The organism is Methanoculleus sp. DTU007 (assembly GCF_001512385.1).
In the GTDB taxonomy this organism is placed as follows: Archaea; Halobacteriota; Methanomicrobia; order Methanomicrobiales; family Methanoculleaceae; genus Methanoculleus; species Methanoculleus thermophilus.
This window is the reverse complement of the sequence record NZ_LFRO01000009.1, coordinates 1-56,762: the sequence shown is the minus strand read 5'-3', so window position 1 is coordinate 56,762 and position 56,762 is coordinate 1. Positions and strand designations below refer to the sequence as shown.

The 56,762-nt window shown below is 59.5% G+C and carries 55 protein-coding genes and 3 tRNA genes; 28 read left to right on the top strand and 30 right to left on the bottom strand.

All coding sequences use genetic code 11. From position 1 onward, the window contains the following. Positions 1–347: 347 nt before the first annotated feature. On the bottom strand, positions 348–815 hold the full coding sequence (locus ACI94_RS01235; protein ID WP_161937558.1) for an MnhB domain-containing protein: 468 nt from the start codon (positions 813–815) through the stop codon (positions 348–350). 475 nt (positions 816–1,290) lie between these two features. Here ACI94_RS01235 and ACI94_RS01230 point away from each other — a divergent pair, with 475 nt between their 5' ends. After that, positions 1,291–2,700, top strand: a complete 1,410-nt coding sequence (locus ACI94_RS01230; protein ID WP_066954108.1) for a phosphoadenosine phosphosulfate reductase family protein — start codon at positions 1,291–1,293, stop codon at positions 2,698–2,700. Beyond that, a complete protein-coding gene (gene hisH / locus ACI94_RS01225; protein WP_066954676.1) occupies positions 2,675–3,283 on the top strand; it encodes an imidazole glycerol phosphate synthase subunit HisH in 609 nt (202 codons plus the stop codon). The genes ACI94_RS01230 and hisH overlap by 26 nt, the downstream gene beginning before the upstream one ends. Before the next feature lie 156 nt (positions 3,284–3,439). Here the strand turns inward: hisH and ACI94_RS01220 are convergent, their stop codons facing one another. Beyond that, positions 3,440–5,278 (bottom strand): AMP-binding protein, encoded by a 1,839-nt coding sequence (locus tag ACI94_RS01220; protein WP_286680999.1) that lies wholly within the window; start codon positions 5,276–5,278, stop codon positions 3,440–3,442. A gap of 183 nt (positions 5,279–5,461) precedes the next feature. Here ACI94_RS01220 and ACI94_RS01215 point away from each other — a divergent pair, with 183 nt between their 5' ends. The 3 genes from ACI94_RS01215 to ACI94_RS01205 all read left to right on the top strand — a co-directional run bounded on the left by ACI94_RS01215 (position 5,462) and on the right by ACI94_RS01205 (position 8,764). After that, on the top strand, positions 5,462–6,286 hold the full coding sequence (locus tag ACI94_RS01215) for an SDR family NAD(P)-dependent oxidoreductase (protein ID WP_066954110.1): 825 nt from the start codon (positions 5,462–5,464) through the stop codon (positions 6,284–6,286). Between the two features lie 79 nt (positions 6,287–6,365). Continuing rightward, positions 6,366–6,539, top strand: a complete 174-nt coding sequence (locus tag ACI94_RS01210; RefSeq protein ID WP_191092822.1) for a hypothetical protein — start codon at positions 6,366–6,368, stop codon at positions 6,537–6,539. A 137-nt stretch (positions 6,540–6,676) separates the two neighbouring features. Further along, entirely contained in the window at positions 6,677–8,764 is a 2,088-nt protein-coding gene (locus ACI94_RS01205) for a PAS domain S-box protein (RefSeq protein WP_066954116.1), read from the top strand. A 445-nt stretch (positions 8,765–9,209) separates the two neighbouring features. On the opposite strand, the gene ACI94_RS01200 is transcribed toward ACI94_RS01205, so the two are convergent. The 4 genes from ACI94_RS01200 to ACI94_RS01185 form a co-directional block, all read right to left on the bottom strand. After that, positions 9,210–9,905, bottom strand: coding sequence for a C39 family peptidase (locus ACI94_RS01200; RefSeq protein WP_066954119.1), 696 nt, complete (start codon positions 9,903–9,905; stop codon positions 9,210–9,212). A 36-nt stretch (positions 9,906–9,941) separates the two neighbouring features. Beyond that, complete coding sequence (locus tag ACI94_RS01195) at positions 9,942–10,526, bottom strand: HD domain-containing protein (RefSeq protein ID WP_286680998.1); 585 nt, start codon at positions 10,524–10,526, stop codon at positions 9,942–9,944. Positions 10,527–10,794: 268 nt separating this feature from the next. Next, entirely contained in the window at positions 10,795–11,904 is a 1,110-nt protein-coding gene (locus tag ACI94_RS01190; RefSeq protein WP_286680997.1) for a Fic family protein, read from the bottom strand. Between the two features lie 653 nt (positions 11,905–12,557). Then, positions 12,558–13,247, bottom strand: coding sequence for a trans-aconitate 2-methyltransferase (locus ACI94_RS01185; protein ID WP_209727284.1), 690 nt, complete (start codon positions 13,245–13,247; stop codon positions 12,558–12,560). A 138-nt stretch (positions 13,248–13,385) separates the two neighbouring features. Here ACI94_RS01185 and ACI94_RS01180 point away from each other — a divergent pair, with 138 nt between their 5' ends. The 5 genes from ACI94_RS01180 to tsaA all read left to right on the top strand — a co-directional run bounded on the left by ACI94_RS01180 (position 13,386) and on the right by tsaA (position 16,961). Next, positions 13,386–13,829 (top strand): formylmethanofuran dehydrogenase subunit E family protein, encoded by a 444-nt coding sequence (locus tag ACI94_RS01180; RefSeq protein WP_209727283.1) that lies wholly within the window; start codon positions 13,386–13,388, stop codon positions 13,827–13,829. A 6-nt stretch (positions 13,830–13,835) separates the two neighbouring features. Continuing rightward, positions 13,836–14,585 (top strand): metal ABC transporter ATP-binding protein, encoded by a 750-nt coding sequence (locus ACI94_RS01175; protein ID WP_209727282.1) that lies wholly within the window; start codon positions 13,836–13,838, stop codon positions 14,583–14,585. Then, positions 14,578–15,408 carry a metal ABC transporter permease gene (locus ACI94_RS01170; RefSeq protein WP_273258524.1) on the top strand — a complete coding sequence of 277 codons (831 nt, stop codon included), beginning with the start codon at positions 14,578–14,580 and terminating at the stop codon, positions 15,406–15,408. The genes ACI94_RS01175 and ACI94_RS01170 overlap by 8 nt, the downstream gene beginning before the upstream one ends. 97 nt (positions 15,409–15,505) lie before the next feature. Beyond that, a complete protein-coding gene (locus ACI94_RS01165) occupies positions 15,506–16,414 on the top strand; it encodes a metal ABC transporter substrate-binding protein (protein WP_273258522.1) in 909 nt (302 codons plus the stop codon). A 142-nt stretch (positions 16,415–16,556) separates the two neighbouring features. Beyond that, complete coding sequence (tsaA, locus tag ACI94_RS01160; protein ID WP_286680996.1) at positions 16,557–16,961, top strand: tRNA (N6-threonylcarbamoyladenosine(37)-N6)-methyltransferase TrmO; 405 nt, start codon at positions 16,557–16,559, stop codon at positions 16,959–16,961. Between the two features lie 81 nt (positions 16,962–17,042). Here the strand turns inward: tsaA and ACI94_RS01155 are convergent, their stop codons facing one another. The 7 genes from ACI94_RS01155 to ACI94_RS01125 form a co-directional block, all read right to left on the bottom strand. Next, a complete protein-coding gene (locus ACI94_RS01155; protein WP_286680995.1) occupies positions 17,043–17,177 on the bottom strand; it encodes a hypothetical protein in 135 nt (44 codons plus the stop codon). Between the two features lie 53 nt (positions 17,178–17,230). Then, positions 17,231–17,812, bottom strand: coding sequence for a flavin reductase family protein (locus ACI94_RS01150; protein ID WP_286680994.1), 582 nt, complete (start codon positions 17,810–17,812; stop codon positions 17,231–17,233). 42 nt (positions 17,813–17,854) lie between these two features. After that, positions 17,855–18,613, bottom strand: a complete 759-nt coding sequence (locus ACI94_RS01145) for a helicase HerA domain-containing protein (RefSeq protein WP_286680993.1) — start codon at positions 18,611–18,613, stop codon at positions 17,855–17,857. Positions 18,614–18,853: 240 nt separating this feature from the next. Continuing rightward, positions 18,854–20,104 carry an ABC transporter substrate-binding protein gene (locus tag ACI94_RS01140; RefSeq protein WP_286680992.1) on the bottom strand — a complete coding sequence of 417 codons (1,251 nt, stop codon included), beginning with the start codon at positions 20,102–20,104 and terminating at the stop codon, positions 18,854–18,856. Beyond that, positions 20,091–20,939: a bifunctional 2-polyprenyl-6-hydroxyphenol methylase/3-demethylubiquinol 3-O-methyltransferase UbiG gene (locus ACI94_RS01135; RefSeq protein ID WP_286680991.1), complete on the bottom strand. Its 849-nt coding sequence runs from the start codon at positions 20,937–20,939 to the stop codon at positions 20,091–20,093. Before ACI94_RS01135 ends, ACI94_RS01140 begins: the two co-directional genes overlap by 14 nt. Positions 20,940–20,965: 26 nt before the next feature. Beyond that, positions 20,966–21,817 carry an ABC transporter ATP-binding protein gene (locus ACI94_RS01130; RefSeq protein WP_286680990.1) on the bottom strand — a complete coding sequence of 284 codons (852 nt, stop codon included), beginning with the start codon at positions 21,815–21,817 and terminating at the stop codon, positions 20,966–20,968. Positions 21,818–21,822: 5 nt separating this feature from the next. Beyond that, entirely contained in the window at positions 21,823–22,902 is a 1,080-nt protein-coding gene (locus ACI94_RS01125) for an iron ABC transporter permease (RefSeq protein ID WP_286680989.1), read from the bottom strand. A 148-nt stretch (positions 22,903–23,050) separates the two neighbouring features. On the opposite strand from ACI94_RS01125, the gene ACI94_RS01120 reads away from it, so the two are divergent. Together ACI94_RS01120 and ACI94_RS01115 are read left to right on the top strand one after the other, a co-directional pair. Next, positions 23,051–24,280: an ABC transporter substrate-binding protein gene (locus tag ACI94_RS01120; RefSeq protein WP_286680988.1), complete on the top strand. Its 1,230-nt coding sequence runs from the start codon at positions 23,051–23,053 to the stop codon at positions 24,278–24,280. A 223-nt stretch (positions 24,281–24,503) separates the two neighbouring features. Next, positions 24,504–25,460 carry a nucleoside recognition protein gene (locus ACI94_RS01115; protein WP_273258517.1) on the top strand — a complete coding sequence of 319 codons (957 nt, stop codon included), beginning with the start codon at positions 24,504–24,506 and terminating at the stop codon, positions 25,458–25,460. Between the two features lie 128 nt (positions 25,461–25,588). Here ACI94_RS01115 and ACI94_RS01110 read toward each other — a convergent pair whose 3' ends face one another. The 5 genes from ACI94_RS01110 to ACI94_RS01090 all read right to left on the bottom strand — a co-directional run bounded on the left by ACI94_RS01110 (position 25,589) and on the right by ACI94_RS01090 (position 28,560). Beyond that, the gene (locus ACI94_RS01110) at positions 25,589–26,005 is read right to left on the bottom strand and encodes a hypothetical protein (RefSeq protein ID WP_273258516.1); all 417 of its coding nucleotides are present in this window, start codon (positions 26,003–26,005) and stop codon (positions 25,589–25,591) included. A gap of 8 nt (positions 26,006–26,013) precedes the next feature. Then, the gene (locus tag ACI94_RS01105) at positions 26,014–26,508 is read right to left on the bottom strand and encodes a winged helix-turn-helix domain-containing protein (protein WP_273258514.1); all 495 of its coding nucleotides are present in this window, start codon (positions 26,506–26,508) and stop codon (positions 26,014–26,016) included. Positions 26,509–26,600: 92 nt separating this feature from the next. After that, positions 26,601–26,762: a hypothetical protein gene (locus ACI94_RS01100; protein WP_273258513.1), complete on the bottom strand. Its 162-nt coding sequence runs from the start codon at positions 26,760–26,762 to the stop codon at positions 26,601–26,603. Positions 26,763–27,135: 373 nt separating this feature from the next. Continuing rightward, complete coding sequence (locus ACI94_RS01095) at positions 27,136–27,555, bottom strand: hypothetical protein (RefSeq protein WP_286680987.1); 420 nt, start codon at positions 27,553–27,555, stop codon at positions 27,136–27,138. Between the two features lie 6 nt (positions 27,556–27,561). Beyond that, positions 27,562–28,560, bottom strand: coding sequence for an ADP-ribosylglycohydrolase family protein (locus ACI94_RS01090; protein ID WP_286680986.1), 999 nt, complete (start codon positions 28,558–28,560; stop codon positions 27,562–27,564). An 80-nt stretch (positions 28,561–28,640) separates the two neighbouring features. Between ACI94_RS01090 and ACI94_RS01085 the strand changes: the two genes are divergently transcribed. Together ACI94_RS01085 and ACI94_RS01080 are read left to right on the top strand one after the other, a co-directional pair. After that, positions 28,641–31,721, top strand: a complete 3,081-nt coding sequence (locus tag ACI94_RS01085) for a PD-(D/E)XK nuclease family protein (RefSeq protein WP_273258698.1) — start codon at positions 28,641–28,643, stop codon at positions 31,719–31,721. Then, the gene (locus ACI94_RS01080; protein ID WP_066954132.1) at positions 31,708–35,007 is read left to right on the top strand and encodes an exodeoxyribonuclease V subunit beta; all 3,300 of its coding nucleotides are present in this window, start codon (positions 31,708–31,710) and stop codon (positions 35,005–35,007) included. The genes ACI94_RS01085 and ACI94_RS01080 overlap by 14 nt, the downstream gene beginning before the upstream one ends. Positions 35,008–35,039: 32 nt before the next feature. On the opposite strand, the gene ACI94_RS01075 is transcribed toward ACI94_RS01080, so the two are convergent. The 6 genes from ACI94_RS01075 to ACI94_RS01050 all read right to left on the bottom strand — a co-directional run bounded on the left by ACI94_RS01075 (position 35,040) and on the right by ACI94_RS01050 (position 38,703). Continuing rightward, positions 35,040–35,201 (bottom strand): hypothetical protein, encoded by a 162-nt coding sequence (locus ACI94_RS01075; protein ID WP_169795886.1) that lies wholly within the window; start codon positions 35,199–35,201, stop codon positions 35,040–35,042. 19 nt (positions 35,202–35,220) lie between these two features. Further along, positions 35,221–35,880: a hypothetical protein gene (locus tag ACI94_RS01070; RefSeq protein ID WP_066954134.1), complete on the bottom strand. Its 660-nt coding sequence runs from the start codon at positions 35,878–35,880 to the stop codon at positions 35,221–35,223. 162 nt (positions 35,881–36,042) lie between these two features. After that, positions 36,043–36,516, bottom strand: a complete 474-nt coding sequence (locus ACI94_RS01065; RefSeq protein WP_066954137.1) for a nuclear transport factor 2 family protein — start codon at positions 36,514–36,516, stop codon at positions 36,043–36,045. Between the two features lie 152 nt (positions 36,517–36,668). Next, a tRNA-Arg gene (locus tag ACI94_RS01060) sits at positions 36,669–36,740 on the bottom strand. Positions 36,741–36,792: 52 nt separating this feature from the next. Further along, entirely contained in the window at positions 36,793–37,824 is a 1,032-nt protein-coding gene (gene hypD, locus ACI94_RS01055) for a hydrogenase formation protein HypD (protein WP_066954140.1), read from the bottom strand. Positions 37,825–37,887: 63 nt separating this feature from the next. After that, positions 37,888–38,703, bottom strand: coding sequence for a radical SAM protein (locus ACI94_RS01050; RefSeq protein ID WP_273258701.1), 816 nt, complete (start codon positions 38,701–38,703; stop codon positions 37,888–37,890). Positions 38,704–39,114: 411 nt separating this feature from the next. Here ACI94_RS01050 and ACI94_RS01045 point away from each other — a divergent pair, with 411 nt between their 5' ends. The 6 genes from ACI94_RS01045 to ACI94_RS01020 all read left to right on the top strand — a co-directional run bounded on the left by ACI94_RS01045 (position 39,115) and on the right by ACI94_RS01020 (position 44,196). After that, a complete protein-coding gene (locus tag ACI94_RS01045) occupies positions 39,115–39,846 on the top strand; it encodes a sugar phosphate isomerase/epimerase family protein (protein ID WP_273258703.1) in 732 nt (243 codons plus the stop codon). Positions 39,847–39,934: 88 nt separating this feature from the next. Further along, a tRNA-Thr gene (locus ACI94_RS01040) sits at positions 39,935–40,007 on the top strand. A 300-nt stretch (positions 40,008–40,307) separates the two neighbouring features. Next, the gene (locus ACI94_RS01035; protein WP_066954146.1) at positions 40,308–40,745 is read left to right on the top strand and encodes a peptidylprolyl isomerase; all 438 of its coding nucleotides are present in this window, start codon (positions 40,308–40,310) and stop codon (positions 40,743–40,745) included. Positions 40,746–40,902: 157 nt separating this feature from the next. Further along, entirely contained in the window at positions 40,903–42,585 is a 1,683-nt protein-coding gene (locus ACI94_RS01030) for a bifunctional UDP-sugar hydrolase/5'-nucleotidase (protein ID WP_286680985.1), read from the top strand. 136 nt (positions 42,586–42,721) lie between these two features. Next, positions 42,722–43,390 carry a flavodoxin family protein gene (locus tag ACI94_RS01025; RefSeq protein ID WP_066954152.1) on the top strand — a complete coding sequence of 223 codons (669 nt, stop codon included), beginning with the start codon at positions 42,722–42,724 and terminating at the stop codon, positions 43,388–43,390. A gap of 491 nt (positions 43,391–43,881) precedes the next feature. Next, a complete protein-coding gene (locus ACI94_RS01020; protein WP_066954155.1) occupies positions 43,882–44,196 on the top strand; it encodes a ferritin family protein in 315 nt (104 codons plus the stop codon). A gap of 54 nt (positions 44,197–44,250) precedes the next feature. Here the strand turns inward: ACI94_RS01020 and ACI94_RS01015 are convergent, their stop codons facing one another. Further along, positions 44,251–44,955, bottom strand: coding sequence for a hypothetical protein (locus tag ACI94_RS01015; protein WP_066954158.1), 705 nt, complete (start codon positions 44,953–44,955; stop codon positions 44,251–44,253). A 15-nt stretch (positions 44,956–44,970) separates the two neighbouring features. After that, the gene (locus ACI94_RS01010; RefSeq protein ID WP_066954680.1) at positions 44,971–46,482 is read right to left on the bottom strand and encodes a DUF1538 domain-containing protein; all 1,512 of its coding nucleotides are present in this window, start codon (positions 46,480–46,482) and stop codon (positions 44,971–44,973) included. 451 nt (positions 46,483–46,933) lie between these two features. Between ACI94_RS01010 and ACI94_RS01005 the strand changes: the two genes are divergently transcribed. Further along, positions 46,934–47,539, top strand: coding sequence for a DUF2179 domain-containing protein (locus ACI94_RS01005; protein ID WP_273258711.1), 606 nt, complete (start codon positions 46,934–46,936; stop codon positions 47,537–47,539). Here ACI94_RS01005 and ACI94_RS01000 read toward each other — a convergent pair. Continuing rightward, on the bottom strand, positions 47,520–48,674 hold the full coding sequence (locus ACI94_RS01000; protein ID WP_066954164.1) for a sorbosone dehydrogenase family protein: 1,155 nt from the start codon (positions 48,672–48,674) through the stop codon (positions 47,520–47,522). The two genes, ACI94_RS01005 and ACI94_RS01000, sit on opposite strands and share 20 nt — an antisense overlap. Before the next feature lie 157 nt (positions 48,675–48,831). Here ACI94_RS01000 and hxlB point away from each other — a divergent pair, with 157 nt between their 5' ends. From hxlB to ACI94_RS00985, 3 genes are read left to right on the top strand one after another with little or no spacing between them, the layout of a single operon-like run. Further along, positions 48,832–49,431, top strand: coding sequence for a 6-phospho-3-hexuloisomerase (gene hxlB, locus ACI94_RS00995; protein ID WP_066954683.1), 600 nt, complete (start codon positions 48,832–48,834; stop codon positions 49,429–49,431). 9 nt (positions 49,432–49,440) lie between these two features. Beyond that, a complete protein-coding gene (locus tag ACI94_RS00990; RefSeq protein WP_273258714.1) occupies positions 49,441–50,547 on the top strand; it encodes a pyridoxal phosphate-dependent aminotransferase in 1,107 nt (368 codons plus the stop codon). A 6-nt stretch (positions 50,548–50,553) separates the two neighbouring features. Further along, positions 50,554–51,591 (top strand): M42 family metallopeptidase, encoded by a 1,038-nt coding sequence (locus ACI94_RS00985; protein WP_066954167.1) that lies wholly within the window; start codon positions 50,554–50,556, stop codon positions 51,589–51,591. 267 nt (positions 51,592–51,858) lie between these two features. Here the strand turns inward: ACI94_RS00985 and ACI94_RS00980 are convergent, their stop codons facing one another. Continuing rightward, positions 51,859–52,086 (bottom strand): ferredoxin, encoded by a 228-nt coding sequence (locus tag ACI94_RS00980; RefSeq protein ID WP_066954172.1) that lies wholly within the window; start codon positions 52,084–52,086, stop codon positions 51,859–51,861. A 126-nt stretch (positions 52,087–52,212) separates the two neighbouring features. On the opposite strand from ACI94_RS00980, the gene ACI94_RS00975 reads away from it, so the two are divergent. Then, positions 52,213–52,542: a multidrug efflux SMR transporter gene (locus ACI94_RS00975; protein WP_066954175.1), complete on the top strand. Its 330-nt coding sequence runs from the start codon at positions 52,213–52,215 to the stop codon at positions 52,540–52,542. 298 nt (positions 52,543–52,840) lie between these two features. On the opposite strand, the gene ACI94_RS00970 is transcribed toward ACI94_RS00975, so the two are convergent. Together ACI94_RS00970 and ACI94_RS00965 are read right to left on the bottom strand one after the other, a co-directional pair. Continuing rightward, a tRNA-Arg gene (locus tag ACI94_RS00970) sits at positions 52,841–52,912 on the bottom strand. Between the two features lie 156 nt (positions 52,913–53,068). Beyond that, positions 53,069–53,740 (bottom strand): hypothetical protein, encoded by a 672-nt coding sequence (locus tag ACI94_RS00965; RefSeq protein WP_224732754.1) that lies wholly within the window; start codon positions 53,738–53,740, stop codon positions 53,069–53,071. A 583-nt stretch (positions 53,741–54,323) separates the two neighbouring features. On the opposite strand from ACI94_RS00965, the gene ACI94_RS00960 reads away from it, so the two are divergent. From ACI94_RS00960 to ACI94_RS00950, 3 genes are read left to right on the top strand one after another with little or no spacing between them, the layout of a single operon-like run. Continuing rightward, positions 54,324–55,016 carry a glycosyltransferase family 39 protein gene (locus tag ACI94_RS00960; protein WP_286680984.1) on the top strand — a complete coding sequence of 231 codons (693 nt, stop codon included), beginning with the start codon at positions 54,324–54,326 and terminating at the stop codon, positions 55,014–55,016. Further along, a complete protein-coding gene (locus ACI94_RS00955; RefSeq protein WP_286680983.1) occupies positions 55,013–55,504 on the top strand; it encodes a hypothetical protein in 492 nt (163 codons plus the stop codon). Before ACI94_RS00960 ends, ACI94_RS00955 begins: the two co-directional genes overlap by 4 nt. Positions 55,505–55,543: 39 nt before the next feature. Next, on the top strand, positions 55,544–56,635 hold the full coding sequence (locus ACI94_RS00950; RefSeq protein WP_066954181.1) for a glycosyltransferase family 2 protein: 1,092 nt from the start codon (positions 55,544–55,546) through the stop codon (positions 56,633–56,635). Positions 56,636–56,762 lie beyond the last annotated feature (127 nt).

Below are 56,762 nucleotides of genomic sequence, written 5' to 3'. Positions count from 1 at the left end.
TAAAAACTCTTCTCTTCCGCATCCTTCGGGATTACCGCAGGCAGCAAAGCGGCTCTCTGTCATCGTCATGTGGGCAGGGAGGCTGGAGATCGTGCCCGTCATCGCCCTGGTGGCCCGGGCGTCTCAATGGCTGTCCTGGGTCACTAACGCCGCTCTCCGGGATGGCGCTGAAAGAATCTCGAAAGAGCGATTGGCGGCATTTACGGGGATGACGATGCGAACTCAAGAATATTGAGAGAAAATAATTCTCTTTGTCCTTCTGCGGCTGCAGGAAGCAGAGGGAGGCGCACAAAAAGGCACTATTATGGGCGATCGAGGAGATCGCCGGGGCGGGGCAGAGATGAGCCTTATGTCCGGTGCCCGAGTCTGGAGGCCACATAGAGCGCAATCAGAGAGATTGCCCCGATCACCTCAACACCTATCACGAACGCCATGAGCGGGACCTCGCCGGCTATCCGGAGAACTCCCGCTATCGGTCCGAGCTCGATAGGGGCCTCCCCGGAAGCCGGGGTCGGTTCGGCGAGCCAGTCGTAGAAGAGCGCCATCCCGACTACGAGCATGATGGTTGCCATGAAGATGAAGATGAGCAGCCCCAGGATCTCGGTCTTCCGCAACGTCTTCCCCGCAACTCGCACCGAGGGTACCGCAGTACCTGAAGCGAAGGTCAGCAGGGCAATCCCTACGACGATGGCTGTACATCCGAGGAATGCCCCGGCAGGTGTCGGATTGCCGTACATTGCATAAGATCCAAGAACTAGAGCAACGATGATTCCAATGGCTGCAAAAGCAAGCCTGTTCTCATGCACATCTCTCACTCCATCTCTCCTATCCGGGATTCGCGACCAAGAAGCCGCACTCGACCACCCCATACTTCGGTGCTGAAGGCCCAGCAGACGCTGGATCTGGAGCCCTATCGATGGTTATCCCGACAGGGCAGCCTGGTAGTGCACCTCGAACGTTTGTAGCCAGCTGGCGGGGGGTCACGGAATCACCCGGTACATGCGCTCATCTCTTTTTGCCGATGTAGAATCGCTGGCATACCTATGCCGGATCATATTCTACATGATTGAACATGATAGTACTATACAGCAAGGATATATTTAAGCGTATGCACCCGCCGTCCGCTGCACCCGGCATACCGGGTTTCGAGCAAGCGGGATACGATCCGGGGTTTCCCGGTGCACAAAGAACGGTCCCTCTCAGATAGGATCCCTGCCATTAGAGGGACTTTGCAGAACGGACCATATACGCACCAAGATATTTATTCATTTCTCTCCAACGAATATGCAAATGCCACGCCTTTATCTTGGAAAGATCCTGCTTCGATGGTGTGATTCCTGCCACGCTCCGGTGCTCTCCGGGACCTGCGCCTGCGGCGCCTCGACCCGCCCGGTCGCCGTCACACCGCCAGGAGACGCCCGGCCTGCGTTTCCCGACGATATCGAGCGGATCAACCGCATATTCTCCGACCATTTCGGAGCGCCACTGATACCGGATGGTCATATCGCACTCTTAAACAAAGTCCCTTCTGAAGATCGTATGGATGAGATCGTCCTCGGCGGCGCGGTCGTGGGGGCGATTCGCTATCTCCCCGAGGCCCGGCGCTGGGAACCTCTTCCGCGTCCTGCTGCCGCGGCGTACCTGAGGCCGACGAAGCGCTTCGTCGTCGTCGACGATGGTGCAGTCCCCTCCATCCGGGACAGCGGTGCGAGCCTCCTTGCGCCGGGCCTCGTCTCGATCGATCCTTCTGTCAGCGAGGGCGACGAAGTCTTCATCCTGACGCGGGCCGGAGAGTGTATCGGCGTGGGCAGGGCGAGAGTCGACGCCGCCACCGCCGCGACGATGGAGCGTGGGACTGTTGTCCGGACCCGCAAAAATGTCCCATCGGTCTGCGTTCCGGGAAAAGCGACATGGGAGGATGCTGTTCGGGCAAACGAACAGGTCCTTGCGGAGCACGAAGCCGCGAGCGTCAAGTTCATACGGGATGTTGCAGAACAGAACCCCAGGCAGCCCACAATCTCTTACTCCGGCGGAAAAGATAGCCTCGCAACGCTGCTCCTCGTACAGAAAGCCCTCGGTCCGGTCCCGCTTCTCTTTGCCGATACGGGGCTTGAGTTCCCCGAGACCTATGAGAATGTGGAGGCCGTAGCGGAACGCTATGGACTTACTGTTCTCCGGATCTCCGATGTGGAGACGTTCTGGAGCGAGTTTGAGAGGAACGGCCCGCCGGCCGTCGACTACCGCTGGTGCTGCAAGGTCTGCAAGCTTCACCCTGTCGGGCGCCTGATCGACGAGAACTGGGGTGAGTGCCTCACGTTCATCGGGCAGCGAAAGTATGAGTCGGTGAAGCGGATGCAGAGCAAGCGGGTCTGGCAGAACGTTCATGTCCCGCAACAACTCTCGGCGGCCCCAATCCAGCATTGGACGGCGATGCACGTCTGGCTCTACATCTTCCGGGAGAAGGCGCCCTACAACCGCCTCTACGAGCGGGGGCTCGACCGTATCGGGTGTTTCATGTGCCCCTCAAGCGACCTTGCAACATTTGAGATCATCGAAGAGGCGCACCCAGAACTCCTGGCGATGTGGCGCGAGAAACTCGCCGGATGGCAGGAGAAGCAAGGCCTCCCCGATGACTGGATCGAGAAGGGGCTGTGGCGGAAGCGGGGAGATGCGGATGAAGAAGCAGATAGTTATAATTGATTACGGGCTCGGCAATCTCCGAAGCGTCTTTCGGGGCCTAGAGAGGGCAGGAGCGGCGGCGGTGATCTCGGCGGACCCGGAGGTGATTGCGGCAGCCGATGGCATCGTTCTCCCGGGCGTCGGGGCGTTCCGCGAGGGGATGGAGATGCTTGGCGATCTCAAAGAGACCGTCCTTTCTGCCGCAAAGGATACGCCGCTTCTTGGGATTTGCCTGGGGATGCAGATGCTCATGGACAGAAGCGAGGAGCACGGCATCCACAGAGGGCTTGGGCTCGTGCCGGGAGACGTCAAGCGCTTCCCCCCCTCCGCCGGGGAGAAGGTACCTCACATGGGCTGGAACACCATCGAGATCCGGCAGGATACAGCACTCTTTGATGGGCTCCGCAGGGAGGAGTACGTCTATTTCGTCCACTCCTACTACGCAGCGGCTGCACCGGAGCATACCCTTGCAAGCACCGACTACATCCACTCCTTCGCGTCCGCCGTCAATAGCGGGCTTGCCTACGGTGTCCAGTTCCACCCGGAGAAGAGCGGCGCAGTCGGCCTTCGGATCCTCGAGAACTTCATCGAGAAGATCTGCTAAATACGAGAACCGCGGGCAGATTGGCGGCCGACCCTTTTTACCCTCATTTCCTCCGGGGTCGGCGGCGTAGCGGCAGGGTGACGGTATGAACCGGCATCTTTCCTGCCCTAGATTTTCATGAATACCCCTTTCTGAGTAAAAATAAATGGGAACTCCTCAGTTCCCGTTCGCGTGCTTGCGCATTTCCTGGTCACGCAGGATGTTGCGCTGGATCTTTCCTGAGATGGTCTTTGGAAGACTCTCGACAAACTCGATTGCTCGAGGATACTTGTACGGAGCGGTGGTGTTCCGGACATGAGCCTGAATATCTCTGACCAGCGATTCAGATGGCTGGTAGCCCGGTTTTAGGATGATGAAGGCCTTGACGATCATCCCCCGGATGAGGTCCGGCGACCCGACAACCGCTGCCTCCTGGACGGCCGGGTGCTCCATGAGCGCGCTCTCGACCTCGAACGGCCCGATCCGGTAGCCGGAAGACTTGATGACGTCGTCGCTGCGCCCAACGAACCAGAAGTAGCCATCCTCGTCCATGTAGGCTTTATCGCCGGTGTAGTAGAACCCATTCTGGAACGCTTCCTTATTTGCCTCGGGGTTGTCCAGGTACTCCACGAAGAGTCCGACCGGCCGGGGATCGAGTTTGATCGCGATGCGCCCTTCTTCGCCGACGCCAACCGGTTTTCCCTCGTCGTCGTGAAGTTCGATATGCCAGCCGGGGACCGGTTTGCCCATGGATCCGGCCTTATGCTTCATGCAGGGGAACGTGGCAATGCAGCAGACGGTCTCCGTCTGGCCGTAGCCCTCATAGATCGGCAGCCCGGTGCCTTCTTTCCAGACGCGGATCACCTCGGGGTTGAGCGGCTCCCCGGCACTACAGCAGTGCCGCAGGTACCGGAAGTCGAACTTATCGAGATCCGCGAGGATCAGCATCCGGTAGACCGTCGGCGGCGCACAGAACGTTGTAATCTCATACTTCTCGATCAGCGGCAAAAGTTCGGTCGCGCTGAACTTCCCCCGAATATCATAGACAAAGATGCAGGCACCGACGATCCACTGGCCGAAGATCTTGCCCCAGGCGCACTTCGCCCACCCGGTATCCGAGAACGTCAGGTGATGGTCGTTCGGATGCAGGTCGTGCCATAGTTGCGCGGTAATAATGTGCCCGAGCGGGTAGCTGTGGTCGTGCAGCACCATCTTGGCCTGGCCGGTGGTGCCCGACGTAAAGTAGATCAGCATGGGATCGGTCGATTTCGTCTTCTTCGAGATCGGCATGCTGACGGTGTGGTGCGATACTGGTGCTGGGTACTCGAGTTCGTGCGGGTAGCTTACCCAGCCCTCCCGCTCTCCGTCCACGAGGAAGAGGGTCTCAAGCAACGGGCAAGCGTCTGCGACCTCATCGACCTTTTCAGCATTCTCGCAGTTCGTGATGATCATCCGGAATTTACCGGCTTGCACTCGGTATTTGAGGTCTTTTGGCGTCAGCATCGTTGGGCAGGGGCAGAAGACCGCGCCGAGTTTAATGAGCGCAATGACGAAGATCCACCACTCAGGTACCCGGGGCAGCATCAGCATGACCCGGTCGCCCTTCTTGATGCCGTACTTGATGAGGATGTTTGCAGCCCCGTTGGAGAGGTACCGAAGGTCACGGAACGTGTACTTCTTCTCATTCCCCTCCTGGTCGACCCAGATCATCGCCAGTTTGTTCCGATCTATCTCGGCCCACCGATCGATGACGTCGTAGCCGAAGTTGAAATATTCCGGAACATCGATCTTAAAATTGGCGCAGGCAGCATCGTAATCTGTCATGTTTGGCCCCGAGGCGCTTGCAAGCGGCGCTCCCACAGGGACAGCGGCCTTGACCCCGCTTCCGGATGCACCATTGAAGTACGTCTTGCAGAGTTCGTTGAGCCATTCGGACCGGGACATACCCCGGGGTTCGCGTATCCTATCGATCTGCGTGACGAGATCGTCATCCATCGTGACCGAATATCGCACCATATGTACACGTATGTGGTGCAGAATATCACCTTTTTGATTTGACACGCACCACATTCAGAAAAATCACGATCTTTTTGGTGCATTCCACCTGGTGCATACCTGATCATCTGCCATCCGTTTCAGGGGCGCACCACTCTGCCGCACCACTACTTTCAAGTAGGGATCGGGCATGAAAACGGCCACATGGCTGGACAGACTATACTGGTTACGGGTTCGACGGACGGCATCGGGAAGGCAACCGCACGCGCACTGGCTTCATTGGATCATTATGTACTGCTGCACGGCAGAAACCATGAGAAGGGCGAACGAGTCCTTGCAGAACTGAAGGAGGCCACGGGATCCGACCGATTGAGCCTCTATATCGCCGATCTCTCGGTACAGGATCGGATCCGAAGACTTGCGGAGGATATCGCGAAGAAGCATGATCGGCTTGACGTCCTTATTAACAACGCCGGAGTCTTCATGCCGAAACGGGAGGTTTCGCCGGATGGGATCGAGATGACGTTCGCCGTGAATTACCTTGCGCAGGTCCTGCTCACCCATGAACTCCTTCCCCTCCTTCGGAGGAGTGCCCCGGCAAGGATTGTAAACGTTGCATCGATTGCACACCGTGGCGTGGGGTCCGTCGACTGGGGGAACCTCCCGGGCTTTTCGAATTACGACCCCTATGATGCCTACGCCGTATCGAAGGTGGGCATCATCGCCTTCACCATCCAGGCTGCCCGCGTCCTCGAGGGGACGGGAGTGACTGCAAACTGCCTCCATCCCGGGGTGATCGACACAAAACTCCTTCGGGCCTATATTCGCGAACAGAATAACGGTTCCCCGCCGGAGAGAGGAGCCGAGGTGGAGACATACCTTGCTCTCTCGCCGGATGCAGGGAAGGTGAGCGGCAGGTACTTCGAGGAGAACCGGTGGACCCAGCCATCTTCCCTTGCCCTCGATCCCAAAACCCAGGATCGGTTCTGGAAGATGGCGCTTGATCTTACTGGAATTGGTGAGTGGTGAGACGAAAGCATGATGACGGATTAGAGTGAGCGACACTCACCCGGGTATCCGGGCAACCCAGAACCTGGAGGATGAGTGCATGAAGCGTAAACTGAAAGGCGATGAGAAGGCGGAGACGAAAGAGTACTGGTGCGAGATCTGCGGAGCGGCCTGTGACGAGATTACCGAGGAGAACTATCCCGACCTTGAGAAGGCCCGGGTGCTCTGTCCGGACTGCAAGAGATCCTACGAGGAGTCCTGCAGGCTGCGGTGAACGGGAACGGCAGGCTGTGCTCATGCCCGAAAGTTGGGATGGTGGTGGGGTGTCAGCCAGATTTATGAGTCGTGGGAGTAACTATATTGATACCTCGGCGGGGACTACCTCCTGTCAAGTCGCACAACCAGACTCCCATGATACCAACGAAACCTGCACGTGAGGATAAGGCCTCGCCCTCAAGCCTGGTAGAGGGCGATGGTATCCTCATCGTTGACGCCACCCTAACGATCGTGCAGGCTAATCTCCCGATACAGAGCCTTTTTCATGCGACCGAGGAAGATCTTCTCGGAGCAGATGCTTCTTGGGTCATCCAGCAGTATCTTGGACCACTGTTGACGGAGGAAGGAGCACTCAGAGAGGTCATTGCCCTCCTCCACAATGAGATGTGCCCCCCGTCGCTCCTCCTCAATATCCTGATCCCGGGGACGGGTGTCCGGCGGATATCCATCACCACGAGTACTATCAAGACCACTACTCCCGCACTCCGGCTCCTTGTCTTTCATGACACCGGTAAGGGTGATGCCGACCTCGCCTTGAGCGCCCATGAAGAATCCCCCATGGTCATCTTCACCCAGGACTGTGAACTCCGCTATCTCCGCGTCAGCAGTCCTGAAGGCCCCGTCCTCCTCCCGGATTTCGCCCCCGGGAAGACAGATGCCGACCTCTTCTGCCCCGAGGATGCCTCACGGCTGACCAGGCTCAAATCTCGCGTTCTGGAGACCGGGGAGGCAGCGAGGAGTAAACTGCTCCTCACCATCAACGGAGCCGTTCGCACCTTTGATCTGGCGGTTATGCCGATGAAATATGACAACGGACAGGTATACGGCATCTGTGGGACTTTGCTCGACGTTACCGAATGGAGCCGGGTTATCGAGGCGCTCACAACGAGCGAACGGCAGCTTTCCACGCTGTTGAGCAATCTTCGGGGGATGGCCTACCGATGCAGGATAGAACGCAGCTGGACGATGGAGTTCGTCAGCGAAGGAGCGGAGAGGGTCACCGGTTATCTTCCGGAGGACCTGATTGGCAACCGCAAGGTCGCTTATGGTGACCTCATCCACCCCGATGACCGTGAGCGGGTCTGGAGGGAGGTCACATCCGGGCTTGCGGAGGGGAGGCCGTTTCAGATGACGTACCGCCTGATCACAGCAACAGGCGAGGTGAGGTGGGTCTGGGAGCAGGGACGGGGAGTTTCCGGTTCCCGGGGCGGGGTCGATATGATCGAGGGTTACATCACCGATATCACCGACCGCGTCAGAGCCGAGGCTGCCCTCGCAGAGAGCGAAGAACGTTTCCGGAGCATCTTCACCACAAGCCACGCGGTCATGATGATCGTAGATCCCGGGACCGGTGCCATCGTTGACGCAAATCCTGCGGCGAGCGCCTACTACGGCTACCCGCTCGAGACCCTCACCTCGATGCGGATCACCGATCTCAACACCCTCGAACCGGAAGCGGTGCTGGACGAGCTTCAGAAGGCCGCGGTCAGCGAAGGACAGCATTATTCATCCCGTCATCGCTTGGCAGACGGTCAGATCCGCGATGTAGATCTTTACAGTGGTCGGGTTGTCATCCATGGCCGGGTGCTCCTGCATTCCATCGTCCACGACGTCACCGAGCGTCGGAAGGCTGAGGAGCAGTTCCGGGCGCTCCTGGACGCCACGCCCGACGCAGCCATGCTTATCGATCATCGTGGGACCATCCTTGCCTTAAACGAGGTAATGGCGGCACGATTTAACAAAAACGTAGATGAACTCGTCGGGACGTGCTTGTACAACCTCTTCCCGCCGGAACTGGCGGCGGCACGGCGGGATGCGATCGAGCATGCCCTCACTGCGGGTAAACCCTACCGGTACATCGATAAGCGTCCTGGAACGATCCTTGAGATTATCCTCTTCCCGATCCCGGGTGAGCGGGAGGATACCCGCAGGGTGGCGATCGTTTTGCGCGACATCACCCTGCAGCAAGAACTCGAGCAGGCTCGGAAGGAGGCATTCGATCGGATCGAGCAGAACATCGAGCAGTTCGCGATCCTCGGTGACCACATCCGTCAGCCGCTCCAGGTGATTCTTGGAATGTCATACCTGCTCGAGGATGAACAGGCGACCAGAGTGATCCAGGATGAGGTCAGGCGGATCAACGAGTACATCCGGCAGCTCGACCAGGGCTGGATCGAGTCGAGAAAGATCCGGGAATTTCTCAGGCGGCATGAACTGGTGTAACTCTAACGGCCGCGAGTATGCGTTTCACCGCTCAGGGTCGTAACGAATGCGGCAAGGAAGGCGTGCCTCTCTTCGGCGATGCTCCTCACTCTCGCACCGCTGATTCTCCTGCTCGGTCTCTCTGCCCTATTGATAGGTTCGATCCTATTCATCATCGAGGATTCCCCGGAAGGAGAAAATTGTCCAGATACGCCTTCTGCTTCGCCGGTCCGTAGAAGAAGTATCCGAGGACCCGGAAAGATTGCAAGTTGAAGCTCCCTGAGGACTCTCCCGTCGGACGGCACCCTTGCATTGGATCTGAGCATGACGAACCTCCCTTGCAACAGGGTCCGATGCCGGCGGGAGGCCTGCCGCTCGTACCGGGGGAGAGGGTGTCCTCTGCCCCCATTTTCCGATGAGGATGATAGCCGAACCCTGGAGGCCAGGGTGGTGATCATACTTCCGCTCAGGGCAGCGGCGCCTCCGGCACCCAGGCCGGAGGCACGTCCCAGGTGACGAACGCCGGCCGCTCCGCAGGCGCTTCGCCCCGGATGAAGACCCCGATGCCGTGGTACTTAGGCGACTCCGGTCCGTAGGGGAGCTCGGCCAGGTAGTCGTGCCAGGACTGCACGAACTCGTCGCGGTCCATGACGAGCCTCGTCCCGAGGATGGCGGGGTCTTCGATGTAGACGGAGCGGTCGTCCACCCCGATCACGACCATGTAGTGGCCCACCGCCCAGGACTCCTCCCAGGTCTTGTTCGCCTCCCTGAAGCGCTGGCCGTCGATGATGACCGGGACGCCATCGCGGATCGAGGCCTCGAGGTCGGCGATGGTGAGGTTGTCTTTCCACTCCGCCTCAAGGCCGAGGTCTCTTGCCACCCGGACCATATCCCAGGGGTAGGTCCCGTGGACGGGGGTGGTGTTGAGGTAGATGCGGAGGTCGGTCTCGAAGGCGTCGAGGCCCCAGTAGGAGAGCACCGCCTGCATCGATGATGCACCACAGGAGTAATACTCCGCCTGCCGGACGTCGGGGACCCCGGCGAGGATGGTCGGCTCCTCCGGGGCGGCGGGGCCCGGAACCGGGATGCCGGTCGCGAGGAGGATGGCAGCGGCGGCGAGTACGGCGCTGATGAAGAATGAGAGGATTATGCGGGTATCCATGAGAGGGACCTTCCCGGAGAATTGTTAATTATTTCTTTATTGTGCGGGAACGCACTCCTCCTCCAGGGCCGCGAGGAACGCGACGAGGAGCGCATGTCTTTTGGCGGCGATCTCCCGGGCGGTCTTCGTGTACATGAGGTCCTTTAAGTTGAGCAGTTTTGCCCGGATGTGATCGACCGCGTCCGGGATCCCTCCGCCCCGCTCTCCGGCTTGCATGAATGTCCTTGCGATCCCGACCGCGCCCATCGCGTCGAGTTTGTCCGCGTCGGAGAGCACCCGGGCCTCGAGGGTAGCGGGGTCGATCCCGGTGCTGTAGCGGTGCGCCCGGACGGCGTGGGCGATGGCGGCGATGCGGTCTTCTGGGTAGCCGATGGAGCGCAGATACGCCTCTGCCATCCTCGCCCCCTCCTCTTCGTGGAGAGCGCCCGTTCTCTCCTCGAGCGGCCGGGCGATGTCGTGGAATAACGCGGCCGGGATGAGGATATCCATATCGGCGCCTTCGCGTGCACCGATCTCTTCCGAGAGGCGCACGACCCTCCCGGTATGGTCGAACCCGTGCGCCCCTGATTCGCGGAGCGCCGTCCTGACATAGTCGAGCATCGCGGCAGTCTCTTCATCCATGGTAGATCTCTATCTTCCGGGATCGAAAAGATTCGCTTTCGGTCGTCCCGTTCCCGCGCTCATGCCGCCATCCCTGCCGCCGGCCGGGTTCGATCGTTGTCCGTCACCAGTGTCCCACAAATATTTTTTTGGGTCATATTATGCACTTTGTGGCCCACAAATGTCGTTGCGGATCGTGGATGACCCGCAAACGCTCCCGGGAATACGGTTTACGTATACCTGATCGGGGTTTTGATATGCGCAACCGGGTTTGCAGATACCTGAATACTCACAACCGGTCTCCCTCGGTGATGGCGATCAGGCGCGAAAAAGCGTAGGTCGTGGCACGCCGTCCCCCGCCCTCGGCGATGACGGCGATGATCTCCTGTTCCCGGAGTTGCTGGAGGAGCCGGTTTGCCGTCTTCTTCGGTATCCCTGTCTGCTCGTAAAACTCGGATGGGATGAAGATCGGCGTCGCGAAGAGTGCGTCGATCGCGGCGACGGCGTACTGCGACCGGGTCACCTCCGGCACCGTTCGTTTCATCTCGTCGTAGAGATCGAGGATTGCCTTTGCTTTCCGGCCGTTTGTCCCCGCCTGCTCTTCGATGGCGTGGAGGAAGAACCCGATCCAGCCGTTCCAGTCCCTGTCCCGGGAGACTGCGAGCAGACGCTCGTAGTAGACCGGCCGGTGCCGCTCGAGGTAGGCGCTTATGTAGAACATGGGGCTTGCAATCAGTCCCTTCTCGTACATGATCAGCGGGACGAGCATTCTCCCGATACGGCCGTTGCCGTCGCAGAACGGGTGGATGAGTTCGAACTGTGCTTTCAGGACGGAGAGCTGGACGAGGACGTCTTTCTCCTCACTGTGCAGGTAGGCCTCCCAGTCCTCGAGCGCCCCGGGAACGCTTTCCGGTGCCGGCGGGACGAAGATCGCGTGCTCGATATGCGCGTCCCGGCCGATGAAGTTCTGGACCGTGCGGATGCATCCCGGCTCCCGGTCCATGCCCCGGCTGCCGGCGAGCAGGATGCGGTGCAGGTCGCAGGCGAGGGCTGCATCCAGCCGCCGGGTCTTGAGGGCCTCGACCGCAACGTTCAGCGCCTCCCGGTAGTTGATGACCTCCTGGATGTCGGCAAGGGCCTTATCGTTGATCCGTTCCCCCGGGTTCGCCTCGAACCGCAGGACGTCCTCAAGCGACGCCTGTATTCCCTCGATCCTTGAGGAGAGCACCGCCTCCTGCGTCAGGAGCGGGGAGAGCAGGAGGCGAGGCTTCGGGATCGCCTGGAGGATGCCGTCGTACCGGGCGAGGGCACGGTTCGCCGACGCTATCTGCGGGATATGGGCCTCCCAGTCGATGCCGTCCGGGGGCAGCGGCTCCGGGGTGTAGGGTGTGATTGTCATGCCGCCTCCTCACGGATCGCCGTGAATCCCCCGAGAACAGGAGAGCTGGCGATGTGCTGGAGATCCTTCATATAGTTATCCGGTGGTGCGAGGGCGTATTAAGATTGATTGTTTGCGATTGCGGCGGCCGGGCTGCACGAGGGATGCAAAGAGCTCGATGCGGACCCGCTCCCCGAGCACTGTCAGGAGAAGTGCGGTCATTTCTGCAACGATGCTACAGTAAATCAAATTCTGTGTAATTAGTAATATATTTATCTCATTAAGTGTTACTTATGCTGAGGGCTGACATACCCTCAGAATACTTCGAACCATATTCACCTGTCGCCTCAACCCATGTCCAATCCCGGCGTTCTGCTGCACGTCCTATCCAAATCTTTTTTTTCGGAGGCAGTCGCGGGACGGCGCCCTACCGTTTGAGATGCGGTGCACGACCGCTTCTGGTTGCGCAGCCGAAAAGATGGAAGTCATACCGGGGCAAATTCCTGAACGATCGGGCAGCGCCGGTTCCATGCCCTTCTTTCGTATCACTGAGCGGTCGGGCTCACGGCAGAGCCTTGCACCCCGGGCCGGGAGCGTACGGCAGTCTCCGCCTGTGACATGTAAGTGTCCGCGGATGGGCGATACAATCCCTATGGGCAGTGCCCCCTCTTTTGTCAAACCCTCTCAGGATCTCCTGCAAACCCCACCACCAGGCCCACGAAGCCCGAGGTGAACGGCACAGCCGCACGACCGAATCCCGACTCCACCAGTATCTCCCGGAACTCCGATACCGTGGTGAACGTAGATATGTGCTTCTCCCGCTGTGCCACCATTCCCCGGATGACGTCGTCGGAAGCTCCTCCCCGCTTCATGCCCCGGCACCAGATCTCCCTCTGCATCTGCTCTTCCCGGTCGTCTCCGGCCCGGAAGATGTCCCCGCAGATAAACCGGCCACCGGGCGAAAGCGCCTGCAAAGCCCGACGGGCGACCATAACCCGGTCCTCCTTTGAGACGTGGTGGAGGCAAAGGGAGGTGACGATTGCATCGTAGCGATCAGTCGGCCACGCATCCCGCAGGTCCTGTGCAAGAAATTCGACCCCGGCAAGATCGGGTTTTGCCGTTGCAGCCGTCAGCATCTCCGGTGAGAGGTCGATCCCGGTTATCTTCGCGTCGGGATACTCCTCCCGGATCATCGCGGTGAGGATCCCGGTTCCGCAGCCAAGTTCAAGAATCCGCCGTGGGTGAGGAGGCAGGTAATCGATGATGGTGGCAAGGAGGAGAGGCTGACCGGGCACGATGGCCCTGATGAGATGGTCGTATTCCTCTGCATCCATGACGCCGTGGACCTCGTGCGTTTCGGTCATCCTTCACCAGCCGTCCTGTATGATCGCTCCAGGTTGTACATTGGAAAAACACCTGACCTTGGTGAGAAATAGCGACGCTTATTTCATACGTAGTCTGAATAAACAATTATTAAATATTATCCCTACGGATGATACTCTATGGATGCAGAGACCCACCGCCACTGCAAATACTATAATATCGAAAATGACTTCTCCGTAGCCGACCTTGCCGCTTTCCACGGTCATCTGGGGCCCTATATCGTCCTCGGGTACCGGATCGGGAAGTATATACGGGGTAACTTCTGCGACGACCCGTTCCGGATGAAGGCCGAGGTCCGCTGTGCCGGGGTGCCCCCGCAGTCCTGCCTGGCAGACGGGGTCCAGCTCGGGAGCGGGTGCACGCTTGGGAAGCGAAACATCGAGATCATCTCCTCGGAGACCGTCAGCTGCACCTTTGAAGCCGACGGGAGACGGATCACCGTCACTCCGCGCCCGTTCCCCCTCCCGGAGCGGGATATGGACTACGAGGCCGCGATCGAGGCCGTGGCCGAGGAGATGTACTACAGGCGCGACGATGAACTCTTCGACCTCTCCTCGTCCTGAAGGGCCATGACTCCGCCGGACCCTGTCATCAGGCTTGAAAACGTGTATACCGCCTACGAGGGTGCGGACCGCCCCACCCTGACAGGTATTTCCCTCTCGATAGGGAGGGGGGAGTTCGTGGTGATAGGCGGCCCGAACGGGGCCGGGAAGACGACGCTGCTCGAAACCATCAACGGGATGCTCCCCATCACCCACGGAAAGGCTACCGTATGCGGGCAGGACGTGCGGGGGGACGGGGTGCAGGTGCGGTGCCGGGTCGGCTACCTCCTCCAGAACTTTGCCTTCGACCCGCTTACGCCGTTCACGGTCGAGGAGGTCGTCCTGATGGGGCGCTACGGCACGATCGGCCTCTTCCGGAAGCCCCGGACGGAGGATTACGAGGAGGCGAAAAAGGCCCTGCACCTACTCGGCATCGAGGACCTCGCCACCCGCCCCATCGGGCAGCTCTCCGGCGGGCAGCAGCAGAAGGTGCTCATGGCCCAGAACCTGGCCCGCAACCCTGAAGTTCTCCTCCTGGACGAGCCCTTCTCCAACCTGGACATGTTTGCCCGCGAGGAGATCAACCGCCTTCTCGCCCGCCTGGTCGGGAACGGGATAACGGTGCTGATCGTATCGCATGCCTTCGACGACCTGCCTGACAGGCCGGTGCGGGTTGTGGTGATGCAGGAGGGGAAGATCGTGGTCAGCCGGGAGTGCCCCCCAAAAGAGGTGGAGCAGGTCGTCCGGAGTGCCGGAAAAGGAGCCTCGCATGCTTGAGTTCATCATTCCAAACAACATCGTCTGCCACGCCGTGGAGGCCATGCTCTTCGCCTCCGTCGCCTGCGCCGTCCTCAGCGTGATCGTCACCCAGGTGCAGATCTCCTCCATCGGGTTCACCATGGCCCATGCCGCCTTTGCCGGTGCGGCGGTGGGAATGTTTCTCTCCCTCAATCCAACCGTCTGCTCCATCGTGGCCGGCGTCGCCGTCGCCTTCCTCATCGGCCCTCTCTCGGATAGGGCCCGGCTCTCTCCCGATACGTCGCTCGGGCTGCTGTTCGGGATCTGCATGGCCGTGGCCATCTTCTTCATCGCCTACATGCAGACCCTCGGGCAGGGGTTCTCCGCCATGGGCCTCCTCTTCGGGGACGTCATCTCCCTCTACCGCGAAGAGATATATCTCCTCGCGGTCATCTGCATCGTTGCGATCGCCTTTATTGTCGTCCTCTACAAGGAGATCACCGCGATCATCTTCGACAAAAGGATCGCGGAGTCGGTCGGAATCCGGGTAAAGCCGGTCTACTACGCGATGCTCTTTGTCATTGCGCTCACCGTCGCCCTCTGCCTCCCCATCATCGGGGGGCTCCTGCTCTACGTCTGGCTGGTCACCCCGGCGGCAATCGCCCTTCAGTTCTGCAACCGGTTGTCCGCGATGTTCGTGGTCGCTCCGACCGTAGCCGCCGTGATCAGCATATCCGGCGCCCTTGTCGGCCTGGAATACTCCCTCCCGGTCGCTCCCCTGACCGCCGCTCTCTTCTCCGTCGTCTTCATCGCCGCGGTGCTCCTCTCACCCCGGCGGCGCGTCACGTTTCGCAAAGTTTAATACTTTAGTCACAACTATTCTCAACATGAATCGAATTCGTACCCTATCTTTCCTACTTGCCTTACTTTTCGTAGCACCCGGGGTAAATGCCCTTACGGTGGTCTCCACGACCACCGTTCTCTGGGATCCCATCCAGTACATCGGCGGGGAGAAGGTCGAGGCCATCTACATCGCCGACCCGACCATCTGCCCCCACATGCAGGCGGACATCATCCCGAACCGCATCCAGTTGCAGAAGGAGTTCATTCGCGATGCCGACCTCTTCGTTGCCCACAACGGGTCGGTCGATCAGTCCTACGTGATGCCGTATGTCGACGACTTCATGGCTGCCAACGACTACGACACAGTGGAGTGGGTGACCCTGGAGAATCCCTCGATGATCTGGAACACCCCGTCGGGGGCGAGAAACCTCTCCCGCGAGGTGGCGGGATGGCTGATTGCTGCAGACCCGGCAAACCGGACGTACTATGAAGCGCGGCTGGATGATTACCTTGCAGAGATCGATGCCGCGGATCTCACCCCTGAAGAACGGGAGACGATTCCCGGTCAGGATGCCGTGGTGATGGTCTGGCAGGAGGACGCAGCGGTCGGCTGGCTCGGGCTGAACCTGGTGTCCATCTATGCGCCGGAGTTCTATCAGGGTGGAAAATTCACCCCGCGGGTCGTCGTTGACGATATCCGCAATCATCCCGAAAAGTATCGGAACGTGAAGTACGTCATCGAGAACATGCAGTCGGGGGAGTTGGCAAAGGGCCTCGAGGAGGCGCTTCACGACAACGGGGTGCCTGCAGAGCGGATCATCTTCACCAACTTCCCCAAGTCGCTCCCGGGCGTCGACTCGCTCCCCGACGTCATCCGCTACAACAAGGGCCTGGTCACTCCGGTGCAGGCTGCGTCGGGAGAAGCGGCCGCCCCGGCCGAGACCGCTGCTCCGCTTCCCGGAATCCTGGCCGTTGCGGCTATCCTTGGAGGCGGCTCCCTCCTGCTGCTCACCCGCAGGCGGTAAGAATCACTTTAACCACCACTTTTTGATCCTGGAGGAAAGACATGGAACAACTGAATGAGGCCATGAAAACCGATGTACTGCCGTTGGGTTTTCAGGGCCGCGGGCGCACCCGCCCGGGCATCGCTGCCGGAAGGAGGGAACCATGAACGTCGACCTGAATCCCATTGGGTACGTCTCTTCGCCGTATAAAGAGAAAGGGGACGCCCCACGGCAGGGCAGGCTGACCGACACCGAAGCGGAGATTGTCATCGACGAACGATACCTCCCCGGCCTTTTCAGGGTTGAGGAGAAGAAACACCTCTTCGTGCTCTGCTGGTTTGACCGGTCCGACCGGACGGTGCTCCGTGTGACACCCCCGCACAAACCGGTGGAGCATGGTGTGTTTGCAACCCGTTCCCCCAACCGGCCGAATCCGATCAGCCTGTCGCTCGTCGATGTCATCAACATAACGGGCGGGACGATCCGGGTCAGGGGGCTGGAGGCTCTCGACGGGACGCCGGTTCTCGATATCAAACCCTACTCGGAAGAGATCGACTGTCCGAAGTGATCGGGTTTCATTCCAACCCGATCAGCCGTGCCGGGTTGACGGTCATCGGGATTGGCGTGGTGCCCCTCAAACGTCACGACGTCATCCACGTGGCCGGAACGTCCGGAAAGGGCACCGCCCGGCGTCCCGGTCGGCGGGAACGGGGCCGTTGATGCTGCACTCCCCCTCGGTCTCGGTCTTCTTCGTATAGAGGGCGCAGTCGCTGCAGGTCGGCATAAAGGTCTCTTTTTCCGCCCGGGGAATATAGGTTTTGCCGGCCGGCGGGACGGTCAGGATCTCCGGACGAACATCTCGGAGTAGGGTGCAAACCGTCCTGCATCGACGGGGTAGGCGAACCGGATCCCGTCGTTGCCGCAGACCATGCAGAGCGGCCGGGCGGCGCCGAAGTCAATATCGCCCCCGTCAGTGGTATACCGGTCGTTCACCTCGAGATGGACGACCCTGCCGATGACGAGCGCATACTTCTCCCTCGTGATCTCCTCGACAAGCCGGCACTCCATCCACGCAACCGACCCCTCGATGCCGGGCGGCGCGACGACGGTTGAAGGCCGGGGAGCGAGTCGTGCCTCTTCGAACTCGTCGACCTCGGGCGGGAAGTTCCGGGAGCAGACCATCACTTCCTCGACCATCGTTGCCGGCGGCACGTTGACGACGAACTCGCCGGTCTCCCTGATGTTGTCGAGGGTGTCGCGCCGCAGCCAGGAGGCGAGGACGATATCGTCGAACGGCCGGAGGATCGGGGTGATGTTCCCCCATGGTGCGGCATTCTGGATCCCGGCCTTCGAGATCGTCGAGATGAGCACCACGGGGAGAGGCAGAACGTTTTCTCGGTTGTGCGGTGGTAGTTGCATGGTTTTTACGTCCTTTACGTCGGTATTATCCTGTATGGGTGTCTACCGCCCTTCCAGCGCCTCGACCAGTAAGCCGATAGCCGGATGCCCATCCGTCAACGCCTGTCCTTCGAGACCCGCTTCAAGGATGTCCGGGTCCTGCGGGATTTCGCAGATGATCCGGGACGGATCCGCAATCCCTTCACGCATCCGTGCAGCCATGGTCGGCTCCGTCTTGTTCAGCACATAGTAGAGCGGGACGCCGATCCCCTCCGTCATTCCCGTGATCTTCTCCGCAAGCCGCAGCGACTCGAACGAGGGGTCGAGCACCATGAGGATCACGTCGGCCTCCTGATCGATTCCGCGGCCGAAGTGCTCGATCCCCGCCTCGGTGTCTGCGATAACAACATCGCTGTCACCGAGGCGAAGACTTCTAAGAAACTGCTTGGCAAGCATTCCCATCGGGCATGCACATCCCTCTCCCGCATCGTGGATCTTGCCGATGGCGACGAGCTGAACACCATGGTCTTCGGCGACATAGTCCTTTGGAAGGTCGTCGAACGTCCAGGCCTCCTCGATCAGGTTGACGGACGCCAGGTCGGGCATCGCTGCCATGATCTTCTCCCCCATGGCCTTCTTGCCCCCGAAGTAGTCCATCAGGTCGGGCGGTGCGTCCGTCCCGAGCAGACGGTGCAGCCCGAGGTTCGACTCGTCGGTATCGACGACCAGCACAGGGCGGTTCCGCCGTGCGTACTCACGTGCGAGCAGGGCAGCGAGCGTGCTCTTCCCGCTGCCTCCTTTTCCACAAATAGCGATCTTCATTTTCTTTACTTCCGTTTCGTTGTCTGAATTTCGATTTTTGCTGCGTTTTTGAGTTTGTAGGTCGACATCTGTAAATCGGTTGGTATAGACCGTCTTGGTCATGATCATCTGGTTGATCGGGAACTCAAACCGTTCTGATTTACGGAGGTGACCGCCGTGAAGAGGACGGCCGCCAGCAAGTGTGATACGGATGACGCCGCAACACCGATGATCAAGGCAGAATGCGTTGTCATATCTCACTCACCCGCATGATGGACACGTTTCCACGCACCAGTCCATCCACTGCGCCGATCTGAGGGCTTGTGCAGTGTCGTCGTCCACGCCGTAGACGTTCTTGTAGAAGTCCAGCAGCCACTCTGACAGTTCGATGTCCGCGAACCGCTCCGGATACGCCGCTTTTGCAATCACCATCACGTCGATCGGGTATTCAAGGCGCTTGGCACAGTTGCAGGGCGTCCATGGCCAGGCAACGACCTGCCTGTTCTTCACCGCCTTGAGCTCCTGCAGATTCCGGTAGTAGGGTGCCGAGTAGAGTTCCTCCGGCGGATGGTACCCGTTTGCCGTACAGAGGACGATAACATCCGGATCGATGCTCAGGATCTGTTCAGCCGAGACCGTCTTGAAGTATCCGGGTTCTGCAAAGGCGTTCTGTGCATGGGCTATCTCTTCGATGAAGTACGACTCGATGGTGTCAAGGCCAAAGACCTGCCCGGCGCCTCCTGCATTCCTTGCGGTGGGTGAAAGCCCTAAGATGAGTACGCGCGGCCGCTCATCCAGCGGGATGTCTCTCGTCCGCTCATCGATGAAACGTACCTGCTCCTCGAGATAACCTGCGAGTTTTGACGCATTCGCCTCCTTTCCAAAGACCTGCCCGATAATCATGATCTCATCGGATATCTTCGTGAGATCAGGATCTTTGAATGCAGGGGGGCCATAGACGACGACGAGAGGAATGCCTAGCGACTCAATTGTCGAAATTGTTTTTGTGACGGATTCGTCGTCGACGTGCCGGGCGGTGCATGAACCGACTCGCAGGATTACTACATCCGGATCGAGCGATACAAGGGATTCGTAGTTGATTGCTGCTCCGGATTCGGCAATACGCGGGAGTTCCATGATCCGGCGGTTCAGGTACGTTACCGGATTCATTCCGTCACGATACCAGTATGACTCTCCATGGATCGTTGGGAATTCATAATTGAAGTTCCTCTGAAGACAGGATGAACCCACTCCAACGATAGTGTCCTGCGTCCCGAGATACGTCATCGTCCCCTCTATCATGCCGTCGGAGATGGTGACGACCCGCTCGATCTTCTCCGGCACCTGCACCGCGACCCCGCGGGAGTCAACGACCGTCCGGTATCCGGGTTCAGCAGTTTTGCCTGGTGCCTCTGCGGGCTGTTCCGTCCCGATGCATCCAGCACAGAGGGCGACCAGAAACACTAGAAGCACGGCGACGGCTGCCCTGCCATGGACCTCACTCGCCCGCACCCGTCACCTCCCACCAGAGTTTCACCCTTGTGGTCATGCCGGAGAGCAGGAGGTCGCCGCCGTTCTCCGAGAGTGCCCCGGCGAGGTAGTCCCTGAGCACCGTCTCCTGCCGGGGAGTAACCACGCCGTACTGCTCCCTGAATTCAGCAACTGCCCCTTCGAGGTCAGGGAACCTGCGGACGTGCTCCATCTGTGAGGTCTCGACGTTCGGGCAGATCCCCATTGAGTAGAGGACGTTGAAGAGGACGTCGACCTTCGGCCCCAGCCGGTATTCCTTCCCGTGTAGTTTCGGCCAGAGGTCGATCATCGCCTGCTCCCAGCTCGTCGTTCCGGCAAACCAGAATAGATACACCCATCGCGAGGACGCTTCGCACATCTTCTCGATCGCCGCCCTGATCTCCGGCATCCCGAGCGAGTACGAGGCGACGACGACGTCATAGCGCCCTTCGAGATCGACGGCGGGATCGACATCCTCCCAGCGTTTCTGCACGATCGTGAGATTCGATACGCCCGATTCTGCAGCATACTCGGCCATCACCCCGGCCATTCCCGTTGCCGGTTCGACGGCGGTGACGTGTGCGGCGACGCCTGCGAGCGGCACCGCCAGGGTTCCCGGCCCCGCCCCGATGTCGAGCACCCGCGATCCGCGCTCGATCGGCAGAGCCTCAATTACGTGGCGGATTCGATGGGGGTTCTCCCTGGACTGCTTCAGAAATGAGCGCGCTTTCCCCTGCGATTCCCAGATTGAGGCACATTCGCCGCTGCCGCGGCAGCACATATTCTCGTCGTACAGTTCCTTCCAGACAGCGTTCCAGTCAATTTCGTTATATGCCATTGGTGTTCTCCGTAATCGCGACAATGTTATGATTCTGCATCCGCACTGACTCTCATCACTGCGGTAGGATTCTCGTATTGCGGCACGGCCGACCTCCCGGTAGCACATCGCTCCGCAACGCAGCGGGGCATCACCATCCGCATGCCCTCGAACGACCGGACGGCGCATGCGTCCCGGTAGATCTTCTCGAGAACGCTCTCGGAGATCACGTCCGCCGGTTCCCCCTCGGCCACGACGGCCCCCTCTCCAACCACCACGACCCGGTCGCAGAACCAGGCAACATGGTTCGGATCGTGACTGCAGGCGAGAATCGTCTTGCCATCCTCGGCGACATCGCGCATGATCTTCCAGATCCTCATCTGGTTCTGAAAATCGAGGGCGCTCGTCGGCTCATCCAGGAAGAGTATCGGCGTGTCCTGTGCGATGGCGCGGGCCATCAGGACCATCTGCCGCTGGCCGCCCGAGAGCTGGTTGTACGGCCGGTCGGCGAATTCGGTGATGTCGAGCGCGGCGAGCGCGTTCATTGCGATCTCCTTGTCGCGCCTCTTCACCCCGAAGAACCCCCCGAGGTGCGGCGTCCTGCCCATGAGGACGACCTCCCGTACAAGGTAGGGGAAGGGCGGTTTGTGCTCCTGCGGCACGTAGGCGATGACCTTTGCGAGCTGTTCGACCGAGTGTGCCGAAGTATCCTCGCCGCATATCCGCACAGTGCCTTTTTCGGCGCGCAAAAAGCGCAGGCAACACTTGAAAAGCGTTGTTTTTCCCGACCCGTTCGGGCCGAAAAGACCGCAGAGTTCACCCTCTCCGACGGAGAAAGAGACTCCCGAAAGGACGGGGAAATCCCCGTATTTGAAATGGATATCCTGAACCTGCAGCATGGTAATCACCCGAAGACAGCCCTGCCCTTATTGCGGAGCAGGTAGCAGAGGTAGGGGGCTCCAAGAATGGAAGTCAGAATCCCGACCGGGATCTCGGCCGTCGTCAGCGTCCGGGCGAGCGTGTCGCAGAGGATCAGGTAGCACCCGCCCATCATCAGCGATGCCGGGATGACGAACCGGTTATCGGGCCCGAGGATCATCCTGGAGGCGTGGGGCATCATGAGCCCGACCCACGCGATGATCCCGACGAGTGAAACAGCGAATGCGGTGATGGCAGTGGCGAACGCGATGACCACGAATTTGTACCTCTCGGGGTTTACCCCGAGCGTTCGCGCCTCATCGTCGCCCATTGAGAGGATGTTGAGTTTCCACCCGAGCGCCCAGAGGACGACGAAGCTCACGATGACCGCGGGGGTGAGGAGGAGGATGTCGTTCCAGGTCGCGTAGTAGAACCCTCCCATCAGCCAGAAGACGATCTCCCTGAGTGCCGTGTCGTTTGCGGTGTACTTGAGGAGCGAAACGAGGGCGGCAAATATCGACCCGATGATCACGCCGGCGAGGATGAGGGTGATGATGGGAGTCTCACCGCGGACGCGAGCGAGGATGTAGGCAAGGGTGACTGCGAGAGCGCCGAAAACGAACGCGGAGAGCTGGATCGAGAAGAAGATAGCCGGAAAGACGATCCCGAGAGCCGCACCGAAGGCTGCTCCCGACGAGACACCGAGGATGTAGGGTTCGACAAGTGGATTTCTGAAGACGCCCTGAAAGACGGCGCCTGCGATGGCAAGCGCACCACCGACCGAGATGGCAAGGATGATTCGCGGTACGCGGATATCCCAGATGATCGTATTGTGGAGTTTCGGCAGAGCGGTTATGTCGCCGAACGTGAGATGGACGAGGATTGTCCGGTAGACATCGGTGATCGTGATGTTGTACGCTCCCATGACGACGGCGATGCAGGCCGTTATAAAAAGGAGAAGGGCAAGAGCTGCGAGAATGGCGATCTTTCTCCCTTCTCCGAAGCCTTCGACGGGATCGTAACCCAGGTTGATGAGGAGTTGTTTGAAGCCTGTGGACTCTGTCATGCGGTATCCTCCCGCCCGGCCGGCGTGGACACCATCATATTAGTAGCAATAATATATAAAATAGTAATATTTGATGCTATTGTATCTCACCATAATCTTCCTTGGTGCAAAGAATTCAATTTATATATTACTTATTCAATTCCTAGTTATGAAACGTAGTTGTTGTGGCGGAGGGGCCGCCCTGCTTTTTGTCTGCCTGCTCTGTGCGGTCTTCATCTGCGGATGCACGGGAACGACCGCCGGCGAACCGGCCGGTGACGAGTCCGGGATAAGGACGATCACCGATATGCGCGGGCGGACGGTGGAGATCCCGGCGACGATCGATCGGGTCGTCTGCATCGATGACGGGTTCGTCGAAGGCATCATGTACCGGTTCGGAATGCAGGACCGGGTTGTCGGGCTCGGCGGCGAATGGATTAAGGACTACAATTACACCTTCGAGACGACGGAAGGCGGGACGTACGAGTACAAAAACGGCATGAACCCGGTCAGGTATCTCGCACCTGATCTTGCCGACCTCCCGGTGCTGGTTACGTCCGGGACGGCGATCAACTACGAGACGCTCGCCTCCCTCGACCCGGACGTCGTCTTCCTCCGTGCCGGGGCATGGGCATTCAGCGCGGGATCCGACGAGAACCTTGAGAAGACGATCCAGACGATCGATTCGCTCGGCATCCCGCTTGTCATCCTTGTCGGCCCGCCGTATCAGGAACGCCCGACCGTGGACAATGTCGGCGAAGAGATCCGGCTCGTCGGCGAGGTCTTTGCACGGCAGGAGGATGCTGATGCGCTTGCGTCCTATCTCGAGGGGGAGATCGCCGTGATTCGGGAGCGCACGAAAGACATTCCTGATAGTGAAAAACCGCGGATGATGCAGTTCGGTCTTTCGCCGCGGGCCCGGCAGGGCGGCGGTGCCGGAATGGCCTGGGGCGGCGATACAATCGAGTCTTATTTCATCGAGGAGATAGCAAACGCGAAGAACGCGTATGAGGGCACCGGGGCGTTCGTTGTCATCTCGACCGAGCAGGTGCTGGCGCTCGATCCTGATGTGATAGTTCTCCCGACCGCACAGGGCTACCACCCGGCAAGCGAACTCTACACTGCCCCGTATTACCAGAACCTGCAGGAACTCACGGCGGTCAAGAATCACCGGGTTTACGCTCTGCCGTACACGCCCTATAACTGGGCGAAGCGTCTCGAGTATCCGATCGAGGCGATGGTGATCGCCAAGGCTGCATACCCCGAGAGGTTCGCGGACATCAACGTCGGCGAGTGGACGCTTGATTTCTACCAGCAGGTTTACGGGGTCGATGAAGCGACGGCGAAGGAACTCCGGTCGGTCCAGTGGATGGACTGGATGGTTGAGGAGAACTTCTGAGCGCCGGAGATCGACGGCCGTGCGTGGAGCTCATCTCCACGCAACCGCGGTCGCGAGTCCCGGCCGGGGGCATGGTGTCCCTGGCGGCATCCCCGTGCGCGAGTGCTACCCATATTGTTATAAATCATATTTAGTGGAATTTCCAGGCAAGAATCCAATTATTTATTAGATTCCAGGCTGAGGTTCTTCACATCACAGGGGCGCTGCCGCCTCCGGGGGAACCATGTACGACGGTATCATTCAGACGGCGACGCTCGCGGCCGGACTGCTCGGCGAGGTCGTCCCGATGATGGTCGTCGGGGTCTTCCTCGCCGAGGTGCTCGTCGCCCTGAAGATTGCCGGCAGGATTGCGGCCTTCTCCCGCCCCCTCACCTCGTTCGCCCGCCTGCGGGAGGAATGCGGCACGAGTTTTCTCATGGCCTTCGTCTCTCCTCCGGCCGCGAACGCCATGCTCGTGGATTACCATGCAAAGGAGATCATCAGCCGCAGGGAGATGATCATCGCGGCAACCATGAACTCGTTTCCGACGGTGGTCATGCACTGGCGCTATCTCCTCCCCGTCTACGTCCCGCTCCTCGGCATCCCCGGCCTCGTCTACTTCGGCCTGCTGATGCTCGTCGGCCTCGCAAAGACCGTGATCGTCATGCTTTTCGGCCGTGCCGTCCTCACCCCCTCGCCATGCGCACCGTTCGTTCCGGCAGAGGAGCCGGCCATCACGCTCCGGGAGGCGCTACGGACGGCGTGCACCTCCTCGAAGAAGACCCTCACGCGCCTGCTCTCGATCACCGTCCCCACCGTCGTCGTCGTCGCATTCCTCATCAACGCCGGCGTCTTCGACCGGCTTGCCGTGATGATGCAGGGCGCGGGAGCGGTCTTCCCCGTGCCGCCGGAGGGGTTCGCCATCATCGCGGCACAGTTCGGCAGTTTCGTCGCGGGTGCGAGCGTCGCCTCCGCCCTGCTCGCCGCCGGGGATATGACCTGGCAGCAGATCGTCCTCACCCTGCTCGTCGGCAACGTCCTCACCAGCGTGACGCGGAGCATCCGGTGGCTCGGGTCTTCTTACGTCGCGATCTTCGGGATGCGGACGGGAACGGAGATCATGCTCGTCTCGACGGCGCTCCGGAACGGGATCATGGTGTTGCTGGTCGCCGTGCTGGCGTACGGATTCGGGTGGGGGTGAGAGTGCGGCGTTGCGGGTGACGTTCTTGAGTCGAGCGTCAGGATGTATTAGCAGGCTGCTTCGCTCTTTTGGTGCTGTAAAAAAGATCTTCGATGGCGTGGAAATTCTTTGAAAACGGGATTATTGGATTAGATCTGTAGGTCTCCTTTCTCCCGCAGGTAATTCCCGGGGCCTGATGTTGCGAAGGTAGCAGTCAGTATGGTTTCGAGAGGTTTGAGGATCGATGTACCTTCGTCGAAAGCATCGGCAAGCAACCTCATCCCTTCTTGAATTTTTTCAAAATGCTTCATTTCAAGCGGAACTGTGCTATCGCCGGAACGGATGCGTTTGAACCGATCCATCAACCCCGTATAACAGGTATTGAGGACGAAATCAGCCATAAGGTAGTCATCAGTGAATGCATAGCGGAGCGTGCGGTTAGTTATGCCATATGCTGCAGAGAAATAGTAAATTTTCTTCTCAATGTTCTCTTCCTTTCGCATCATCGCTTCTACCCGCCGCAACTCGGTGACGAGTTCCTTTCTGAAGAAATCTTGCCTTGACATAATTTCCCTCACTGGAAATATCTCGGATGCTCATTGCCATAGATGCTATCTGCAGTCACGCACGGTGAGACGAACACGGATGTCGCTCCAATGACACTGCCTCCCCAGGATTCACCCTCAAAAGGGGCATACCTGGAAATCCAACCCTCCTCTGCGGAGATGTTCAGTGGTGCGCTGACATCCCTGTCCTGGATATACTCGTGGATTTCTTTAAGCCGTTCTTCACCGAGCATTTTCTCGATGAGGGCATTGTTCAGGTCATCAATGCGCCGCACAATCGAAGAATCCGTATTAATCGAGTAGAGAGGGATCTTTCCAGCACCCACGTTCAGGAGGCCCCATGCAACAAATTTTTTCACGACCCTGCCTGCGGTGACACGCGAAACGCCTGCCTCTTCTGCGAGTTCGGTAACGTTAAATTCCATGTCGGACAGCGGCAGGAGGAACTCGAGAATTCTCAACTCGCAGGTGTTTCCAAATAATCCTTCAAACGGACGTGCCATAGATCTCACATAATTTCATGCGGTGATCAAGAATACTCTACGCTTACTGATAACTGATATTGTCGCAAGTGATAAAAATATTTTGCATCACGTTAGAGCTTACGATATCGCCCATCAACGACGTTATGTCCATGACTTTTCAGGGCAAAGATGGCGCCTTTCATGTCGGCTACGTAGTATTTCACCTTCTTTTTCTTGATCTGTGCCACATATCCGTCGTTCATCAGGATCTGAAGTGCGTCTTCAATGGACAAACAAGATCGTCCTGTGAATTTCTTTATATAAATCTTGTACAGTTTTTCGGAATGGTAGCCTGCATCTGTCCGAAAGTGCCTCCCCTTGTACAAAACATTGAGAATAAAGAGCGCTTCATCGGGGAGATCGCATGACATAAGACACTGATTTACAGTTCTTTTCGTTGCTATATATAATGTGGTTGTTTAAGTTTCGTTGCTTTTGAGGGGCCGATATCGGCTTTCCTCCTTCAGCAGGGTCTTAAATCCGTTTTAGCGACGGCTTTTTTTGGGCTGCACGGAAAGCCTGTGTTGTCTCACCCTATCTGGCTTCATTGCATACAGGGGGCTCTACAGATTGCACCGTTCACGAACGCGGCTGCTTCTCAATGAATCACCCACCCTGCACCTCCCGCACCGCCCGTATCTCCGGTATATCCATCCCGCCGAGCAGTTGGACGATCGCCTGCACGTAGGGCTCCTGCCGGGTGCAGCTCGGGGATGCACGGGGGTCGCTCCGCTGCCCCTGCCGGCCCATCTTTGCGTGGCCGGTGGCGATGTAGTGCAGAAAGTCCTCTTTCGGGAGACCCCACCGGCAGTTGACCTGCAGCCGGACGAAATCCGGGTTCTTCGGATTCGGGAAGAGGACTGCCCGCGTCCCGGGGAGCTGGACCGTGTCTCCGCCGTTTGACTCTGAAAGATCGAGGACCCGCCGCCAGAGCCGGCCGCAGGCTACCTCCGGGCAGACCCGGCAGTAGCGGTTCGACGGCGGCGTGCCGTCGCCGGAGTAGTGGCGGCAGAAGTTCGTGTCCATGGGCGTTCAGTGGTTCCGTTGTGGGTCACCTGTGCCGCACAACTGCTCGACGCAGGCGTCACTGCACCGCATCAGCCGCTCGGCATACGCCTCGATGAGGTCGCGCTTTGCAAGGCACTCGAGCCACCCCCGCGGGATCGCGGACGCCCCGGAGTACGCCCCGGCGAGCTGCCCGTAGACCGCCGCGGTGGTATCGGCATCCTCTCCGAGGTTCACCGCGAGGAGGCAGCCCTCTTCAAACGTGCTGCTCCGGCCAAACGCCCAGAGCGCCGCCTCGACCGAGGCCGCGACATACCCGCGCCCCCGGATCTCGGGCGGCTCTTTGCGGAGGTAGGACCCCGCCGCGACCGCATCGATCTCGCCGGTGAGCGGGTGCTCTTCCCAGTAGCCCGGAACCGGCGAGTAGCGTTCCGAAAGCAGCGCCTCTTTCGGCGCACCGGCAAGTGCTCCGAAGATCAGCCCCCCGAAGTACCTGCAGGCGTCGACGGCCACCGGCAGTGCGTGCGTGGTCCGCGAGCTCTCGCCGGAGAGTAGTTCGATCGCCCGGGCAGGATCTTTAGCGTAGAAGATCGGCACCGGGGCTAGACGCATCAACGATCCGTTGCCTGCCGACCACTCGTCGGTCAGACCAGGGAAGGGCTCGCGGGTGCGCATGAAGCGCTCGAGGGCCCTTCGGGTCGTCGTCCCGATATCAAAGCACCTCTCTGTGCTCGAGAGGTGCCCCTCCCGGTACCAGCGCACGTAACGATCCAGCTGGTCGATGGGGTCGAACCCCTGCCTCTCGTTCAGGCTCTCGGCAAGACAGAGGGCGAGCGAGGTATCGTCGGTCCATTCCCCGGGCTTGAGGTTGTGGCGTCCGCCGCCGACCATGCCGGTGACAGGCTCAAACGTTCCCGGCGGCCGGAACTCGACGGCTACCCCGAGGGCGTCGCCGACGGCGAGCCCGAGCAGGCAGCCGCGGTAACGGTCGATCCTCTCCATGATCAACTCTGGCGTCACTTTCACCAAAGAGCGTTCTGTTTCGGCTCAAATAGCAACTTTCATCCCTTCCTCACTCCCTATCTCTCATCAAGAGAGATTGCCGAATGTCCCGCGCCGTTCTGTACCGCCAATTGCCCGGAGAGGGTCTAGAGAGATTCATTGCGGAGTTCCGGAGATCTGCCGCCCGCGACCCGTTCGCCACCATCCTCATCGTCCCGACCTCCCACCTTGCCCGGAGGATCGTCCACCGCCTCGGCAAGGAGGGTATCCCCGTCATCGCCGATACCGTCACCACCCTCCCCGGGTTTGCAAGGAAGGTGGTCCTGGCCCATGCAACATCGGAGACGCTGATCTCCGCTACCGAGTCACGGCTCATTCTCGCCCGGCTGCTTGCCGCCGGCAGGTGCCCGCTCCTTTCCGGGTCCGGGGCCGTCGAGGAACTCGCGACCCTCTTTGAAGTCCTCATCATGCGGAAGGTCGAGTATCCGGCCGCCCTCGGCGACCTTGCAAGTCAGAAGAGCGCCGAGATTGCCCGCCTCCTCGACGCCTACCTCCAGTTCCTCGACGAGCACCGCCTCGTCGACGAAAGCACGCTCTATTCCCGCGCAATGAGGGTGATCGCCGGTGAAGGCGTCGGGTTCCGGACCGTCTACGTCTATGGGCTCTTCGAGCCGATGCCGCTCGAGCGGGACCTGCTTCTTGCCCTGCGCCAGAGTGCAGATGAGTTCTACTACATGCTGCCCTACGCCCCAAACCCGGCGGTCTTCTCGGACGACGGCGGGTGGCTTGGCCCGGATGCGGTCGTCTCCGGGGATGAAAAAAACGAGCGCTCTTTGCGCATTGCCCGGCTCTTCTCCCGGTGCGAGCCAGCGGACTACAGCGAGTCCATTATGGTCGCAGAACGGCGGGACAGACTCGATGAGGTCCGGGCGATCGCCCAGGAGATCCGCTCCCTGATCGCGGGAGGGGTCCGGCCCGATGAGATCGCGGTCGCGTTTCCCGATCTCGCGTCAATGGTGCCCTATGTGGAAGAGGTATTCCCCGACTTCGCGATCCCGTACACCGCGTCCGGCGGTCGGCCGCTCTCTGCATCACCGCTTGTCTGGGCGCTTCTTTCGGTCCTCGCCGTCCCGATCCGCGGCTACCGACGGGAGGACGTCGTCGCCCTCACGGCCTCTCCTTACCTGCCGAACGCCGGCGGTTGCGAGATCGACTTCCTCTCCCGGGAGGCCCGGATCACCGCCGGAGCCGCCTCCTGGGAGGAGCGGTTTGCCGCGCTCATCCGCACCCTTGAGAATGAGCGGGCTAGACCGGATGCGCCCAAGCACCGGCTCACGGCAAAGATTGCTGCCGTCACGGCAGCACAGGAGAAGATCAGGTCGCTCTTTGCCGACCTTGCGGCTCTTGAGGGTGAAAAGACAATCCGGGAGCACCTTGCTGCCTACCGCTCGCTCCTCGAGCGGTGGCAGGCCCCGGTGATGCCGGCAGACGGCGACCCCGATCTCCTCGATCGTGAGGCCCGGGATCTTAGGGGATTTACGGAGGCGCTCGCGGCGCTCGACCGCTTTGCCTTGCTGCTCCCGGGGGAGAAGATACCGCTTGCGGAGTTCTTCTCCATGCTTGAACTCCTTCTCTCCGGGACCCGGACCGGCAGAGAGCGGCACGGCAACGCCGTCCAGGTGGTCGGCGTCCGGGAGGTTGCACACCTTTCCGTCCCCTACCTCTTCATCGGCGACCTCGTGGAGGGCGCGATGCCCCGGCTCACCACCCGGCTTCCGTTCACCACCGATGCCGAGACTCGGCGCCTTGGGACACGAACAGGAGAGGATATCCTCCGGGAAGAGCGCTACCACTTCATCGCGGCTCTCCTTTCCGGGCGGACCCGTGTCTACTTGAGTTACCCCGCATCCGACGGCGCAACGCCGCTGGTGCGATCAGGATTCATCGACGCCGCCAAAGAGGCGTTCTCCCCTGCACCGTGGGGGAGCGGTGACTTCCCGGACTCCCGGCTCGCAGCAGCCAGGCGAGCCGGCGCCCACCTCGCCCGGGGGGAGATGCCGGAGAGGATGCCGCCGGGCCTCACGGTTCCCGAGGCGGTCTCCCGGCTCAACATCGAGAACTACCACAGGAAGGGCGCCTACGACTCCCCCTACGATGGCCTCCTCGAGGGTGACCCGGCAATCCTCGCGGCGCTTGCCGAACGGTTCGGCGACGGGGCGATCTTTTCTCCGACCGCGCTTGAGACCTACGCGGACTGTCCGTTCCGGTTCTACCTGGAGCAGGTCCTCGGACTTGCACCCTTTCCCGATGCCGATCCCGACCTGACGGCACAGGAGCGGGGGAGCCTCATCCACCGGATAACCTATCGGTTCTACTCCGGCTGGAAGGGTGACGGCAACGGGGCGCTCACCGAGGCGTGCTACCCGGATGCCGTCCGGCGGATCCTCGATACCGGCCGGGAGGAGACAGAACGGCTTGCCCTCGATAGCCCCCTCTGGGTTGCGGATAAGGAGGTCCTCCTTGGGTCGCCCGCGGTGGGAAGGGGCCTCCTTGAACGGTTTCTCGAGCACGAGATGGCGGTCGCGGGCTCCCATTTCGTCCCGCAGGCCTTCGAGGTCTCGTTCGGCCTCCCGCTGGTGCCGGGAGAGGTCGACGCTGCCTCGATTGAGGATGCAATCGCCATCCCGCTTGGCAACGAGACGATTCGCCTGCGGGGCAGGGTCGACCGCGTCGACGTCATGCCCGACGGCCGGTTCATGATCACCGACTACAAGACGGGGACCTCACACCACGGACTCAAGGATATCCAGGCTGGAAAAGCGCTCCAGCTCCCTCTATACCTTCGGGCAGTCGAGATCCTGACAGGGATGGAAGGAGTCGCAGGCACCTACTACACCCTCAAGCGCGGGGAGGTCCGGAATCGGCCGGTCTTCTGGGACGCGAGTCTTGCGGAGTGCTTCTCCTGCTACACGGGTTCACAGAGAAACGGCGTCGGGGATGTCCGGGAACTGGTCGAGACCACGCTCTCGTGGGTGCAGAAGTATCTTGCTGGGATTCGGAGGGGCTTCTTCCCGCCCCGGTTGGATTCCGGTCCATGCCCGACCTACTGCGGCTTTAAGACTATCTGCCGGTTCGATCCCCTGCGGATACTCGAAGCGGAGGCGATCCCCGATGGCACTGACTGAACGCCAGGCGAGGGCCGCGCTCGACCATTCAATGAGCCGGTGCGTCACCGCCGGGGCGGGGACGGGAAAGACGCACGTCCTGGTCCAGAAGTACCTAAGCCTCCTTGAAGCCGGTGCCTGTGTCGGGGAGATCCTCGCCCTGACCTTCACCGAGAAGGCGGCGAACGAGATGAGAGTCCGGGTCCGCCAGGCGATTGCAGCAAAAGAGGGAGAGCGGTGGGACGCCACCCGGAATGAGTTCTTGTGGGCGAAGATATCGACTTTCCACTCCTTCTGCGCCTCAGTCCTTCGCGAATTCTCCATCGAGGCCGGGGTGGGGCCGGCCTTTGCCGTCCTTGATGAGTGGGAGGCGTTCCGGCTCCGGGAGAAGGTGGCGGAGGACCTCATCCATGGCTGTCCTCCAGAAACGTGCCGCGCCGCAGTGATTGCTGTCCTGCGGGCGATAGGGCCGTACGAGTTGAAGAGATACCTGGAGACCCTGTACTCCCGCCGCGGGGCTACCGAGGCGTTCTTTGCCGCGCTCGCAGAGGGCGAGGAGAAAGTGCTCGATGCCTGGCAGGAGGCCGTGGAGCGGCATCGGGCGGAGACCCTCGCAACCTTCCTCGAACGTGCCGCCCCATCGATCGAGACGCTCCGGGATCTCGCCGCCCGCTATTCGGGTGAGCGGGACCCGGGGGAGGTCTACCTTCGAGCCATCGGACCCTGCCTCTCCGGTGAGATCAGGGTCGCGGAGATGCTCGAAGTCCACAAAGACCGGCGTTTCTCTGCGAGAATGGGGCAAAAGAAGAATTGGAGCGGTGACGACCTCGATGCCCTCCAGGCGGCCTACAAGAACCTGGATAGGTGCCTCAAGGACCACGCCGGGATCCTCTCGCTTGCGTTCGACCCTGCCGACCCGTTCACCCGGGCGACGCTCGACTTCCTCCGCGACCTCGGGGTGACCTTCTTGACTTTCCTCGAAGCGGTTGAAGCGGAAAAGAGGCGGCAAAACGCCCTCGACTACGATGACCTGGTGAACCGCACCCACCGGCTCTTCTCCGATCGCGAGGATATCCTTAGCGCGCACTTCCGGAATCGGTTCCGGTACATTCTGATCGATGAGTTCCAGGATACCGATCCCGTCCAGATCGCAATCATCAGGGCTATTCTCGGCGACCCGGACGAGAACCCCGCGAATCTCTTCATCGTCGGCGACCCGAAGCAGTCCATCTACCTCTTCCGGGAGGCGGACGTGACGCAGTTCAGGAACGCCCGCGACCTGATCGAGCACGCCCTCGGCGGGGAGACGATAGCGCTCGACGTCAATTTCCGGAGCACCCCGGAGGTTCTCGGGTTTACCAACGCAATCTTCGGCTCTCTGATGGCGGAGTGCGAACGCCCCTGGGAGTTCCTCTACGAGCCCCTGCACGCATCCCGAAAGAGCGAGACCGGTTCGGTCGAACTCCTCCTCTGTCCAAAGATCAAGGACCGGGCGGAAGGCCGCCGGGCCGAAGCGGAGATGGTGGCAAGAAAGATCCGCGCCATCGTCGAGCAGGGAGAGAAGCGGGTCTATCTGGACGGGGGATCAAGGCCGGCCGGGTATGGGGACGTCGCCATCCTCCTTGAGCGGCGGACGAACCTTTCCTACTACGAGTGGGCGCTCGCCCGGTACGGCGTTCCCTACCACGTCCACGCGGGCCTCGGGTTCTACGAGCGCCAGGAGGTCTACGACCTCTATAATATCCTTCGGTTCCTTGTAAACCACCTGGACGATGCGGCGCTCTACGGCGTGCTGCGGTCACCATACTTCGGGTTCTCCGATGCCCGGCTCTATCATCTCGCCGCATCACCGGGGGCATACCTCTGGGAGCGATTGTTGGCGGACGGGGGCGCGGATGCAGTCAGGGCTGCGGCGACCCTCCGGGACTGGATCTCGCTCTCCCGCAGGCTCCCGCCAGCCCTTCTCCTCCGCCGGATCGTCGAATCCTCAGGCATCTTTGTCGTCTTCGGCGGGATGATCGGGGGTGAGCAGGCCGCAGCGAACGTCGAGAAACTGATCGCCATCGCGAGGGAGGCCGGTTCCTCCACGCTCGATGATCTCGTGGCAGAACTCGGGCGATGCATCGATGACGAGCAGCGGGAGGGGGATGCTCTCCTGGATCTTGCGTCCTCCGATGCGGTCCTGATCATGACCGTCCATGCTGCAAAGGGGCTGGAGTTTCCGGTTGTCGTCGTCCCGGACCTTTCGGAGACCCCGCGGCCCGACGGCGCGACCATCATGGTGGAGGAAGGGCTGATGCTCGGGGTCTCGATCCCGAACCCGGCAAACGACCACGAGCGTGAGGAGACGCCCATCCTCCGGATACTCAAGGACGAGCACCGGCAGAAAGAGGAGGCGGAGCGCAAACGGCTCTTCTATGTCGCTGTGACCCGGGCACGAGATCACCTCATCCTCTGCGGAGAGGCGTTGGATGAAGTCCCAAAGAGCCTTGAGGACGGGAAAACCCGGATGGCCTGGCTCGCGCACTGTCTCGGTCTCACGCCAGAGGTCCGCGCCCGGGGCGAGGCCGTGCTCGCCCTCCCAAACGACGAGGAACTCCATATCCCGCTCACCACCGATCCCTCTGCGATCCCGGTCGAGGTGCAGGAGACCGCCAGGGTCTGCCTGTCACTGCCGGACGATCTTCCCGCGGCGGCCGCCCCGGTGGGCATTCTCCCGGACGGGGCGGAGGAGCGCGTATACTCGGCAAGCGAGATTGAGGCGTACCTCCGCGGCTCGTTGGAATCACGGTCACCGGGGTTTGCCACCGGGGGAGACGGCCTGACCCGCGGCCTCGTCGTCCACGAGGTCTTCCAAGGCCGGGACCCCGCTACGGTGCTGCGGCGCTACGGCATGGATTCCGGCAAGGCAGACGAGTACCGGGAGCTCTACGAGCGGTTCCTCGCCTCGCCCCTGATGCAGGACGCTCTCCAGGACCACCGTGAGGTGCCGTTCCTCGTGCGGGTGAACGGGTTTGCGTTCCAGGGGACCATCGACCGACTGGTACAACGACCGGGCGGCGCCTGGCTGCTCATCGACTACAAGACAGGAAAGCCGGGGGATCTTGAGGATTACGCAATCCAGATGACGATCTACCGCCGTGCGGCGAGGCAGATTCTCGGGGCGCCGGTGACACCCTACCTCTACTTCGTCGATCTCGATCGCTGGGTTGAGGTTACGGTGGACGAGGATCGGGTCTTTGCCGAGATCGCCCGTGCGGTCAGGGAGATCGAGGGAGGAAAAGAAGACGAGCAGGGGGTAAGGTAAAGAGAGGTTTTCGCACCGGCCTCCCCGCGGCTTCAGTCATAGAGCCCGATCGCGAGGAGATCGTCGTCCGAGAGTTCGTCCCAGAGTTCAAGGACGATCGAGCCGTCGGCGAGAACGTCTCCGGGGATGACCCATTCGGAGTCGACCTCTCTGACCTCTTCAGCGCCCTCGGGGGTTCTCACGAGCACTTTCATAATACTATCACCATGCCCTCTACTCCCCCCTGGCAGGGCAGGCAAGTTCGCAGGCGCGGCAGTGATCGATGCGTTCTCTCCCGGAGGCTTTGTCGGCGTTCATCCGCTCAAGGCACCGCTCCCGGCTGAACCTGCCGGTGGATAAGGCGTCCATCGGGCAGGCGCGGATGCAGTAGCCCTCGCAGCCGGCACAGAGATCGCCTTTTGGAAGGTCACGATCTGGGCATTCCAGCTCCACCCAGACCGCCCGGAACCGGACCCTCGGCCCGTATCCTGGGACCAGGACGAGGTTGTTTCTCCCCATGCGCCCGATGCCCGCCATACATGCCGCGTCTTTGAGGTAGATCCCGCCGGCCTCCGGCTGGTAGGGGATGACCCGGCTTTCGACCCCATAGTGCTCCTGCAGCCAGCGGCCGAGATCTCTCCCGATACCAGTAAGGATCCGGTCTCCGGGCGTCCCACGGTCTGGTTCCCAGAGGTCGAGTTCGGGGTGCTCTGGATCGTGGTAAAGCCCGAGGACGATGTAGGTCCCCCGGTCTCTCTGCGATCCCCGGTATCCATCCGCAACCGCTGAAGGACAGTCGATAAGCCGCTTTGCCGGGACTGCTCCCGCCACGTCGGCCCCGAGTTCACGCGCTCTCCGGAGGGCCGCTCTGATAATCTCTTGGTCGTCGGGCATTGGAGAGGGTATGGAGCCGGGGGGTGAAGAAGAAACCGGTCGTCCACCGTCTTCGGGCATGGCATACCGAGTCCTGCGTCGCTCATGGTCACGGTACCGTAACACCGGGGATGGACAGCGTCGTGCTGCCGGGTAACGACCCCAAGGACCGGCGGCACAGGATTACAGCCCCAGGTCGGAGAGCCCAGGATGATCATCAGGGCGCCGCCCCAGCGGCCAGTGAAACTTTCGCTCCCCCTCTGTGATCGGCAGGTCGTTGATGCTGGCGTAGCGGCGGCGCATCAGCCCATGCTCATCAAACTCCCAGTTCTCATTCCCATAGGAGCGGAACCAATTCCCCGAGTCGTCGTGCCACTCGTATGCGAATCGTACGGCTATTCGCGCTTCATGGAACGCCCAGACCTCCTTGATCAGGCGGTAATCGAGTTCTTTCGCCCACTTCCGCTGCAGGAATTTGACAATCTCCTCGCGGCCGTTCACGAACTCCGCTCTGTTGCGCCAGACGCTGTCGGGGCTGTACGCAAGCGAGACCCTCACCGGGTCACGGGAGTTCCATGCGTCCTCAGCCATACGGACTTTCTGCACCGCCGTTTCATACGTGAACGGCGGCAACGGGGGTCGACTCTGCTCGGTCATACGTGCATGACATCACTGCGGTGTTGATAAGAGTATGCCCGGATGGCATCGGCGCACCCTCGTGCGGACGGCAGAACGAGGTAGTTAGATAGTAGAATTGCATTGCTAAATCGTAAATGTGCTTTGTGGTGGAACTGAGTTGAGAAATAGGACGCCCCGGCTGGGATTTGAACCCAGGTCGAAAGCTCCGGAGGCTTTCAGGATATCCACTACCCTACCGGGGCCGTCATAACATGTTGTTGCCTATTATATAAAAGGCCAGCGATAAGGAGCCCCTCATCTCCTCCTTGACTCGTAGAGATGCCAGATCTTACAGGCTCCTTCGTGGCTGACCATGCAGGGACCGACCGGAGTGCGCGGAGTGCAGACCTTCGCAAAGAGCCGGCAATCGGACGGCCGGGCGACGCCGCGCAGCACTTTATCGCAGATGCAGGCCGAATGCTTATCCACGTGCCGGATCGTGATATCGAACTTCTTCTGCGCGTCGTAGGCCTCGAACTCCGGCTTTAAGCGGAGGCCCGATGCCGGGATCACCGGGAACCCGCGCCATTCAACATCGAACGGATCAAAAACCTCATACATGAGGCGTTTCGCCTTGACGTTCCCCTCCCGGGTGACCGCGCGCGGGTATGCGTTCTCCACCTTATGCACGCCATCGCGGACCTGCTGCACCGCCATCAGAAGGCCAAGGAGAATGTCCTCCGGTTCGAACCCCGCGACGACCTGCGGGACGGGGAACCGCTCATACTCTTCATAGCCCATCACCGTGCAGACGTGCCCGGGGAGGATGAACCCATCAAGCGTCGCCTCCCCCTGAGAGAGGAGCCACTCCATTGCCGGGGGGACGAGCCGGTGGCACGAGAGGATCGAGAAGTTTTCTGGCGGGCGGGTGAGGATCGTGGCGGCGACCGTCGGCGCGGTGGTCTCGAATCCGACCGATATAAAGACGACCTCCCGGTCAGGCTCCCGTCTTGCGATCTCCACCGCCTTGTGGACGCCCTGCACCACCCGGACGTCTCCACCGCTCGACTCGAGCGAGCCCTTCGTCCCCGGGACGCGTAAAAGATCGCCGTAGGTCGTAATGGTGCAGCCGCGCTCAACCAGGTCGAGCGCGGCATCAATCTCCCCCTGCGGCGTGATGCAGACCGGACAGCCCGGTCCCATCACGATCTTGAGCCTTTCGGGAAGGATGCTCCGGAGTCCGGCGCGCGCGATCGCCGCCTCGTGGGTACCACAGATATGCATGAGCGTGATATCCCGATCGACGAGATCGTGAAGTGTCTTGAGGATCTCCTTACCTACCGCCATGGATTCTCATACTGATCTCTCGCCGATAGAGCATATTGGTGCCGGTGGTGACACCGGGAGGATTCACGCAGCCCGATAGAAGGTCCCTTTCCCTTCCCGCACGGGCTCGACCAAACCTTCCCCGGTATCTATGGCATCTCTCGACGACGCCCGGCCGGGAGACGCCGCATCGATCACCTCTCCGCCAAGCATCGACGCGATCTGCTCAAGTTTTCCAGGGTTTGCCGGCCTGACCCAGATCTCGGTGCCCGGCCTATCAAGGGTGTTGATCTGGACGCGGTCGGGGTTGATCGCCGCGACGGCGTCCTTGAGAAGCCGGAGTTCCTCTGGGGTGTCGTTGAGGCCCGGGACAATGAAGACCTCAAGCCAGATCTGACCGGTGAACTCCCGGGCAAATGCCGTAATCCCTGCAAGCACCCGTTCTGCGGTGATGCCCGGGCATGGCCGGTTGATCTCTTCAAAGACCTCTTTTGAGACCGCATCAAGCGACGGTACCACGAGGTCTGCCCGCATGAGGGCAGCCCGGACCTCCGGATCAGGAAGGAGCATGCTCCCCGTCAGCACCGCGACCTGGTAATGGGGGTAGTTGTCTTTGATGAAGGCAATAATCCTCTCGATGCCGGTATGGAGCGTCAGCTCCCCCGAGCCGGCAAACGTGACATAGTCAAGATCCGGTGCCGTCGCGAGAAAATCATCGAGTTCCGCAATGACCTGGTCGGCTGGGACGTATTCGCGCCGCTCGCAGGTGAGGTTGAGCGTCCGCCCGCACTCACAGTAGATGCAGTCGTAGGCGCAAGTCTTCTGCGGCATCAGGTCGACCCCGAGCGAGGTACCCAGGCGTCGGGAGAGAACCGGGCCGAAAAGGTGGTGATATCCCATATCCGGGGTATAGTCTAGCGTGAGGAGGTATGAGGATTCCCTTTGCGGCACTAAAGTGGTCGATGGAAGTGAGGCCGCCCGGTTGATGCCGCTCGGGCGGTCAGGAATACCGGCCCGATTGCTGACAGAAAAGACCCGGTAGACAATCGCGTCGATAAACTCATCGTACGCCTGCGCGGTCGAGGATTGTTACGATACTGCCAGAGAGGCGAAGCTCTCGTCGATGGCTTCGGCATTGGATTCGATGTAGGAAATGATCTAGCCTTTGATCTCTCAGGTAGATTCGAGACAAGAACTTCTGAAGCCATCAGCCATAGTTTATCGGTACAGAGTGCCGAAAGTGCCTCATGACACGACGCGCGAAGGTGCTTATTCCGAATGTATATAATGTTTCGGCCGGGAACATTCTGTATGTTCGGTGTCTCCACCTACTGCCTTCACCAGGAGCCGCTCGCAGTAGCACTCGAAAGACTTTCTCCGATAACCGACTGCGTGGAGGTGATGGACGAAGGGCTGCACCACCTCGAGAGCGTAGAGCCGCTGGAGAGTTACTCGTACCTCTACTTCATCCACGCGCCGGCCCGAGGGATCAACATTGCAAGCATCCATGAGCCCATCCGGCGGGCGAGCATCGAGGTCCTGACGCAGACATTCACTCTCGCTGCGGAAGTCGGGGCAGACGTGGTAATCCACCCGGGCTATTACGCGTGGATCCAGGAGCGGGATCATGCACTGGGGATGTTCAAGCAATCGCTCAAAGAGCTGACGGCGGCAGCCGAAGACCTCTCAGTGACGTTCTTTTTGGAGAATATGGGCAACTGGGAATATTTCTTCCTGCGCTCCTGCGAGGATCTGCCGCTCATCGATGGGATCGGGTTTGCGCTCGACGTCGGCCACGCCAACTTGAACGGGTGCCTGGACTGCTTCCTCGCACACCCTACGGCGCACTACCACCTGCACGACAACAATGGCGATGATGACACGCACTCTCCTATAGGGACCGGGACGATCGACTTTGTGGCTGTGATGGAGGCCGTGCAGAGGAACAACGTCATCCCCATTATTGAGGTGGAGACCCTTGATGGAGTGACCGCCAGCATCACCGCACTGGAAGCGATCGATCCTGCGGTGTCGGGTACATAGTTCTGTTCTGACCCGGTACCTCCACCTTTCACCCTGGATCGGCCGTAACCTTTTATAAGGAAAAACTCCAACATAATTGGTGCTTCGTGCCTCGGTGGCTCAGTCGGTAGAGCGCGTCCTTGGTAAGGACGAGGTCGCGGGTTCGATTCCCGCCCGAGGCTTGGGAGCCCGAGTTCTTAATCTCTTCTCGAAAATTAATCCGTAGCGTCAGCACTTCAGTGCTGGATGGCGCGATCCCTCCTGAGTTCATCAGAAATGCGGCACGGTGCTGGGTTTGTAACTCCTCAGATGCAGAGTATATAGAGGGGTTCGAAGAGTGCAGGGCGATCTTCTCTTCGATCCCGGCGGGCCGCCATCACGATCGATCTTGACCATGCCGTACCGGACGCTTATGTCGGCCCCCAACTCCTGTGCATATCGCGAGCATTAAGGCACTCTCCCGACAAACCAATCTGGCACTGATGGCACCTGTACAAGACGGCGACACCCTCCTCCTGCACTTCACCAGCACACGTCCCGACGGCGAGATATTCGAGGACTCCCGGTCGGGCGAGCCGATTCGGGTAACCCTTGGAGCAAAGCAGATCAATCCCCTCTTTGAAGAGGCATTGATTGGAAGAGAGCCCGGCGAGACGGTGACGGTGGTGCTGCCCCCGGAGAAGGCATATGGGAAGTTTCATAGAAAACTCGTCGTCACGGTAAAGCGAAAGAAACTGAACCTCGACCACGAGCCGGTCCCCGGCGAATTCCTCAAACTCGAGGTCATGGGCAGACCCTGCCTGGTGACCGTCGTCGACGTGGACGAAAAATCGATCACCGTCGACGCCAACCACCCACTTGCAGGTGAGACGATCACCTACACGATCACGGTCGTGGCGATCCTCCCCCGGGAGGGTTGAGCCCTCGAGAGACCGCAAGCCCCGTCCGGTGAATGCGGGCGATGCCCCGCCGCGCCCGCCGGACGTTACGTCAAAGAGTCGTATAAACACTGTATTTTTGGTTTTCAACCGGGTCTGCTCCAGCGGGTATTTATCCGGTCCATAAAAACCTCTTCTCATGAGAATAGGCTCATCCGGAGACGGGGGATCGCCTTGGGCACAGGCGATCATCGGTTTACTTCTGCTGCTGGTCGTCGTGTCTATCCCCATTGCACTCTCAGGCCCCTTCTCCCCGGGTCCCGAACCGGTGCACGTCAAGATCCTCGCGGTCAACGACTTCCACGGACAGTTCCCCGACGGGCAGAAACTCGACGGCGAACCTGCCGGGAGCGCGCCGGTGCTTGCGTCATACCTCAAAGGCGCGATGGCGGATGCCGATGATGCGACCACGTTCATCGTGTTCCCCGGAGACGTCGTCGGCGCGTCGCCGCCGGAGTCTGGGCTGCTGCTGGACGAACCCACGCTCCTCTTCTTCAACAGTTTTGCGGACGACTGCTCGAAGATGGTCGCAACCTTTGGGAACCACGAGTTCGACCGGGGCGTCGACGAACTGTTGCGGATTGTCCACGGCGGGAACGGTACGACGACAGTCACCCGCCTTGTGGACCCTTACCCGGGCGCGGTAGCGGAGTATGTCTGCTCGAACGTGGTCTGGAGGGAGAACGGCACCCTCCTTGCGGCACCCTACACGATCCTGGATGCAGGAGGTGCAAAGATCGCGTTCATCGGTGCCACCACAACAAAGACTCCCTCGATCCAGCGCCCGGTCTACGTCGAAGACCTCGTCTTTCAAGACGAGACCGAGTCGATCAACCGCTACGTCCCGGAGATCCAGCAACAGGGGGTGCATGCGATCGTCGTCCTCCTCCACGAGGGCGGCGAGCAAGACCCCTACGACGGTCCTACCAGGGATGGGGGCAACGTGACGGGCAGGGTTGCCGAGATCGTCGCCGGCCTTGACCCTGACGTGGATCTCGTCCTCTCGGGCCACACCCACAAATTCACCAACGCCTACCTGGAGAATGCCGGCGGAAACCCGGTGCTGGTGACGCAGGCATACAGTTACGGCAGGGCGTTTGCCGACGTCGACCTCGTCATCGATCCCCTCACCGGGGAGGTCTCCCATGCATCGGCAGAGATCGTCCCGGCATACAAAGCCCGTGTCACCCCCGATCCGGAGGCCGTGTCGCTACTCCGGATGAGCGAAGAGGCCGTCGGGCCGCTGACGAACCGGGTCGTCGTGGTTGCTTCGGCGGAGATCACGCGGCTGGAGACCGACGCCGGCGAATCCGCGCTCGGCAACCTCGTCGCCGACAGCCAGCGGGCGGCTATGGGCGCCGATATCGCGTTCATCACCACCGGTTCGCTCCGGGCCGATATAGAAGAGGGCAACGTCACATGGGGAGACCTTTATGCAGTCCAACCCTTCTCTTCGACCGTCCTATCAATGACCCTGACGGGCGAACAGGTCCTCGAGGCGCTGGAACGGCAGTGGGAGACCCCGCTGCCGCCCCACAACCTCGCCGTCTCCGGGCTGTCGTATGCTTTCGATGAAAGCAAGCCCGTCGGCAGCAGGGTCACCGAGGTCCGGGTGGACGGCGTCGTGCTCGACCCGAACGCAGAATACACAGTCGCGATGGTCGATTTCCTCGCGACCGGCGGCGATGGATATACCATCTTTACGGAAGGGAAGAATGTGGTCTATGGCCCGCTCGATCGCGATGCACTGGTCGCCTACATGGAATCTCTCCCGGGGCCGGTGGATGTGAAGGTGGAAGGAAGGATTACAAAGGTCGCGTGAATTTGCGGTCTCTCCGTTTTTTCAGCCGAATGGCTGTATGAGTAACTACCTGGGTCCGGGGCTCGACGCTGCTCTCCCGGCAGCAACCTTCATAATCCAGCACGAGCGATAGGCGCCGCTGTCCGGAGTTGTTGTCATGAAGATACTTGGTATCAATGGGAGTCCCCGGGGCGAAAGGAGCGCCACGTTGCGGCTCATCGCCGCGGTCCTCGAAGGTGCAAAGGAGGAAGGGGCAGAGATCGATCTCGTAAACATCATTGACCTCGATATCAAATTCCGGAACGCCTGCAGCGCCTGTTTCCAGGAGGGCAGGTGCGTCGAGGATGACGATTTTCCGGGGCTGTACGAGAAGATCAAGGGTGCCGATGGGCTTGTGCTCGGGTCTCCTGTGTATATCGACCAGATCACCGGCCAGATGAAGCTGCTCATCGATCGCATGGCCGATGGAATCCAGTGCCAGGTGCTCTCGGGGAAGTACGGATGCTCGGTCTCCACCTCAGGCGACCACGCCGAGCAGGAGGTTGTTAAGTACCTGAACCACTTCCTCCAGATGCTCGGTGCGACGCCGATCGGCGGTTTGGGAGTTGCAACCGGGAAGGATCCGGATGCCCTGATCCGGTCGGAAGAGGATGCGCGCAAACTCGGAAAGACGCTTGCCGAGGCAATACGGACCCGGCGGCAGTACCCGGAGATCGCAGCGTTCCACGAGCGGTTCCAGAAGAAATTCGAAGCGGTCATCACCGGCGAAAAACCCGAGTGGCCGGGTGATTACAAGCACTGGGTCGATCAGGTCTGGGTCTGGTAAAACCCGCACTCACCCAGACTCCCGCGCACCCCGGATCAGCCCGGGGAAATTCGGCCGCCGTCCCCAACTCCGTCGTCCCCAGGGGCACCCCGGCCGCGCCGTTCACCGGAGGAGAGAACGCGACCGTCTGGGTACCACTTCGGCGCCGGGCGTGAAGGCGCTCGTGACGGGAATGAGTGGATGGATCCCCTGGTACAAAGAGCATGAGCGTGCCAAGCGTAAGAGGACTATCGTAACGTGCAGAAAATACCGCCGTTCGGTAAACCGACTGCGTTGGTTCTTAGAATTTATCCACGAACCTGCTCTGCATTTATCCATGCCCTTTGTACCGGTCAATGTTTGTGGGATATATGCATCCGCGGTACATCCCGGCGGGTATTCATTGGAATCGGTTGGAACGAAGCAGACCTAATATATTTATAGAATGATAGCGCACGGCCCGGAGCGGAGGGCCGCCTCTGTAGGCCTTCACCGATACTGGAGATCTGACCATGCCTGATTTTACAAACCCCTTTGCCGGGAACCATATGGAGCGCAAACTGGATCGCGGGGAACTTATCCGGACGATCCGGTTCTCGATTGCCGCGGAGTATGAGGCGATCCAGTTCTATGAGCAGATCGCCGAGTCGACCGACGACCCGCTGGTCCAGAAGGTGATGCGGGATATCGCAGACGAGGAGAGAGAGCACGCCGGGGAGTTCCTCCGCCTCCTTCGGGAGATTGAACCTGCCGAGGAAGAGTTCTACCGGCACGGCTACGAGGAGGTCGAGGAGATGATCGAGGAGTTGAAGAAGGGCGGGGCTTGACCGCCCTTTTGTGCCGTATCAGAGAGTTGGGTTGCGAGCAAGCGATTGCACTCTCTACTCAGGGATCCCGGGGGGCACCCCGGCCACGCCGTTCACCGGGAGGGAGAAGACGATGGCTCCGGCGTCGGTGTGCGGTCCTGCCCGGGTGGCGATCGCCTGCATGATGCCGCATTTAAACTCGCTCTTTGTGAGGATAAGGATCAGGTCTTTCTCGGGCAGGATGGGCACTCCAAAGAACGTCTCCATGCTCTCGAAATTGGTGCCGTATGCCGGGATGACGGTTCCTCCTGTAGCGTTCGCACCCTTTGCCGCCTCCATTACTTCAGTTGAGAAACCCTTGTTTACAACCGCAATGACCAGCTCGTGACGGATTATACCCTGTTCCATACCGGATCGCCTCCCCTCTCCCTGCAGTGAGCCTCGCAGGTACTCCACCGTTCTTGCGCCACAAACGCTCCCTACAGGCACCGTAAACGCGATACCGCGACCGGATTGTTCCGGTGTCAGTTCATCGTGCATCTTCTCAAGCAGACTCTTTGACGACTCGGACGGCACCATGCCGATAAGGATCGTCTTCTCTCTCTCGCCCAACCCAAGATATGCCATAATTTTTGAATCAACGGTGCCTTTCCCCCGTGTCAGGAGAGTGCATCTCGCCCTCCCATCTTTAAGGAGGTTCATTACCCTTTCCTCTCGTCCGCGGTCGAAGATGGCAATCATCACCACCAGCGACCCGCCTGCAGACGTCTCGTCGAGCATTTCGGTCCCCGCATCTCACAAGTCGATGATATCTGTATCCTCTCTATCAAAGGATACTGCCTTCGCCATGGCTCTCACCCTTCGCACCTTCATCTTATAGATCAACCCCATAACCTGCACTGTGATCAGCGGCATCATGGCCACCACGGTAATGATCCCGAAAGCTTCGGTCAGCACGCTGCCCCCCATAACCCTTGAGACCCCTGTTGTGAACGGAAGCAGGAATGCCGCCGCCATGGTGCCTGCGGCAATTCCACCGGAATCAAACGCGATCGCGACAAAGATCTGGGGCGCAACGAATGTCAGTGCCAGGGCAACAGCGTAGCCCGGCAACAGGAATAGCCAGATCTCAATCTCCGTTAGGACACGGACCATGACGAGCGCCAGTGCAACTCCTACGCTTACAGAGAGGCTCAGCAGCATGATCCGGCGTGAGATCGCGCCGCTGGTGATCTCATCGATCTGGTTGACGAGAATCTGCACGGCGGGCTCCGCGGCAACAATGAAAAAACCGATGACGGCACCGAGCGGGACCAGGATCCAGTTGTACGGCAGAGACGTGAGAGCATGGCCCAGGTAGATCCCGGCAGGCACAAAACCTATGTTCACCCCGGTCAGAAAGACCGTAAGTCCAAAGAGGATGTAGACGATTCCCACGCCGATCTGGATCAATTGAGTTCTGGAGAGTCTCAGGTGTACCACCTGGTATACGCTGAAGATCACCACGATGGGTAGTAGAATCAGTGAAACTTCCCTGAGGAACTGAATCAATCCTCCGGCATACAGTCTTGCGAGTTCCGCTGTGCTGCTCACTGTGGTGGTGGGTTCATAGGCATAACCGGTTCCGGCGGGGTCAAAGAACAACCCCAGGATCAGGACCGCGAGGATCGGCCCTATCGAACAGATCGCAGTGAGTCCGAAGCTGTCTTCCGACCTCTTCTCCCCACGGACGGCCGAGATGCCGGCACCCATTGCAAGGATAAAGGGCACGGTGATGGGTCCCGTCGTAACCCCGCTTGAATCGAAGGCTACGGCCAGATAGTCCAGTCCAGTGAACGCCGCCAGGAGAAATACCAGAGAATACAGGAGAACAAACGTATAAGACAGCCGGACCCGGAGGAGGATCCGGAAGACGGCGAGAACCAGGAAAATGCCCACACCAAAGGCAACTGTGGCTACAAAGACAGGATCGGGGATGGCGGGGATCTGACGTGTCAGCACCTGCAAGTCGGGCTCTGCGGCTGTGAGGACTGCGCCCAGCACGAAACTGGTGAGGATGATCAGCCAGACATTGCGAGATTCGGTCAATTTGGAACCTATCAGTTCCCCCATCGGCATCACGGCCATATCAGCCCCTTGTGTGAAGGCGCTCATGCCTACGATGAGCAGGACGGCACCTATTGCAAAGAGTATCATTGTTCCTGTGGGCAGAGGAGTCAGGGTTAGGTGGAGCAGAACGACGATGGCGCAGATCGGCAGGACTGAACGCAGTGACTCTTCAAACCTTTTGAGGAGAACGTATCCCATCTCATACACCCTCTCTTCAGCCATCGTGGGTTAACGCGTCAGACTGACCCAAAGTGCCTCTCCTCTCCAGTAACCCGGCATATATACATTGGGCCGTACAGCCCACCATCGGATACCAGCCCTTTTCGGCCATTCTCCGCCTGGAAACGGCCGGATGGGATCCCGGAGCAATCTCTGGGAGCGTGTGGGGCACGATCAGGAAGGCTATGTGATCAAAAGGGGAAGACCTCGCAGGAATTTTACGCAGGAGAACGATGAACAGGTATGCTCTCATTCATAAGGAGGAGTGAGCCAACATACAGTCTCTTTTTGATGGGGATATGCGCGGTCATCAGGTCAATTTCACGAATATTTTACTATAAAATCTCATATAGTAAATTATCAATCGCTGATTGGTGCCCGACAGGTTTTTTAAAGATATCATTATGATATTCGCCATCAACCATAATTTATGCTCAGCATCGTCCCGGAGATCAGCCCGGATACCTTCTCCCTGATTATTATCCCGGTGTTCATCTTCTTTGCACGGATATGCGACGTCACCATCGGGACGATGCGGATCATCTTCGTCTCCCGTGGGATGAAGATGATCGCTCCGATCTTCGGGTTCTTCGAGATCTTCATCTGGATCATCGCCATCGGCCAGATCTTTCAGAACCTCACAAACCCGCTCAACTACTTTGCTTATGCGGCCGGGTTTGCCACCGGGAACTTCGTTGGGATGCTCGTCGAGGAACGACTGGCAATGGGGCTTGCGATCATCCGGATCATCACCCAGCGTGACGCGACCAATCTCATCGACTATCTCCGGGGCGCTGGATACGGGGTGACCGTTCTCGACGCTCAGGGAAAACAGGGCCCCGGCAAGGTCATCTTCTCGGTGGTCAAGAGGAAGAACATCCGCGACGTGGAGAAGGCTATTCACGAGTTCAACCCAAAAGCGTTCTACTCAATCGAGGACGTCCGGCGGGCTGCGGAGGGGACGTTCCCGGTCGCCGTGCCCGGCCCGACCCCGTTCCACGCTCATTTGGGCAAGGTCATGCGGAAGGGGAAGTGACCCCCGGATAGGTTATCCGATAGATGGCGTTCGCCCGGTCGTCCGAGACCAGGAGCGATCCGTCTCTCGTCACCTCCACATCCACGGGCCGGCCCCACGCCTCCCGGCCCTGGAGCCAGCCCTCGGCAAAGACCTCGTAGGCAGTGGGTGTGTCGTTCTCAAGGGTAACCATCGTCACCCGGTAGCCGATAGGCTCGAGCCGGTTCCAGGAGCCGTGCTCGGCGATGAATATCCGGCCCTGGTACTCTTCCGGGAACTGATCGCCGGTATAGAACCGCATGCCGAGCGCCGCCACGTGCGGACCGAGTTCCTGCTCCGGCGGCGTGAACTCGCTGCACGACCGCCCCGCCCCGAACTCAGGATCGGGGATCGACCGCCCGTGGCAGTAGGGGAACCCGAAATGCATCCCTATCTGTGGCGCACGGTTCAACTCGTCCGGCGGGGTATCGTCGCCGAGCCAGTCCCGGCCATTGTCGGTGAACCACAACTCATTGGTCAGGGGATGCCAGTCAAACCCTACAGTGTTTCGGATGCCCCGGGCGTAGATCTCGAGATCGGTCCCGTCCGGATTCATCCGGAGGGTGGTCCCGAACCGTTCGTCGCCGGGATCGCAGACGTTGCAGGGAACCCCCACCGGGACATAGAGTTTCCCGTCGGGTCCGAACGCGATGAACTTCCACCCGTGCAGCCGGTCGTCCGGAAAGGCATCGCTCACGACCACGGGATCAGGGGGCTTTGTGAGGTCGGCCTCGATGTTGTCGTAGCGCAGGATGCGTCCGATCTCGGCGACATAGAGGGAGCCGTTCTGGAACGCGACGCCGTTAGGGGAGTCGAGACCACTATCTATAACGATCACCTCATCGCCCCTCCCATCGCCGTCACGATCAGGGATCGCATAGACGTTCCCCGCCTCTCGACTCCCGACAAAGAGCGTCCCATTTGGAGACAGAGTCATCGACCGCGCCCCGGTGACGTTTCCGGCGTAGAGATCGATGGCAAACCCCGGCGGGAGGGTGATCGTCTCGAGCGGCAGGCTGCCGGTAGGGCCGCCCGGGGAGACCTGGAGAACCACGGCGATGCCGAGTAGGGCAAGAACAGCAACGGTGGTGAGGATGAGTGCGGTCCGGCGTGACATAGATCAACTCTAGAACTCCGGATGCCGGGAGCGCATATAGGTGTTACTCAGGGGTCGTCGATCAAGTATCGCTCATTGCCATCGCGAACCGCCTCACGTACCGGGCGTTTGAGATATTCTAATGTATCTTCTCGTGAAATGTAACAGAGGAATTGCGATGACAAATCACCCGGTTAAAAACATGATGCGATTGATGGCGACCAAGATCAGGACCATCGCGGACGTAATGTCCGACGATCAGATCGATGCGTTCCTCGATGAGATCCTGAACGCCAACCGCATCTACACCATAGGCGCCGGCCGCTCAGGACTGGTTGCAAAAGCGTTCGCCATGCGTCTTATGCATCTTGGCTTTACTGCCTTCGTTGTCGGGGAGACTGTGACCCCGGCCATGAAGCCGGGAGACATCATCGTTGTCTTCTCCGGTTCCGGGGCGACCAAGACGGTTGCGGATATCTCAGAGACCGCAAAGGAGATCGGTGGGAGGGTCTGCCTCATCACGTCGAAGAAAGATTCGAGGATCGGCCGCATCGCCGACTGCGTCGTCATCATCGAGAGCCAGCGGGACAAGGTGGCCGATGAGTCGGCGGAGTTCGAGATCCGGCAGATGATGGGTGAGCACAAATCGTTCGCACCGCTCGGCACCATCTTCGAGACGACCGCAATGGTCTTTGCAGACGCGATCATCTCGCGGTTGATGGAGATCACCCAGTGCAAGCCAGAAGATCTCCAGTGCCGGCATGCAAACATTGAGTGAGGAGTAGTCGTGAACGAGCACAGGTACGCCGGCCGGGTGCGCGGGGTGGAGATGTCCGGGATCCGGAAACTCTTCGATGCCGGAGGGCCGGACGCGATCAACCTCGGTATCGGACAACCGGACTTCGATACGCCTGAGCATATCAAGATGGCCGCAATCGCCGCCATCAGGGAGGGAAAGACCGGCTACACTCCAAACGCCGGCATCCCTGAACTTCGGGAAGCGATATCCGAGAAGTTTGCCCGGGAGAACGGTCTGGATTACCTGCCGGAGCAGATCCTGGTCACGGCAGGTGGGAGCGAGGCGCTCCACCTCGCGATGGAAGCCCTTGTGGACCCTGGCGACCGTGTTCTCTTCACAGACCCGGGTTTCGTCTCCTATGCCGCGCTTGCGACGTTCGCCGGGGGGAAGCCGGAAGGCGTCCCGCTCGATGCAACCCTGCACATAGACGTCGAACGGGCGAAGGAGCAGATGGACGGGGCGCGGGTCTTCGTTCTGAACTCGCCTGCAAACCCGACGGGGGCCGTCGAAAGCGAGGAGTCGATCCGTGCCCTCGTGGAGTACGCAAACGACCGAAAGGTCACTGTCATCTCCGACGAGGTCTACGAGCACTTCGTCTACGAGAAAAAGCACGTCAGCGCTGCGCGTTTCGGCGAAGACGTCATCACGATCAATGCCGCGAGCAAGACCTACGCCATGACCGGCTGGCGGGTCGGCTACCTTGCGGCGCCCGAGGATTATATCCCCCAGTTCCTCAAGGTGCACCAGTACTCCCAGGCATGTGCAACGTCGATCTCGCAGTATGCCGCGCTCGCCGCCTACACCGGCGACCAGAGCCCCGTTGAGCGGATGCGGGAGGAGTACCGCGCACGGCGAGACCTCCTGTATGCAGGGCTCACCGAACTTGGGTTCGACTTCCCCCGGCCGGAGGGTGCGTTCTACATGTTTGTCCCGATGGGGCGAACCCTTATCCAGAAGGCCGTTGATGCGGGTGTCATTATCGTGCCGGGCGAGGCTTTCGGCTCACGGGCACCCGAATACGCGCGCTTCAGTTACGCAACCTCCCGGGAAAACCTCTCGCGGGCGATTGCACGGCTCAAAAGACTGATGGAGTGAGTTAGAATGGTGAAAGAGTTACTCAAGAAATTATCGGATGCTCACGGCGTCACGAGCAGGGAAGGAAACATCAGAGATATCGTCCGGGCGGAACTTGCAGGAGTGGTCGACGAGTTCCGCGAGGACAAGATGGGCAATCTGATTGCCATAAAGCGCGGCGACGGCTTCTCCATCATGCTCGCCGCTCACATGGACGAGATCGGCCTGATGGTCCAGTACATCGACGAGAAGGGGTTCATCCGGGTCGTTCCTCTCGGCGGATGGTTCGGACCGGTGCTCTACTGTCAGCGGGTGATCCTCCACGGAACGAAAGGGCCGGTCCCGGGAGTCATCGGCGCGAAGCCTCCCCATGTGATGAAGGAAGAGGAGCGCAGGAAAGAGATCAAGATCGAGGATATGTTCATCGATGTGGGTGCGGCGAGCGCAGAGGAGGTGAAGAACCTCGGGATCGAGATCGGCACCCCGATCACCATCGACCGCGAATATAGAGAACTCGCCGGCACCCGCGTCACCGGCAAAGCGCTCGACAACCGTGTCGGTGTCGCCATGCTCATCCGGGCCCTGCAGCAGGCAGACTCGCCCCACACGCTCTACGCCGTCTTCACCGTCCAGGAGGAACTGGGGCTGAAAGGGGCGAAAGTGAGTGCCTACTCCTTAAACCCGGACTGCGCAATCGCAACCGATGTTACCATTCCCGGCGATCACCCCGGGATCGATAAGAAGGATGCGAGCGTCGAGATGGGCAAGGGCCCGGTCCTCGTCCTCGTCAGCGCAAGCGGGCGCGGGCTCATGGCCGACCCGAGGATGACGGCGTGGCTCCGGGAGACCGCGGAGAAGAACAACATTCCCTACCAGCTCGAGGTCGGGACCGGCGGTAACACCGACGCGACGATCATCCACCTCGAGCGGGGCGGCATCCCGAGCATCCCATTCTCGATTCCGGCCCGTTACATCCACTCCCCGGTCGAAGTGGTCGACACCGCCGATATTGAGGCGGGGGTCCGGCTCCTGGTAGAGGCGCTGAAGAGCAAACCGGCGCTCTAAAATACCTTTTTTGGTTCTGTAGTCACAGTAAAAGGTGCGCCCGGGAAGTGGGCATCATAACCCGGATGCGTATCGGTTCACGGGTGCAGTCTATTATTGGGTTTCACAGGCCTTACCGCCTTGACCTGCGAACTGGCTGCATCCCGGTGATTGCACCCTCGGGTTGATCCCTCTCCCAGGCAGATCACCCCCTGGTTCTGAGAGATTATTAATTTTATTCGCTCATAAGAATAACAATTATCTCGCTGTCGTATCACTCAAAAGGTCTCATTCTTCAACAAATATGACCGTGACGGGACACGAGTCGGCAGCCTCCATGGTGCAGTCGGCAAAGTCTTCGGGCACCTCACCTTCTGCAGGATTGCCGTTAACCCGGTACTGCTCCGCAACCTCGGAGAGACTGTCATCTGGGTTCTGCTCAAAGATATCCGGGCAGAGCGTCCAGCAGTTTTCGCAGCTGATGCATCCCGATCTGTCGATGGTAACCTTTACCACGCGTAATACCTCCACGTTGATATAGCACGGAAGGGCGCTCTTCCATGTTAAACATGACGGATGTGTGACGATCCACGTGTTTAGAGAGAAGGTATAACATCCGACTGCTCAAACATAAGAGGGTTCATGCAAAATACGGCTTGGATTACTCTGTTCTTCGCCGGGCTTCTGGAGGCGGGCTGGGCGCTTGGGCTGAAGTATACCGAGGGCTTCACAAAGATCGTGCCGTCGGTGGCAACCCTCGTTCTGATGGGAGGAAGCTTCTATCTCCTCTCGCGGTCGCTTGCCGACCTCCCGATCGGAACAGCGTATGCTGTCTGGACCGGCATCGGGGCGATCGGAACGGTCATCGCGGGGATCGTCCTCTTCGGCGAATCGCGGAGTGTTGTCCGCCTTCTCTGCATCCTGCTGATCGTGTCGGGAATTGTTGGGCTGAAACTCTGTTCGGATGCCTGAATGGGGCGCGGGATCCCGACCCATTACGTTTTATGGTCCTCGATCTCTACTCTCGTTTGCACTTTGGGTGAGAGTACCTGATCCAGCTGGCGTGCTGTTCTGAATCCAATCTCGCTCTGAACTGGTGTCCAGGAGTTTCCCGGACTTTAACAGTCTTGTGGATTATCAGCACAAACTCCAGCCACGTCGTAAAGCCTGCCCTCCCGGTGAGTCGGGAGCGGTATGACGACATGTGAGTGGAGCGCCGGAGAGCAATTCCCGATTGCGATACAAAAGCAAGGAAAACTAAAATCTAAGACGCCCCGGCCGGGATTTGAACCCGGGTCAAAAGCTCCGCAGGCTTCTAGGATATCCACTACCCTACCGGGACACAAGAAAATGTGCCTTGTCCCTAATAACTACGCTGTTCATGTTAAAAAGGATTGCCCACCGGAGGGTGCAAACCCTCCGGGGGAGCTGAAAATTCCTGGAGTTATCGGGATTCTTGTCTGGTAAAAACTGACCCGAGGATGAGGCCCGCGGGGCCTCATACACCTCCCGCGCGCATCACCGTATGCACCTTCACATCGTTTCCGGAGAACTGGATCAGGTAGTTCCCAAACTGACCCACGAAGATCCGCTTGCGGATATCCGCACTGTAGCGTTTTCCAAACCCGTCCTGGGCCACAATCTTGCCGGACTCACGGTCCCTGACCGTCACTTCAAACCACGAATCTTCGCTTGGATAGGTCTGCTTGAAGACCCCTTCACTCTTCTTCCCGTAATCACTTGTACCGTGCTTCTCCCGCGTGATCATCTTCGGTTCCACCTCAAAGTCGATGATGAGCGGGGGTGCGGTCAGGTCAAAGGAGAAGGCTTCCACCGAATGGCTGAGGTTGAACTGCGTCGTCCTGTTGTAGATCGTGACGTAGGGATCCGGGGTCGGCGTTATCTCCGGCGGCCTGCTGAGTGTTGGACCGGCTACACCGCTTGTTACGGTGGGGTATGGAGTTGCCGGGGTCAGGTACCCCGGATCGAAGTCCTGTTCGTCTTGCGTCTCTTCCGGGGCTGAGCCCGAAAAGATGTTGGACCAGCTGGGTTCGCCGCCCGGCGGCGGTTCCGCGCACCCGGCGGACGCGAGAGCTAGGAGCATCACCACGGTTACAAAGAATGTTCTATACACCCAGTTCACCGTAATGGGATTATTTTTATTGGCCATTTATGCTTTTATTCTTGGATTTTTTGAGAAAAATTTTTCACAATAAATATATATTAAGATAGTATGTTATCGCCATAAACCGTCTTGCTGAAACAATTTTGTTGTCTTGACCTCTTGAGAATTCTCTAAAAACTTGTAGGACATTAAGCGCCAATTATAGTGCCTCGTGCGTCCCGGGCACTGCTTCCTGGATATCCAGTAATGTATATCTGCGCCAGACACCAACGTTCTATGATAACGATGGGCAGAAAACAGGGAAAAAGAGCAAAGCACGGGGAACAAACATACAACAATGGGGGAGATCTCGATTCGGACACCCCTATACCGACACGCTCAGATTCGCTTACGCTCGACAGAACCGTAGCGTCCATCAAGTATAACCGCTACGTTCAGATCCTTATCGGGCTGACGCTTGTCGGGGCCCTCCTTCGGTTCTATAACCTCGCCGGAAACTCGCTCTGGCTCGATGAAGCCGCGACACTCTCGTTCGCCCGGCAATCGCTCATCGGCATCTGGGAGAGCATTGCTGGCGGGGAGTTCAACCCGCCNNTACCCGCCGCTCTTCTATTGGCTGGAGCACGCGATGCTCGTCTTCGGGGAGAGTGAGTTCGTGCTTCGGTTCCTTCCTGCGCTCTTTGGCGTTCTGACAATCCCGGTCGTCTATTATATTGGAACAGAGTTCCGGGACAAAAACGTCGGGCTCATAGCCGCCGCACTCCTTACGTTTTCGCCCTTCCACATCTTTTACTCACAGGAAGCCCGGGCATACGCCCCGATGCTCTTCTTCTTCTCTCTCGCGCTGCTCTTTTACGTGCGGGCGAGCAGATCCGATGAGGTCCGATCCTGGGTTCTCTTCGGCGTCTTCTCCGCCGTTGCCTTCTGGATGCACTTTTACGCGTTCGTTCCGGTCGCCGTCCTTATCCTCCATGCCCTCATCACCCGTGCGGGCGATATTCGGCGTGATGTCCGGAGCGCGAGAGCACCGGCCCTCGCACTTATCGCATTCATCGTTGCCACCCTCCCCCTGCTCATCGTCACAGTCAACCTCTTCCTCGCGAGGACATCGTCCGCCCCGACCTTCGGGATGCAGGGGCTTGATGTCATCTACCAGACCCTCCTCCAGATCTCGGGGTTCAGCGATCTCATCCTCGTGCCGTTCCTCATCCTCTTCCTGCTCGGCGTCGCCTGCACCTGGCGCGAGGACCGGAACGGAGCGCTCCTCCTCGTCTTCATGATGATCCTCCCGNNCTTATCCTCTCTTCGAGGATGCCGATGATCCCGCGCTACCTCATCTACCTCCTTCCGGTGTACTTTGTCGGGATTGCATCTGCATATCCTGGACTCTACGCTCTTGTCAAGGACAGGAGAGCAGTCTATCTGGCTCTCGCGGCGGCTTTTCTCGTCAGCACGCCATTCCTTGCAGCCTACTATACGACACCCCAGAAGAACGACTGGCGGGGTTTTTCCGCAGAACTTGACGAAATGACCAAAGATGGCGATCTCGTCGTTGTGCTGCCGTCTTACATGACGCTTCCGCTCAATTATTACTACAGCAATGCAACAGACGGGACCATCGAACTTGTGGCGACGACCGAGGGGGATCTTGAATTGATCAGGAATCAGTATCCTGGAAAACAGACGTACTATGTGGTAACCGGGGATATCTTCGCCGCAGACCCCACCGGAGATGCGGTGAACTGGCTCCAAGCGAATACAGAGTTTGCCGGGCAGCGCATGGGGATCTACCTCTTCAAGTCGGTCTAAGGAGGGGGGACAACGACCGACACTTACGATCTCACAGTAATCATCCCGACCTTCAATGAAGAGGAGAATATCGCAGCAATCATTGATGCGGTCAACACTGTTCTCACGAAGAACAGCATCCACGGCGAAATCCTGGTCGTGGACGATGACTCGAAGGACCGTACGATCCCGATCGTTCGGGAGATCACCGGCAAAAATAGCAACGTACGGCTGATTGTCCGGAGAGAAGATCACGGTCTCTCTCAGTCAGTCGTCGAGGGGTTCCGAGCGGCTCGATCCGATATCCTGCAGGTTATCGATGCTGATTTTTCGCACCCACCGGAGCTCATTCCCAAGTTCTATGAGGCGATACGAGAGGGGGCAGACATCGCCATAGGAAGTAGGTACATGAAGGGTGGAGATATCGAACAATGGCCGCTCAAACGAAGGATCATATCCCTCGGCGCCACCGCATTTGGCCGTATTCTCTTCCCGGAGGTCACAGATCCCGTAAGCGGGTTCTTTGCCGTGCGGCGGGAGGTCGTTTCCGGTGCTCCCCTTGCGCCACGGGGCTACAAGATCCTGATGGAGATCCTTGGCAAGGGCCGATGGCGCTCGTTTACCGAGATACCGTTCGTCTTCAAAGATCGTGAGGAGGGAGAAAGCAAACTGCGGCTCGGCACGATGATCGACTACCTCGGACAGTGCGCCAGTATCATCCACTTTGCGATGGCACATAGGACTGGGCCGGTCTGGGCTGAGTGGACGAAGGTCCTTCGGTTCGGATTTGTCGGGCTTTCCGGGATTCTGGTCAATATGGGCCTCCTCTACGCTCTGACTGAGATCGCTGGCCTCTATTATCTGGTCTCCGCAGCAATCGCAATCGAACTCTCAATCGTAAACAATTTCATCTGGAATGATGTCTGGACATTTCGTTCAGCAAAAAACCTGAAGTTCAAGCAGAAAATTTCGCGGTTCGGATCGTTCCAGGCGGTATCAATGGGTGGGCTCGCAATCAACATGGTCATTCTCTATCTTCTTGCGGATATTGTCGGGGTCTACTATCTCATCGCGAACCTTGTGGGGATATTCATCGCGTTTGCCTGGAACTATACGATGAATAGGCACAACACGTGGGCAAGAGCATACTGACGCAGCACCCAATGCAATTCCGCTTGGCCTTCATTTTCGATCGGAAAGTAACTTGCGGTTGATGACGGCCAAGACTCCTGGTTACCCTGAGTACCCCCGAATAACCCCCCGGTACACATCCACCGCC

Coding starts and splice junctions, on each gene's coding strand:
- ACI94_RS01150 (WP_286680994.1), bottom strand. CDS start 17,812: ATGCAACTACCACCGCACAACCGAGAAAACGTTCTGCCTCTCCCCGTG.
- hisH (WP_066954676.1), top strand. CDS start 2,675: ATGAAGAAGCAGATAGTTATAATTGATTACGGGCTCGGCAATCTCCGA.
- ACI94_RS00975 (WP_066954175.1), top strand. CDS start 52,213: ATGCAAAATACGGCTTGGATTACTCTGTTCTTCGCCGGGCTTCTGGAG.
- ACI94_RS01050 (WP_273258701.1), bottom strand. CDS start 38,703: ATGGGATATCACCACCTTTTCGGCCCGGTTCTCTCCCGACGCCTGGGT.
- ACI94_RS01120 (WP_286680988.1), top strand. CDS start 23,051: ATGAAACGTAGTTGTTGTGGCGGAGGGGCCGCCCTGCTTTTTGTCTGC.
- ACI94_RS01070 (WP_066954134.1), bottom strand. CDS start 35,880: ATGCCCGACGACCAAGAGATTATCAGAGCGGCCCTCCGGAGAGCGCGT.
- ACI94_RS01085 (WP_273258698.1), top strand. CDS start 28,641: ATGTCCCGCGCCGTTCTGTACCGCCAATTGCCCGGAGAGGGTCTAGAG.
- ACI94_RS01155 (WP_286680995.1), bottom strand. CDS start 17,177: ATGCCGACCTGCAGCGACTGCGCCCTCTATACGAAGAAGACCGAGACC.
- ACI94_RS01210 (WP_191092822.1), top strand. CDS start 6,366: ATGAAGCGTAAACTGAAAGGCGATGAGAAGGCGGAGACGAAAGAGTAC.
- ACI94_RS01015 (WP_066954158.1), bottom strand. CDS start 44,955: ATGCTCGACGAGACGTCTGCAGGCGGGTCGCTGGTGGTGATGATTGCC.
- ACI94_RS01115 (WP_273258517.1), top strand. CDS start 24,504: ATGTACGACGGTATCATTCAGACGGCGACGCTCGCGGCCGGACTGCTC.
- ACI94_RS01075 (WP_169795886.1), bottom strand. CDS start 35,201: ATGAAAGTGCTCGTGAGAACCCCCGAGGGCGCTGAAGAGGTCAGAGAG.
- ACI94_RS01005 (WP_273258711.1), top strand. CDS start 46,934: ATGCTCAGCATCGTCCCGGAGATCAGCCCGGATACCTTCTCCCTGATT.
- ACI94_RS01230 (WP_066954108.1), top strand. CDS start 1,291: ATGCCACGCCTTTATCTTGGAAAGATCCTGCTTCGATGGTGTGATTCC.
- ACI94_RS00965 (WP_224732754.1), bottom strand. CDS start 53,740: ATGGCCAATAAAAATAATCCCATTACGGTGAACTGGGTGTATAGAACA.
- ACI94_RS01135 (WP_286680991.1), bottom strand. CDS start 20,939: ATGGCATATAACGAAATTGACTGGAACGCTGTCTGGAAGGAACTGTAC.
- ACI94_RS01185 (WP_209727284.1), bottom strand. CDS start 13,247: ATGACCGAAACGCACGAGGTCCACGGCGTCATGGATGCAGAGGAATAC.
- ACI94_RS01180 (WP_209727283.1), top strand. CDS start 13,386: ATGGATGCAGAGACCCACCGCCACTGCAAATACTATAATATCGAAAAT.
- ACI94_RS01145 (WP_286680993.1), bottom strand. CDS start 18,613: ATGAAGATCGCTATTTGTGGAAAAGGAGGCAGCGGGAAGAGCACGCTC.
- hypD (WP_066954140.1), bottom strand. CDS start 37,824: ATGGCGGTAGGTAAGGAGATCCTCAAGACACTTCACGATCTCGTCGAT.
- hxlB (WP_066954683.1), top strand. CDS start 48,832: ATGACAAATCACCCGGTTAAAAACATGATGCGATTGATGGCGACCAAG.
- ACI94_RS01035 (WP_066954146.1), top strand. CDS start 40,308: ATGGCACCTGTACAAGACGGCGACACCCTCCTCCTGCACTTCACCAGC.
- ACI94_RS01220 (WP_286680999.1), bottom strand. CDS start 5,278: ATGGTGCGATATTCGGTCACGATGGATGACGATCTCGTCACGCAGATC.
- ACI94_RS01175 (WP_209727282.1), top strand. CDS start 13,836: ATGACTCCGCCGGACCCTGTCATCAGGCTTGAAAACGTGTATACCGCC.
- ACI94_RS01080 (WP_066954132.1), top strand. CDS start 31,708: ATGGCACTGACTGAACGCCAGGCGAGGGCCGCGCTCGACCATTCAATG.
- ACI94_RS01030 (WP_286680985.1), top strand. CDS start 40,903: ATGAGAATAGGCTCATCCGGAGACGGGGGATCGCCTTGGGCACAGGCG.
- ACI94_RS01190 (WP_286680997.1), bottom strand. CDS start 11,904: ATGACAATCACACCCTACACCCCGGAGCCGCTGCCCCCGGACGGCATC.
- ACI94_RS01000 (WP_066954164.1), bottom strand. CDS start 48,674: ATGTCACGCCGGACCGCACTCATCCTCACCACCGTTGCTGTTCTTGCC.
- ACI94_RS01110 (WP_273258516.1), bottom strand. CDS start 26,005: ATGTCAAGGCAAGATTTCTTCAGAAAGGAACTCGTCACCGAGTTGCGG.
- ACI94_RS01105 (WP_273258514.1), bottom strand. CDS start 26,508: ATGGCACGTCCGTTTGAAGGATTATTTGGAAACACCTGCGAGTTGAGA.
- ACI94_RS01045 (WP_273258703.1), top strand. CDS start 39,115: ATGTTCGGTGTCTCCACCTACTGCCTTCACCAGGAGCCGCTCGCAGTA.
- ACI94_RS01025 (WP_066954152.1), top strand. CDS start 42,722: ATGAAGATACTTGGTATCAATGGGAGTCCCCGGGGCGAAAGGAGCGCC.
- ACI94_RS01095 (WP_286680987.1), bottom strand. CDS start 27,555: ATGGACACGAACTTCTGCCGCCACTACTCCGGCGACGGCACGCCGCCG.
- ACI94_RS01125 (WP_286680989.1), bottom strand. CDS start 22,902: ATGACAGAGTCCACAGGCTTCAAACAACTCCTCATCAACCTGGGTTAC.
- ACI94_RS01170 (WP_273258524.1), top strand. CDS start 14,578: ATGCTTGAGTTCATCATTCCAAACAACATCGTCTGCCACGCCGTGGAG.
- ACI94_RS01065 (WP_066954137.1), bottom strand. CDS start 36,516: ATGACCGAGCAGAGTCGACCCCCGTTGCCGCCGTTCACGTATGAAACG.
- ACI94_RS01020 (WP_066954155.1), top strand. CDS start 43,882: ATGCCTGATTTTACAAACCCCTTTGCCGGGAACCATATGGAGCGCAAA.
- ACI94_RS01205 (WP_066954116.1), top strand. CDS start 6,677: ATGATACCAACGAAACCTGCACGTGAGGATAAGGCCTCGCCCTCAAGC.
- ACI94_RS01215 (WP_066954110.1), top strand. CDS start 5,462: ATGGCTGGACAGACTATACTGGTTACGGGTTCGACGGACGGCATCGGG.
- ACI94_RS00955 (WP_286680983.1), top strand. CDS start 55,013: ATGATCCCGCGCTACCTCATCTACCTCCTTCCGGTGTACTTTGTCGGG.
- ACI94_RS00985 (WP_066954167.1), top strand. CDS start 50,554: ATGGTGAAAGAGTTACTCAAGAAATTATCGGATGCTCACGGCGTCACG.
- ACI94_RS01010 (WP_066954680.1), bottom strand. CDS start 46,482: ATGGGATACGTTCTCCTCAAAAGGTTTGAAGAGTCACTGCGTTCAGTC.
- ACI94_RS01130 (WP_286680990.1), bottom strand. CDS start 21,817: ATGCTGCAGGTTCAGGATATCCATTTCAAATACGGGGATTTCCCCGTC.
- tsaA (WP_286680996.1), top strand. CDS start 16,557: ATGAACGTCGACCTGAATCCCATTGGGTACGTCTCTTCGCCGTATAAA.
- ACI94_RS01195 (WP_286680998.1), bottom strand. CDS start 10,526: ATGGATGAAGAGACTGCCGCGATGCTCGACTATGTCAGGACGGCGCTC.
- ACI94_RS01200 (WP_066954119.1), bottom strand. CDS start 9,905: ATGGATACCCGCATAATCCTCTCATTCTTCATCAGCGCCGTACTCGCC.